Source organism: Microbacterium sp. EG9 (assembly GCF_059759475.1).
The window spans coordinates 2,255,979-2,313,025 of the sequence record NZ_CM186217.1; the positions used below are offsets into that span (position 1 = coordinate 2,255,979).

Genomic DNA, 57,047 nt, shown 5'->3' on the forward strand with positions numbered 1-57,047 from the left:
ACGCCTCCCCGACGTCTTCCCCCACGTCACCGTCGAGCGCATCGAGGTGCTGGACGAGATCGACCGGCTCGACCTGCCGCCACTGGACGACCGCGCTACCGCGTTGGAGCTGGAACGCCGCGCGGCGGCGGCGCTGCCCGACGTCGACGTGATGGTCCGCTCCTTCGCGCGCGGCGAGCTGCCCGGCCTGTTCGTCTCCGACCCCGCCGTGCTGCGCGCGCTCGATCGCGGCCGTGCCCGCAGCGCCGGCGGTGCGCTGTGGGGCGGCGTGCTCGATCGCGCCGCCGCGGTCGTCGGCGGCGCGCCCGCCGACGGCGCCCCCGCCGCGCGGCTGTGCCTGAACTGGACCAACGCGCTCGTGCGCCGACTCGGATCGGCCCCGGACGGCCGGGTGTTCGACCTCGGCATCCACCTGCTGTACGTCCAGTCGCTGCTGGCCGGCCACCACCCGCTCGGCGCGGCCGACCGCGCACTGATGACGACCTCGCTCTCGGAGCTGCTCGGCCGTGCGTTGCACGCCGACGACCCGGCGGCATCCGCATCCCCCGAAGGAGAATCATGACCAGCTTCGCCTCCCGCGTCCGCACACTCTTCGACGAGATCGACCGCACGCCGTGGGGTCCCGCCGAACGCGCGCTCGTCGCGGACGCCGTGTCGCTGGCGCGGGAGAGCGGTGACGAGCGGCTCGAGTACGAGGCCCGGCTGCGGCAGACATCGAGCGCCAACATGGCCGGCGACACCGACCTGATGCTCACCTCGTTCGCGTGGTGCCTGGCCCATCACGACGCCGACCCGGAGCGCTTCCCGGCCGTGCTCGAACCCGCCGGCGACCTTCTCTGGCACTACAAGTGGATGGCCGGCGCGCTCTCCAACTCGCCCGAGTTCGCCCCCGCGCAGATCGCGGCGGTGCTCGACGACATGGCGGAGCACTACCGCCGCGCCGGCGTCGGCGAGTCGGGCGTGCTCATGGCGCGCTTCGAGGACGCCTGGTCGGCGGGCCGCGTCGAGGAGGCGGCTGCCCTGCAGCAGCGACTGGAGGCGACCCCGCGAGACGACTACAGCCACTGCGACGCGTGCGTGCGCAGTCAGTTCGCCGGATTCTTCGCCGAGACGGGACGAGAGGACGACGCGATCCGCCTCGTGCAGGAGATGATCGAGGGCGGCTTCTCGTGCGGCGAGGAGCCGGAGCACGCGCTCGCCCGCATCCTGCTGCCGTACCTGCGCGCCGGGATGCTGGACGAGGCGCGCGCCGCGCACCTGCGCAGCTATCGGCTGGCCAAGGACAACCCCGCGAACCTCGCGATCATCGCGGACAACGTGGTCTTCTGCGCCGTCACCGGCAACGACGCCCGCGCCCTGGCCCTCGTCGAGAAGCACCTCCCCTGGTTGGTGCACGACGGACTGGATGCCGCGGCGCACGAGACCGCCCTGGCCGCGTTCGCCGTCGGCCTCGACGCGGTCGCCGCGGGCGGGCACCCCGACACGCCCGTGCGCGGCTCGGAGGCGGCCGAGCTGGTGGCCGTGCTCGGCCCGCACGACGGACCGTGGTCGGCCGCCGAGCTGGCGGCGCGGGCGTGGGCCGAAGCCGACCGCATCGCCGCCGCGTTCGACGCGCGCAACGGCACCGACGCGCATGCCCGTGCTCTCGCGCGACTGCGCGAGAGCGGGGCCGAGCGCTACGACGTGCCGATCCGCTCCCACGAGTTCTCGACCCTGGTCGCGGCGGAGGAGCCGCAGACCCCGCAGCAGCGGGTGGAGCGCGCGCTCGTGCTCGCCAGCGCGGGATCGAGCACCGCGATCGACGCCATCCGTGCCGCCCTCCCGGACGCCGTCGGGGAGGAACGGGTCGCTCTGAGCTCGCACCTCGTCTCCGCCCTCACCTCGTACGGCCGCACCGACGAGGCGTCCGCCGCGCTCGCGGACCGGCGCGCCATCCTGCGGGAGGCGGGCCTGGACGTGCAGGAGGCACTGGAGCAGCGGCTCGGACTCGTGCTGTTCGGCGTCGACCTGGTCGAGTCGCTCCCGCGCGTGCAGGACGAGCTCGACGCCCTGGCGGCGGATCGGATCGCCGAGCGGGCGGATCTGCTGTCGACGGTCGCGATCGGCCGGCTCTGGGCGGGCGATCACGACGCCGCGCTGGCGCCGGCCCGCGACGCCGCGGCCCTGTTCGCCGAGGCCGGCGACGTGCGCCGCGCCCACGGCATGCGGCTGCTCGAGGCGGACGCGCTCTCGGCCGCCGACGACGCGGCCGGCGCCATCCGGGTCATCGACGCGCTGCTGGCCGATCCCGCGGTCGACGACGGCCGACGCGTGCGCGCCCTGGTGACCCGTGCCCGGCTGCACGGTGTCGTCGAGGAGTTCGCCGCGGGCGCCGCCGCCGCCGACGAGGCGGCGCGGATCGCGGTCTCGATCGGCGTGGACGACGTGATCGTCTCGGAGTCCTTCCTGCTCGCGGCGATGCTGCACGAGGATGCCGGTGCGCCCGCGGCGGCGGTCAGCCGCTACCGGGTCGCCGCGGAGCGCCGCGACGGCGCCGACCTGTCGAGCGTGGACGTCCGTTTCCGCCAGGGCCGCGCGATGCTCGCCGCCGGGTTCGCCGCGGAGGCGGTGGACACGCTGAACGAGGTGCTCCGCGAGGAGAGCGAGAGCGGCGTCGAGCCGGCCTCGCGCGCCCTCACCGCGGCGCTGCTGGCGCAGGCGCTGCAGGCGGCCGAGGAGTACGGCAACGCCGTGGGAGCGTGGGCGTACACGGCCGATCTCCGCGAGGAGGCCGAGGATGCCGCGGGCCGGGCGTACGCGCTCGTGCAGCAGGGCCGCCTGCTCGGACGCTTCGGCGCCCTGGACGATGCGATCGAGGTGCTCGCCGAGGCCGTCGGCATCGTCCGCGGCGACGACGACGAGGTGGGCCTGCTGGCCGACGCCCTGCACACCCTGGCCCAGGCGCATCAGCAGCGCGGCGACGACGAGGCGTTCGCCCTGGTCGACGAGGCTCTGGAGCTCGGCCGACGCCACGAGGCGGCCTGGTTCGTCGCGGACGTGCTCGACACCCGCGCCCGTCTGCTGATCGGCCGCGGAGACGTCGACGACGCCGTCGCGACCGCCCTGCAGGCCGCGGACGCGTTCGCGGCGGCGGGCGACCCGGCCGGCGCGGGCGGGTCGGAGCTGCTGGCGGCGCGCGTGCTGCGCGAGGCCGGCCGGCCCGGCGACGCCGTGGCGGTCTACCGCGCCGCGTTCGACCACGCCGACGACGCCGAGGCCCTCCGACAGGCCGTCGCCCTCGAGCTGGGCGACGTCCTCGAGGGCCTCGGCCGTCACGCCGAGGCGGCCGAGGTCCGGGCGGTGCTGCCGGCCTGACCGGGCTCAGCCCGCGATGCGGATGAGCTTCTTGTTGACGAACTCCTCGGCGGCGAGCAGACCCATCTCGCGTCCCGTGCCGCTGCGCTTCACGCCGCCGAACGGCAGCTCGGGCGAGTCGGCGAGGACGATGTTGACGTAGACCATACCGGCGTCGATGCGGTCGGCGATGCGGGCGGCCTGCGCGGGGTCGGTCGTGAAGACGTACGAGCCGAGGCCGAACTCGGTGCCGTTCGCGATCTCGACGGCCTCGTCCTCGCCGCTGACGCGGTAGACGACGCCGACGGGACCGAAGAACTCCTCGCGGTAGGCGTCCATGTCGGCGGTGACACCGGTGAGGACGGTGCCGGGGAAGAAGGCGCCGTCGCGCGTGCCGCCGGTCACGACCGTCGCGCCCTGCGCGACGGCACGGTCGACCTGCTCCTGCAGCCGCTCCGCGGCCGCCAGGGACGACAGCGGTCCGAGCACGGTGTCCTCGGCGAACGGGTCGCCGACCTTCGCCGCCTGCAGGGCCGCGGCGAAGCGCTCGACGAACCCGTCGTACAGCTCGTCGGCGACGAGGAAGCGCTTGGCGCCGTTGCAGGACTGACCGTTGTTGTCCAGGCGCGCATCGACGGCCGCCTGCACCGCGGCATCCAGGTCGTCGGTGGACAGCAGGATGAAGGGGTCCGAGCCGCCGAGCTCCAGCACGACCTTCTTGAGGTTGCGGCCGGCGATCTCGGCGACCGCCGCGCCGGCGCGCTCGCTGCCGGTGACGGAGACGCCGTGCACGCGACGGTCGGCGATCACGTCGGCGGCCTGCTCGTTCGTGAGGCGGACGTCGACGTAGGCGCCGGCGGGGAATCCCGCGTCGGCGTACATGGCCGCGATGGCCGCCGCCGACTCGGGGCACTGCGGCGCGTGCTTGAGCAGGATCGTGTTGCCGATCGCCAGGTTGGGCGCGGCGAAGCGGGCGACCTGGTAGTAGGGGAAGTTCCACGGCATGATGCCCAGCAGCACGCCCAGGGGCGAGCGGCGGATGACGGCGGTGCCCTCCCCCAGGATGTCGAGGGGCCGGTCGCCGGTGATCTCGTCGATGTGATCGGCGTAGAACTCGGTGATGTCGGCGGCGAAGTCGACCTCGCCCTCGGCCGCGGCGAGCGGCTTGCCCATCTCGCGCACGATGATCGCGGCGAGCTCGTCGCGGCGCTCGCGGTGCAGCTCGGCGACGCGGCGCAGCAGCGCCGCGCGTTCGGCGGGCGTCGAGGTGCGCCCCCACGTCTGGGCCGCCTCGTGGGCGGCCGCGACGGCGGCCTCGACCTCCGACGTGGTGGCGTCCGGGTAGGTGGCGAGGGTCTCGCCGGTGGCGGGGTTCACAACCGCATACGTCATCGTCGTTCTCCGTTCGTGTCGGATCGTGCTCGGTTCGCGTTCGGATCAGGTGGCGGGGATCAGCGTGTACTTCGTCGACAGGTACTCGTGGATGCCCTCCAGGCCGCCCTCGCGCCCCATACCCGACTGCTTGACGCCGCCGAACGGTGCCGCCGCGTTGGACACGACGCCCGCGTTCAGCCCCATCATGCCGGTTTCGAGGCGGTCGATCATCCGCAGGCCCCGGGCGAGGTCCTCGGTGAAGACGTAGGAGACGAGGCCGTACTCCGTGTCGTTGGCCAGGCGCACCGCCTCGTCCTCGCTCCGGAACGTCGCGATCGCCAGCACCGGGCCGAAGATCTCCTCGCGCAGGATGTCGCTGCCGGCGGCGACGTCGGTGAGCACCGTGGGGGCGAAGAAGGTCCCGGGTCCGTCGATGGCCTCGCCACCGGTGAGCAGCCGGGCTCCGCGGGAGACGGCATCCGACACCAGCGCCTCGGTGCCATCGACCGCCTTGCGGTCGATGAGCGGGCCGATCTGCACCCCGTCCTCCGTGCCGCGGCCCACGCGCATGGCGTCCACGCGCGCGGTGACGCGTCGGGCGAACTCCGCCGCGACGGACTCGTGCACGATGAAGCGGTTCGCGGCGGTGCAGGCCTGCCCGATGTTGCGGAACTTCGCGAGCATCGCCCCGTCGACCGCCTTGTCGAGGTCGGCGTCGTCGAAGACCACGAACGGCGCATTGCCGCCGAGCTCCATCGACACCCGGAGCACGCCCTCGGCCGCCTGCGCGATGAGCTTCTTTCCCACCGGCGTCGATCCCGTGAACGACAGCTTGCGCAGGCGGGGGTCGGCGATGATCGGTGCCGAGAGTGCACCCGAGCGCGTCGTGGTGACCACGTTGACGACGCCCGCGGGCAGACCCGCCTCGACGAGCAGGTCGACGAAGGCGAGCGTCGTCAGCGGGGTGAGCTCGGCGGGCTTGACCACCACGGTGCACCCCGCGGCGAGCGCGGGAGCGATCTTGCGGGTCGCCATCGCCAGCGGGAAGTTCCACGGTGTGATGAAGAAGCACGGACCGACCGGGCGCTGGCTGACGATCATCCGCCCGGTGCCCTCCGGGTTGGAGCCGTAGCGGCCGGCGATGCGCACCGCCTCCTCGCTGAACCAGCGCAGGAACTCGCCGCCGTAGGTGACCTCCCCGCGCGCTTCGGCGAGGGGCTTTCCCATCTCCAGGGTCATCAGCAGGGCAAACTCGTCGGCGCGGGCGGTGAGCAGGTCGAACGCCCGGCGCAGGATGTCGCTGCGCACGCGCGGAGCGGTGGCCGCCCACTCCTCCTGCGCCGCGACCGCGGCGTCGAGGGCACGGATGCCGTCCTCGGGCGACGCGTCCGCGATCTCGACGAGGGTGTCGCCGGTCGCCGGATCGACCACCGGGAAGGTGCCGGCGGAGCCGTCCACCCACTCCCCGGCGATGAACAGTCCGCGGGGAACCTTCTCGAGCAGTGCGCTTTCGCTGATCAACGTGCGGCCTCCTTCAGGCGACGGGTGCTGGCGGGGGCGTCCGTGGACAGCGTCTCGCCCCGGAAGAAGGCGGGGCGCTTCACGAACTGCCAGATCATGAGGACGATGCCCACCACGATGATGAGCATGCCGAGGATGAAGACGATCCCGACGCCGCCGACGTTGGCCCCCGACCCGTAGGCCGGGTCCATCGAGTCGAACAGCGTCGTGAAGAACAGGACGGCGAGGATGGCCCCGCCGACGAGCGGGAACAGGAAGGTGAAGAAGACGTTGCGCACCGAGTCGAACCACTGTTTGCGGAAGTACCAGACGCAGGCGAACGCCGTGATGCCGTAGTAGAAGCAGATCATCATGCCGAGGGTCAGGATCGTGTCCCACAGCGTGTTCTCGCTCACGACGCGCATGACGGCGTAGAACGCCGACGCGACGATCGCCGAGACGATCGTGGCGAAGCCCGGCGTGAAGAACCGCGGGCTCACCCGGGCGAACGCGGGCGGAAGCGCGCCGTAGTGCCCCATCGACAGGAGCGTGCGCGCGGGTCCCACGAACGTCGACTGCAACGACGACGCCGAGGAGGTGAGCACGGCCAGCGACACCAGGAACGCCAGGGGACCGAGGATCGGCCCGGACAGGTGGAAGAACACGTTCTCCTGGATGCCCTCGTTGCCGAGGCCGAGCTCGCCCGTGCCGACACCGGCGTACATGATCATGGCGACCGCGAGCAGCAGGTAGATCGAGACGATCGTGAGCACCGTGATCGTCGCGGCGCGGCCCGGGGTCTTCTCGGGATCCTTCGTCTCCTCGTTCATGGTGAGGGTGACGTCCCACCCCCAGAAGATGAAGATCGACAGCGACAGGCCCGCCGCGAACGCGCTGAACGAGCCGACGGCGAACGGGTTGAACCAGCCGATGTCGAACGGCTGGAAGTCGAAGCCCTTGCCGCCCACGGCCTCCACGATCGCCGCGATCGCGAAGAACAGCAGCACGGCCACCTGGAAGGTGACCAGCACATACTGCAGCTTCTGGGTGGTCTGCATGTCGCGGTAGGAGATGAAGGTCGCCGCCAGCATGAACAGCAGGCACACGCCGACGTTGATCCAGGTGTTCGCGGCCAGGTCGGCGATATCCGCGTTGCCCGTGACCTGCGACAGCAGCAGGAACAGGAAGTCGACCGCGACGCCGGCGAGGTTCGACAGCACGAGGATGGTCGCCACCACCAGGCCCCACCCGGCCATCCACCCGACCCACGGGCCGAACGCGCGCGCCGCCCAGGTGAAGCTGGTCCCGGCATCCGGCATGCGGTTGTTCAGCTCGCGGTAGCCGAAGGCCACCAGCAGCATGGGGATGAAGCCGACGAGGATGATCGCCGGGATCTGTGCGCCGACGGCGGATGCCGTGGGCCCCACGGCCGCCGTGAAGGTGTAGGCCGGGGCGATGCACGAGATGCCGATGACGACGGCGCCGATGAGACCGATCGTGCCGGCGCTCAGCCCTTTGCTGGACAGGCCGCCGGTCTCGGCGGGCACGGCCGGCGCGTCGGATGCGGAGGGTGCGCTCATCGTCGAGCCTCCTCGGAGTGGGAACGGGTGCGGGGGACGACGATCACCGGGACGGTGATCTCGTGGAGCATCTTGGCCGCGGTGGAGCCGAGGAACAGCCGTCGCGGCTGGGCGAGTCGGCTCGAGCCGACCAGCACGACCTCGCCGGGAAGCCAGTCGAGGTACGACACCGCCTCCTCGATGCTGTCGCCCGCGGCGACCGCCACGTCGGTGCGCAGGCCGGCGGGAAGCTCGGCGCGCGCCGCGGCGAGCACCTCGTCGGCTTCGGTCGTGCCGGCGATGCGGATCGCCGCGGTGTCGGCCGACGGCGGCAGGTCGACCGGCAGCAGCGAGAGCAGCCGGACCGGCGCGCCGATGGCGCCGGCGAGCTCGGCCGTCTCGGTGATCAGCGCGTCGGCGCCGGGTCGGGTGCCGATCGCCACCGTCAGACGTGCGATGCCGGTCTCCGGCGCGATCTTGCGCGCACCGCGCGGCACGAGCACGACCGGCACGTCGGAGGAGTGCAGCAGCTCGGTCGTCGTCGAGCCCAGACGGTGGCGGCCGCGCGAGCCGCCGTCGGCGGCGCCGACCACGATGTACGAGGCCCTCAGCTCGTCGGCGAGGGTCACCAGGCCCTCGGCGAACGACTCCGCCGGCCGGACGTGGGCGTGCGCCACGACGTTCGCGGGGATGCGGTCGATCGCCTGCGCGATCCACGTCTGGGCCTGCGCGTGCAGGTGACGGTCGTAGCCGGCATCCGGCGGGGTGATGACGCTGCGGTCCGCGCTGGGCAGGATGATCGCGACGTCGAGCACGGCGTCGAGGGCCGCCGCGAGCCGCGCGGCGAACGCGACGGCGTCGCGACCGGGCTTGGTCGCGGTGTAGCCGACGACGAGGTGACCGCTCATGCGCGGATCTCGTCGAGGATCTGTTGCGCCGCGACGCGTCCCATCCGGATGGCGCCGTCGACGTGCTGGTAGCCCGCGCCGGCCATGTCGCTGCAGGCGAAGTGGATCGGCCCGACGGGCGTGCGCAGGTCGGCGCCGTAGCGGTGGAGCCCGCCGAGGTCGAAGGATGCCGCGTACGCGCCGCGCGTCCACTCCTCGCTGCCCCAGTCGCTCTCGTAGTAGACGACGGGGTCCTTCGCCTCGGGGCCGTAGTAGTGGCTCAGCGACTCGAGGATGCGCTCCTTGCGCTCCGCGGCGCTGAGGCGGAACAGGTCGTCCGCGGTGCGGTCGGACACGAAGCCGACCAGGGTGCCGCGCTCGTCGCCGTGGTTCGTGTTGTCGTAGGCCTCGTGCGAGAGCTCGTAGGGGCTGAACGCGGTGCCGGACAGGCCCTTCTCGCGCCAGAAGGGCGTCTCGTACACGGCGTGCACCTTGATGACGAAGCCCATCGAGATGTGCTGGTGCATCTGGTGCTGCAGACGCGGCAGCGGCGGCACGAACGAGATGCGGTTGTAGAGCACGGGGGCCAGCGCGAGGATCGCGTGACGGGCCCGCACCGTCACCCCCTCGGCGACGGCGACGACGCCTTCGCCCTCGGTGTACTCGAGGGTGCGCACCGGCTGGCCCAGGAAGACGTCGTCGCCCAGGCGCTCGGCGAGCAGCAGCGGCACCTGCTGCAGACCGCCGACGACGCGCTTGTCGAGGATGAAGTCGGCGTCGACGAGGTGGGTGTAGCTGCCGGCGGATGCCGCCATCAGCAGCGACTGCAGCAGCGAGAACGAGTGCGTCGGCTTGGTGAGCATCGCCGAGCCCGTCGGGAAGGCGAGGTTGCGGATGGCCTCGTCGTCGTCGGTCTGCTCGCGCAGCCAGGCATCCCAGGAGACGGTGTCCCACTCGGCGGCCTTCGGGTGGGCCCAGGGGCGGTCGGGGTCGATCTCGGCGACCATCGCGTCCAGGCGCGCGGTCACCTCGGCGATGATCCGCTCGGTCTCGGCGCTCACGGGGAACATGTCGCCGGTGTAGCGGTGGGCCACCCCGTCGGGTCCGATGTAGACGCTGTCGCCCTCGCGGTAGCGGTCGAAGGTCTCCAGGCCCAGCTCCGCGATGGTCTCCTTCAGCGCGTCCTGGTCGGGCGAGACCCACTGGCCGCCGATCTCGAGCATCGCGCCCTCGATCGTGTCGGTCCACAGCCGGCCGCCGACGCGATCGCGCGCCTCGAGCACGGCCACCGACAGACCGGCCTTCTTGAGCTGGTTCGCGGCCGTCAGGCCCGCCGCGCCCGCTCCGATGACGACGACGTCACGTGTGATCTCGGTCATGGTATCTCCTCTGTCGTGAGTCCGGTTGCGTGGTGCTCCCGCACAATGTCCCGATAAGCGCTGTCACAGTGGCCTCTGGAAGACCGAAAGTGGGACATCGCCGGGCGCAAGTGGGACATGGGGTGGGGTGATGGCGTGGTGCCGGGGCGGGTTCAGGGGGCGGCGACGGCGGCGTGGGCGGCGACGGCGGCGACGACCACGTCGACGCCCTCGGCGAGGAGGTCGTCCGAGATCGTCAGCGGCGGCAGGAAGCGGATGACGTTGCCGTAGGTGCCGCACGTGAGGACGATGACGCCCTGCGCGATCGCCGCCTTGGCGACCGCCGCGGTCAGCGCGGCATCCGGTGCCTTCGTGGCGGGGTCGACGAACTCGACGGCGATCATGGCGCCGGCGCCGCGGACGTCGCCGATGCGGGCGTCGGAGCCCTGCAGCGACTCGAAGCGGGCACGGAGGATCCCCCCGATCTCTCGTGCCCGCTCGAGCAGCCCGTCGTTCTCGAACGCGTCCATCGCGGCGAGCGCGGCGGCACAGGCCACGGGGTTGCCGCCGTACGTGCCGCCCAGACCGCCGCCGTGGGTCGCGTCCATGATCTCGGCGCGACCGGTGACCGCCGCGAGCGGCATGCCCCCGGCGATGCCCTTCGCGGTGGTGATGAGGTCGGGGACGATGCCGAACAGGTCGCTCGCGAACATCTCGCCGGTGCGGGCGAAGCCCGTCTGGACCTCGTCGGCGATGAAGACGACGCCGTTCGCGCGGCACCAGTCCACGACCGCCGGAAGGAACCCCTCGGCGGGGACGATGAAGCCGCCCTCGCCCTGGATGGGCTCGATGATGACGGCGGCGAGGTTGTCGGCGCCGATCTGCTTCTCGATCAGTGAGATGGCCCTGGCCGCGGCGTCCGCACCGCTCAGGCCGTCGCGGAACGGGTACGACGCAGGCACCCGATAGACCTCGGAGGCGAACGGCCCGAAGCCGCTCTTGTACGGCATCGACTTGGCGGTGAGGGCCATCGTCAGGTTCGTGCGGCCGTGGTAGGCGTGGTCGAAGGCGACGACGGCCTGACGTCCGGTCGCCTTCCGGGCGATCTTGATCGCGTTCTCGACGGCCTCGGCGCCCGAGTTGAACAGCGCGGACTTCTTCTCGTGGTCGCCCGGGGTCAGCCGGTTCAGCCGCTCGGCGACGGCGACGTAGGACTCGTAGGGCGAGATCATGAAGCACGTGTGGGTCATCTGGGCGACCGCGGCCTGCACGGCCGCCACGACGCGCGGGTTCGCGTTTCCGACGCTGGTCACCGCGATGCCGCTGCCGAGATCGATGAGCGAGTTCCCGTCGGCATCCACGACGACCCCGCCGCCCGCGGCGACGGCCTCGATCGGCACCGTGTGCGCGACACCCGCGGCGACGGCGGCGCTCTTGCGGGCCAGCAGCTCCTGCGAGCGGGGGCCGGGGATGCTGGTGACGAGGCGGCGCTCCTGCGCCAGGGTCGGTCCGCCGACGACGGCGCTGTCGATGATGCTCATGCCGGGAGCGTATGAGCCGCGAGCCCCGCGTCACACCTTCCGCCGTGTACATTCTGAGTCGAAGGGCATACATCGCGTACAGCGGGGTGCGCCCGTCGACCCGCAGACCGCACCGCCGCGCGCGGCCCCGCAGCGCGCCGAGGAGGCCCCGCCGTGACCGATCCGCAGCCCACCCTGCGCGCGCTCCTCGCGCGCCGCGACCTCGATCTGCGCCTCGCGTCGGATCCGGACGACCTCGACGCGGGAGCGCTGGAGGCCCCGCTGCGGTGGGTGCACAGCTCGGACCTCGCCGATCCGACGCCCTTCCTGGCCGACGACCTCCTGCTGCTGACCACCGGCACCCAGTTCGTGGGGGCGGGCCCCGCGCCCGACGGCGACCTCGACGGGTACACGGCCTACGTCGCACGGCTGCGCACCCGCGGCGTGCGCGGCCTCGGCTTCGGCACCGAGGTCGTCCGCGACGGCATCCCGCCCGCCCTCGTCGAGGCGTGCCGCGCCGAGCGGATGCCGCTGTTCGAGGTGCCCTACCGCACCCCGTTCATCGCCCTCGCCCGCGCGAACGCGGAGGCGATCGCCGCCCAGGCGTACGCCCGGCGCACGTGGGCGCTCTCGGCGCAGCGCGCCATCTCGCTCGCCGCCCTGCGCCCCGACGGGCTCGCCGCGACGGTGGCGGAGCTCGCAGCGCAGCTCGGCGCGTGGGTCGGGCTGTTCGATGCGGCGGGCACGCTCACCCAGAGCGCCCCCTCCGACGCCCTCGACGAGGCCGCGCTCGCGGCGCTCGCGACCGAGGCCGGGGCCGTCCTCCGCCGCGGCGCGCGCGCCGCCTCGACCCTCGACATCGGCGACCGCCACGTCACGATGCAGACGCTCGGCCGCGGCGGCCACCTGCGCGGCCTCATCGCGATCGTGGGCGCCGACCTCGATCTGGAGGGGCGCAGCGTCGTGACCTCGGTGATCGCGATGGCCGGGCTCGCCCTCGAACAGAACGTCGGCCTCGGCCGGGCCCGCTCGGCCCTGCGCACGGGCCTGCTGCAGACGCTGCTGTCCGACGACCCCCAGCTGGCCCGGCGGGTGTCGCGGGAGCTGTGGGGCCCACTGCCGGCGGCGCCCGTCGTGGTCGCGGTGGCCAACGTCTCCCCCGGGCGTGCGGACGCCGCCGTCGACTGGCTCGAGCTGCGCGCGGCCGAGCGCGGCGGCCTCTTCTACGCCCGCAGCTCCGACGGCATCGTCCTCGTCGAACCCGCCGGCGACGAGCGGGCCGCCGAGGCGCTCTCGGGGCTGCTCGACGCCGCCGTGGGGGTCTCGGAGCCCGCCGAGTACGCGGCGTTCGCGCGGGCGCACGCGCAAGCCCTCACCGCCCTGCGCACCGCCGCGCCCGGGCGGGTGGGACGCTTCGCGGATGCCGCCGGCGTGCTGTCGAGCCTCGACTCCCCCGCCGCGCGGGCCCTGGCCGACGCGCGCCTGCGTCCCCTGCGCGCGCACGACGCGGCCCACGGGACGGCGCTGATCGAGACGGTGCGCACGTGGCTGGCGCACGATGCCCGCATCGACGAGGCGGCGCGCAGCCTCGGTATCCATCGGCACACGGTGCGCGCCCGCGTCGCGCACGCGCAGCAGCTGCTCGGCGTGGACCTGTCCCGGTTCCCGGCACGGGCGGAGCTGTGGGCCGCGCTGGTCGCGTCGGACTGAGACGCGCGGGATTCTTGGCGGACTCTTGGCGTGCGTGTGGGTGGATGATGGCGGACAGGAACGGAGGACGCATGTCGCGCGACGGTGCCCGACCACGGCTGCTCTACGTCGAGGACGACCCGACGATCGCCGGGATGACCGTCGAGGTGCTCTCGGAGGTCTATGAGGTCACGCACCTCACGGACGGCCGCGCGGCCCGCGACCGCGCGCTGGCCGAACGCTTCGACGTGCTCGTGGTCGACCGCCGCCTGCCCGGGCTCGACGGCGTCGAGCTGGTGCAGGCCGTGCGCACCGCCCGCCTGACGACACCGGTCCTGCTGCTGACCGCGCTGGGCGCCGTGTCGGATCGGGTCGACGGCCTGGATGCCGGGGCCAACGACTACCTCGTGAAGCCCTTCGACTTCGACGAGCTGCTCGCGCGGCTGCGCGCCCTGGTGCGCGGCCACCGGGCGGAGGGGCGGCGGCGCCACCTCGGCGACTGGACCTTCATCGCCGAGTCGGCGGCCCTGTACGGGGCGGGCGGGGAGCGCATCGCCCTGACGGCGACGGAGGCGCGGCTGCTCGCTCTGCTCGCGGAGAGCCCCGAGCACGTGTTCTCGCGCGACGAGATCCTCGGTGCCGTCTTCTCCTCGGACGATGCGCTCAGCTCGGTCGACACCTACGTCCACTACATCCGCCGGAAGGCGTCGCCCGAGATCATCGAGACCGTGCGGGGCCGCGGCTACCGCGCCGGGAGCAGCGCATGAGCGACGACGCCGACCGCCGCCGCCTGCACCGCGCGGCGCTGAACGTGGGCGTCCTGGTGGGCGTCGCCTCCGCCGTCGTGGTGACCGCCGGTGTCGCCGTGCTCGTCTCGATCCTGCTGCTGTCGGCGCGCCCCGAGGCGCACCGGGACGGGGACGCGGGCCGCCCCGGCCCGGACGGCGACCGGATCGTGGTCGACGTCGACCACGTGCTGCCCTGGGTGATCGCGCTCGGGGTGGCGGGCGTGGTGCTGCTCGCCCTCGTCGCCTGGTTCGCCGCGCGGCGGGCGGTCACTCCTCTCGCCACGGCGCTGCGCCTCCAACGGGGGTTCGTGGCCGACGCGAGCCACGAGATGCGCACGCCGCTGACGGCCCTCACGAGCCGGGTGCAGATCCTCGAACGGCGCCACCGTCGAGGCGAGGACCTGACGGCCACCCTTGCCGCGCTGCGCTCCGACGCGGCCGTGATGGATGAGGTGCTCACCGACATGCTGCTGACCGCGGAGGGCAGCGCCTCGGCGCGCACCCCCACGCCGGTGGCGGACGCGATCGCCGCCGCCACGGCGACCATCGCGCCGCTCGCCGAGGAGGCCGGGGTCGCGGTCGTCGTCACCGGCGCGAGCGCCGCTCTGGTCCGGATGCCGCGCGTCACCCTCACCCGGCTGTGCGTGGCGCTGCTGGACAACGCCGTGCAGCATTCGCCGACGGGGGCGACCGTCGAGATCTCCGCGGCGACGTCGGGTGACACCGTTGAGGTGCGGGTGCACGATGCCGGCGCCGGCATCTCCGACGCCGATCGCGACCGGATCTTCGAGCGGTTCGCCCGCGGTCCGGAGTCGGGGAGGCGGCGGGGCTTCGGTCTGGGGCTCGCACTGGTGCGCGAGGCGGCCACGACGGTGGGCGGCACGGTGGGCATCGAGTCGACCTCCTCGCGCGGGACGACGATGCTGCTGCGGCTGCCCGCCGCCTGACGACGGCTCGGCCCGCGCCCGGCCGCCTGCCGCGGCGCGATCAGGCCGCCGCGTGCACGACCGTCTCCACGCCCACGCCGCCGAGCCACCGGCGCACGCGGAGCGACGCGGGCTCGCCGCCGGGGCCGTCCGTCGCGGCGGCGACAAGTCCGGAGCGCAGCGGCGCACCCCACAGCCAGCCGAGGTCGTCGTTTGCCGAGACGGCGACCGCCGTCGCCCACGCGTCGGCGGTGGTGAGGTCGTCGGCGACGACGGTGGCGCTGACGAGACCGGGCACCGGCTTGCCCGACCGCGGGTCGCGCAGGTGCGCTCCCCGCTCCGCCGTCCCGGATGTCGCCACGGCGCCGGCGCGCAGCTCGACGGTCGCCAGCAGCGCGCCCGGGAGGCGCGGGTCGGCGATGCCGACGCGCCACGACCAGTCCGCGTCGGCGGCCGTCCACACCCGCAGATCGCCGCCGACGTTGATCCCGACGGCCACGACGTCGCCGCCCTCGAGGAGGGGGACCAGGTGCGCGTCGGCGGAGCGGTCGGCCGCCCAGCCCTTCACATAGCCGGTGGGATCGAATCCGCCGCGCCAGGAGGCGCTGAAGCGGCCGCCGGTGGCGGTCTCGAGCCGGGCGCAGGCCTGCGCCACCTCCCGCAGCCGCGGATCGGCGTCGGCGAGCGCCAGCTCCCCGCGACGCAGCCGTGAGACCTGCGAGGCGGATCGGAACGGCGAGAAGAGGGCGTCGAGCTCGCGCAGCGCCGCGATCGTGGATGCCGCGGCGTCCGCGGCACGCGGCGGCACGGCGCCCGCGGCGATCACGTGGATGCTGACGGTCGTGCCCATGACCGCGGCCGTCCAAGCCTGCCGCCGCGGCGCGTTCACGCCGCCGCCTGATCGATCGCCGACTGCAGCGACGCGATGTAGCCGTCGCTGGTGTAGGTCGCCCCCGAGACCATGTCGATGGCGGCGCTCTGGGCGGCCATCGTCTCCGAGATCAGGCGGGGCAGCGCGTTCTGGTTGATCTGCCGGTCGCGGCCGTTGCTGCTCGGGTACTGGGGGGTCTGCACGTCCGTGATGACACCGCCCGCCACCGTGATCTGCACCTGCACGGCGCCGTAGCGGGTGTCGGCGGCGGCGCCCGTGTAGGTGCCGTCGGCGAGGCCGGTGCCCGACGAGGCCGTCGCGGACGGTGTGGGCGCGGCGGCCGACGCGGTGGCGCGCGGCGTCGGCGTCGGCGTCGTCGCGGTCGGCGCCGTCGCGGTGCGGGCGGCGGCGGTCGCCGTGCCCGTGGCCGCGGACGCCTGATCCTCGGGCAACGACGTGCGGTAGCTGAAGAGCAGGACGAGCCCGCTCAGGGTCGCGAGTATCGCGTAGACGATCTTCTTCATCGTCGTCTCCTCTCCCGGCGTCAGACGCCGAAGGCTTCGCTGTGGATCCGGTCGGCGCTCACGCCCGCGGCGCGCAGGTCGCGCCGGACGGCGGCCATCCAGGGCTCGGGTCCGCAGAGGAACACGTCGTGCTCGTCGAGGGCCGGCACCAGCCGTCGCAGCAGCTCGGCGCCCCGCCCGTCGGCGAAGTGCGCCGGCATCCACGTGGAGCCCTCGACCCGCCGTGGGCCGTGGAGCGCGACGTGGCGGACGCCGCGGTCGCGCACGAGGCGGTCGATGGCCGCCGTCCGCATCGCCTCGGTCGGCGCGTGGTCGCGCGTCACGAGCGTCGCCTCCCCGGGGGCGTACGGCTCGGCCTCGAGCAACGCCACGAGGGGTGCGACGCCCGCGCCCGCGCCGAGCAGGAGCAGGCCCCGCCGGGTGCGGGCATCCCCCGTGAACTCTCCGTACGGCCCCTCGATGAGCACGCGCGTGCCGGGGCGCAGCGTCGCCAGGCGCCGGGTGCCGTCTCCGACCATGCGGGCCGCGACGACCAGCTCCCCGCGGCGCGGGTCGGCGGCGAGCGACAGCGGGTGCCCCCTCGTCCAGCCGGGGCCGTCCAGGAAGCGCCACACGAAGAACTGCCCCGCGCGGGCGCCGAGCCGCCCGAGCCTGCGGCCACGCATGCGCACCACGACGCCGACCGGGCCGTCGGCCTCCACGGCCGTGACGCGGATGCCGTGGCGTGCCGATCGCCACAGCGGAAGGCCGACCCGGTACACCAGCACCGCCGCCGCCGTGACGGCCCACAGCCCCCACCAGTAGACCTCGGCGAGCGGATGCGCCGCGAAGTCCGCGCCGGTCCACAGCATGTGCGGGATCGCGAGGCCCACGCCGAGGTAGCCGTACAGGTGCAGCAGGTGCCACGACTCGTAGCGCATCGCGCGGCGCGCACGGCGGATGCTCGTCACCACGACCAGCACCAGCAGGCCCGTCCCGGCGGTGGCGAGCAGCATCCCGGGATAGTTCCAGACGAAGTCCCACAGCTGCACGAACACGTTCACGTCCGCCTGCGCCGCGTAGCCGGCGACCAGCAGGGCGATGTGGGCCAGCAGCAGCCAGAACGACCAGAAGCCGACCCAGCGGTGCATCCGCGTGATCGCGTCGCGGCCGAACGCCCGCTCGAACAGCGGCACGCGCGCCATCAACAGCACCTGGTACAGCAGCAGGTTCGCCGACACCAGGCCCGTGATGCGGCCCAGCGTGTTGAGGGTGTCGGCATCCCACGCGAGCAGATCCTGCACGGCGCCGCCGGCGACCCACAGCGCCACGACGAACAGGCTGGTCCCCCAGATGACGGCGATCGCGACGAGGCGCCGCACCGGTCGCCACGACCGGGCGCGCACGGCGGGTGCGGCGGCGACGAAGGTGGCTCGGGTGGCTCGGGTGGCGGCCTGGGTGGTCATGCGTCGAGCGTCGCCGAGCGGCTCTGAGACAAGGCCAAGAATCCGCCGCCCCGGCGGCATCCATAGGAACCTGACAGGAACGCGGGCCGGAGCTCAGCAGCCGCAGCTGTGGCGGATCACCACGCGCGGGGCGAACACCGCATCGAAGCGCGTCTGCCCCTCCGGCAGCGGGCCGGCGGTGCCCGCCAGGATGCGGGCGGCGGCGCGGCCCATCGCCTCCATCGGCTGACGCACCGACGTGAGCGTCGGCGTGCTGAGACGGCCGGCCAGGATGCCGTCGAACCCGGTGACCGCGACGTCGTCGGGCACCCGCACGCCGAGCGCGGCGAGGGCGTCCAGCGCCATCAGGGCGTGCTGATCGGTGGCGCAGACGAGCACGCGCGGCAGGGCACCGCTCGCGTGCAGCGCGCTCAGCTGCTCGACCATGCGGTGCGGACCGCGCACCGTCCCGTCGATCGGCTCGTCGCGCGGGCGCAGACCCCAGCGGGTCAGCGACGCGCGGTACGCGGCGAACCGCTCGGCGTTGTCGAAGCCCTCCTGCCGGCCGACGAACGCGACGTCGTCGTAGCCGTGATCGCGCACGAGATGATCCACGAGCGCGCTCATGCCGCCCGCATTGTCCACGCGCACGCGATGGTGCGGGTCATCGCCCGGGGCGACGCTGAACAGCACCGTGGGGATGGTCGCGGGCATCCGCAGCAGCGCCGTCGGCAGCACGGGCGACGGGAAGATCGCCAGACCGTCGACCCGGCCCGCCGTGTCGGCCACCGAGACGTCGCTGTCGGAGCCGCTGGAGAGCACCACCGGCCGCCCCAGCATCCAGCACTCCAGCGCGAAGCCGCGCTGGACCTCGTCGACGTACAGCGGGAACGCGCGGGGATCGGACAGCGTCTCGTCGTCGGTCTGCGACCACGGGATGATGGCCCCGGCATCCAGCGGCGGACGGCGCGTGTCGGGCCGCGGCGGCGCGATGTCGCTCGGGTCGGCCCGCTCGAGCATGAGGTCGAACGCGTGCAGGCCCAGGATGCCGGTGCGACCGTTCGCGAGCCCACGGGCGGCGGCGCTCGGGGCGTAGCCGAGGCGGCGCGCCGCGGCCAGCACGCGCTCGCGCGTCGCCTCGCTGATGCGCTCGGGCCGGCGGAAGGCGAACGACACCGACGCGATCGACACGCCCGCCTCCTGCGCGACGTCGTAGACCGTCGGGCGACGCGAGCCGGCGTCACTCATGCGCAGCCCCTCCTCGTGTCCACGGCCGCCTCACGCGTCGGCGCGGCCTCCGACCCGCATCGGCAGCTCCAGGCCGAAGTGGACCGGGAAGAGGGGGTCGCCCGTATCCGACGGTACATCTTCGCGGGAGGCGCGCACGGCATCCATCGAGCGCGGCAGCTCGATCGGCAGGCGCCCCTCGGGGGCGATGCGGCCCGTGAGCACGTCGACGACCGCGCGCGACGAGCTGCCGAAGTCGACGACGATCGCCGACGCGAACGCCGCGAACGGGGTCAGGATGCCGGGACGGTCGAGATTGACCACGAGCACGAGCGGGCAGTGCGCGGCGATGCTCCGCATCCGGTAGACGCGGCCGGGCGGGAACTCGAGCGAGCCCTGGTGGAACCACGCCTCGAGGAAGAGGTCGTCGCGCGGCTCGAACGGCGCACCGAGGCGCACGAGCGCGAGATCCGCGTCGGCGGGGTCGGCGACGATCTCGCCCAGCTCGGCGACGTCTTCGGGGCGGAACCCCTCGACGTACACCCGGCGCCCGGCTCCGCTCAGCGGCAGCACCGGGTGATCCGCGCCCGGCGTCGGACGGTTCTGCACCACCGTCAGCGAACGCGCCTGCGCGCGCTCCCCCTCCGCCCGGAACTGCGCGTTCCCGACGATGCGCTCCGCCTCGTCGGGGTCGACGAACGGGTCGTCGAACAGGCCCAGCTGGAACTTCACGCGCAGGAGGCGAAGCGCGGACGCGTCGATGCGGGCCTCGTCGACGCGCCCCGCGCGCACGAGCTCGATCAGCAGGTCGACGCACTCCTCGCCGCCGAACTGGTCGGCCCCGGCATCCAGGATCTTGAGCATGCGCTCGCTCGGCGACAGCTCCTCGACGCCCCAGGCGCGCGCCGGCAGCACCTGGTCGCCGACGTGGTTGTCGTTGACCAGCTCCCAGTCGGTGACGACGACCCCGTCGAAGCCGAGCTCGCCGCGGAGGAGGTCCGTGACGATCTGCCGGTTGTAGCCGAAGCCGACCTCTTCGATGGGCACCCCGTTGCGCTCCAGCCCGATGGGCATGCCGTAGTACGGCATCATCGCGGCGGTGCCGCGGCGGATCGCCTCGCGGAACGGCTCCAGGTGGTACTCGAACATGCCGCCCGGGTAGACCTGCTCGCGCCCGTACGGGAAGTGCGCGTCCTCGCCGTCCTTCTGCGGACCGCCGCCCGGGAAGTGCTTTGTCGTGCACGCGACACTGTCGGGTCCGAGCGCGTCGCCCTGGAAGCCCTGCAGATAGGCGGCGGTGAACTCGGCGACCCGCGCGGCATCCTGCCCGAGGGTCTGGGCCTGCCGCCCCCAGCGGGGCTCGGTCGCGAGGTCGATCTGGGGGTGCAGGGCGGCGCGGATGCCGACGGCGCGGTACTCCTGGCGCGCGACGTCGGCGAACCGGCGCACCGTCTCGACGTCGTCGATCGCCGCCAGTCCGAGACCCTCCGGCCACTGCGAGAACGGGCCGGCGGCGAAGCCCACGCCGGTGTTCTCGACGAACGCGTGCCGCGGATCGGTGCTGACGGTGACGGGCACCCCGTGCGGGGTCTGCGCGGCCAGGGCCTGCAGGTTGTTGTTCCAGACGGCGGCCTGCCGGGCGGAGCGGATGGCGTGCACGTTGAAGTGCGACAGGTGCTTGCCCCGGACGACCGTGGTCGTCGGCGACTTCGAGATGCGCCCGGGCGTCTCCAGCAGCTCGCCCTCCTCCCCCACCTCGATGACGGTCTGGAACATCAGCCCGCACTTCTCCTCCAGGCTCATCCGGGCCACGAGGTCGGCGGCGCGCTCGTCGGCGCTCAGGCGCGGATCCTCGTACGGATCCATCACCCCGTTGCCGTTGAGGTCGCGGAAGCGGGTGCCGTCGGGCGCGGTGAGATACGTGGGGGTCATGATTCTCTTTCTCGAGGCGGGTCGCGGGGGCTCACTTGAGCCCGGTCGTGGCGACGCCCTGGATGAAGTAGCGCTGCAGGAAGACGAACAGCAGCAGGATCGGCGCGATCACGAGCACGGACCCCGCCAGCAGCAGGCCGTAGTCGGTCGCGTTCTGTCCGGTCGAGTACAGCGAGAGCGCCACCGGGAGGGTGTACATGTTCTCGGTCTGGGCCGCGACGAGCGGCCACAGGAAGTTGTTCCACGACGCGAGGAAGGTGAGGATGCCGAGGGTCGCCAGCGGCGGCCCGCACAGCGGCATGACGACACGGGCGAAGATGCGCAGCTCCCCCGCCCCGTCGATGCGCGCGGCCTCGATGAGCTCGTCGGGGATGCCGAGCATGAACTGGCGCATGAGGAACACGCCGAGCGGCGTCGTGATGAACGGCAGGATCAGCGCCGCGTAGCTGCTGGTCAGCCCGAGCGAGGAGACCATCACGAACAGCGGCACGAAGGTGACGACGCCCGGCACCATGAGCGTCACGAGCACCACGGCGAACAGGATCTTCTTGCCGGGGAAGTCCATCTTCGCCAGCGCGTAGCCGACCATCGAGCAGAACACGAGGTTGCCGAGCACGGTCAGCAGTGCCACGACGATGCTGTTGGTGAAGAAGCGGCCGATGTCGAGCGGGCCGAACCACTGGGCGAAGTTGTCCCACGTGAACTCGCGCGGCCACCACGTGGGCGGGCGCTGCAGGATCTCGGCCTGGGTCTTGACGGAGCCCAGCAGCATCCAGGCGAACGGCAGCATCCACACGATGAGGCCGACGACGAGCACGGTGTAGGTGACGGCCCGGCCGGTGACGGCGCGGCGCGCGCGCCGCGTCGGGCGGGCGATGACAGGAGCGGTCATGGCGGGGTCCTCTCAGTCCTTCGTCCGCAGAAGCCGGAACTGCAGCAGGCTCAGCAGCGCGATCGCGAGGAACAGGATGTAGCTGGCCGCCGAGGCGACGCCGTACTGCCCGAAGCCGAACTGCTTGAACGTGTAATAGGCGACCGACAGGGTCGAATCGAGCGGGCCGCCCTGGGTCATCACGAAGGCCTCCTCGAAGAACTGCAGGAAGCCGACCGAGATGAGCACGGCGCCCAGCAGCAGCGTCGGGCGCAGCATCGGCAGCGTGACCGCGGTGAGGCGCCGCCACGCCGAGGCGCCGTCCATCATGGCGGCCTCCTTGACGTCGGTCGGGATGGCCTGCAGGCCCGCCAGGAAGATCACCATCAGCGTGCCCACGTTGCGCCACACCGCCATCGCGATGAGCGACGGCAGCGCCCAGGTGGTGTCGTTCAGCCAGTCCGGCCCCTGGATGCCGACGACGGCGAGGGCGCTGTTGAGCAGCCCGTCCGGCTGCAGGATGTAGCGCCACACCACCGCGACGGCGACGATGCTCGTCACGACCGGTGCGTAGAAGCCGACGCGCAGGAACGAGACGATGCGCCCGCCGCCGGAGTTCAGGGCGAGGGCCAGTGCGAGGGCGACGGCCATCGTCACGGGGATGCCGACGACGACGAACGTCGCCGTCACGCCCATCGACTTCAGGAACGTGGGGTCGGTCAGCACCTTGACGTACTGATCGAGGCCCACGAAGTCGACCGCGAACGGGGAGCGGATGTCCTGCGCGCGGAAGTCGGTGAACGACATCGCGAACGAGCCCACGATCGGCACGATCATGAAGACCGCGAACACGATCACGAACGGGAGCGCGAACCCCCACGCGATCCATCCCTGACGCCGACGCCGGGACGACCCGGGTCGGCGACCACGGCCGCGACCGGAGACGGCGGCGGCCGCTCCGGTCGCGGCCAGTGATGCCTGCGTCATCTCGATCAGCCCATTCCGAGGGCGTCGGCCTTGCTCTGCAGCTCCTTCATGGCGTCTGCAGGGCTCTGGGTGCCCAGGCGCACCTTCTCGAGCACGGCGTCGCCCGCGGCGGCGACCTGCACCCACGTCGTGGTCGCCGGCACCGACTTCGCGGTCTCGAGCTGCGTGCCGAACGCGGCGAGCGTCGGCTGCGAGGCGAGGGCCTGCTCCTTCCACGCGGCCTGGACGGCGGGCAGGTCACCGGTCTTCTCGTACCACTGCGCCTGCGTCGTCGGATCGGTCAGCCACTGCGCGAGCTTCCAGGCGGAGTGCGCGTTCTTCGAGTTCTTGAAGACCGTGAGGTTCGCCCCGCCGCTGAACGAGGTGGACGACTCCTTCGTGGGCAGCACGGCGGTGGTGAACTTGCTGGAGAAGCCCTCCCCGCCGACCTTCTCGAGCGAGCCGATCATGAACGGCCCGTCGATGAGCATCGGGGTCGTGCCGGCGACGAAGTCCGCCTCCTGCGCGCCCGACGAGCGGTCGGCCGCCGGGTTGGCGATGCCCTTCTGGAAGAAGCTCTGGTAGTACTCGTACGCCTCCACCATCTGCGGCGTGTCGACGGTCCAGGTGTCGCCGTCGACGAGCGAGGCACCGTTGGACCACGGCATCCACAGCGTGCCCTGGAACGAGTCGTTGCCGCCCGGCAGGCGGATGCCGTACTCGGCACCGGCCTTGGACTGCATGTCGGCGGCCATCTGGCTCAGCTCGTCCCACGTGGTGGGGGCCGTGGTCCAGCCCGCCTTCTCGGCGAGGTCGGTGCGGTAGTAGAGCACGCGGGTGTCGACGTACCAGGGCGCCCCGGTCATGCGGTCGCCCACCTGGGTCGACGCGACGGCGCCGGGGAAGGTCCCGGAGGTGTCGAGGTCGGTCGGCACGGTCTGGAACGCATCGGCGAAGTCGGCCATCCAGGTCGAGCCCATCATGGCGATGTCGGGCGTCGTGCCGCCGGCGATGGCGGTCTGGATCTTGCTGTACGCGGCATCCCACGGGATCGCCGTGACCTCGACGGTGACGCCGGGGTTGGCCTCTTCGAACGTCTTCACGAAGTCGGGCAGCGCCTCGCCCTCCGCACCCATCGCCCACATCGTGATCGTGCCGGTGGCCGGCTCGCTTCCGATGGTCGTGGCGCTGTCGGGTGCGCTCGCGGCGTCGTCTGCGCGACCGCATCCCGCGAGCGCGAGCGCGCCGATGGCGACGAGAGCGACGGCTCCCAGCCGGACATGTTTCATGGTTCCTCCTCGAACGGGACACCCGCTGCGGTGTCGCTAGCCACTTTACTTATGCGCATAACCTTCGTCAAGACAGTGTCCCGCGAGAAACCATCGCCGCACCGAGACACCGCTGCGCGCGGCGTTTCTCGGTGCGCGAACGGTTTCTCGCCGACGGAGCGGCGAGCCGCTCAGTCGCGCGGGGCGTGCGCCTCGAGGAACTCGTAGAGGTCGGTCGTGTCGACGCCCGGGAACGAGCCGGTCGGCAGGGTCGCCAGCAGCGTCCGGGGCGTGCGGACGTTGGGCCAGGCCTGGTCGCGCCACTGCGACTCGAGCTCGGCGGGAGCACGGCGGCAGCACACCTCGACGGCATGGCGCGAGACGCCGCGGTTGGTGGTCTCGCGCCCGACGAACCACTTGGTGTCGTCGAAGCGCACCCCCACCGACACCGAGTGCGCACCCTCGCTCGAGGCTTCCACGCGCGCGGTGCACCAGAACGTGCCGTTGCCGGTGTCGGTGTACTGGTAGTACGGGTTGAACTTGTCGGGGATGTCGAAGACGACCCGGCTCGTCCAGCGGCGACAGCACAGCTGCCCCTCGATGGCCCCCAGGCGGTCGGAGGGGAAGTTCACGTCGTCGTTCTCGTACGCCTTCGTGATGGTCCCCGACTCGTGCACCTTCAGGAAGTGCACCGGGATGCCGAGGTGACGCGTGGCCAGGTTGGTGAAGCGGTGCGCCGCGGTCTCGTACGACACCGAGTACGCATCGCGGAGGTCCTCGATCGACAGCGCGCGGCGCGACTTCGCGTCGTGGAGCACCGGGACCGCGTGATCCTCGGGGATCAGCAGCGCCCCCGTGAGGTAGTTCGTCTCCACGCGCTGGCGCAGGAACTCGGCGTACGAGCGCGGCTCGGCGTGGCCGAGGATGCGACTCGCGAGCGCCTGCAGCACGGCCGTGCGCGAGTCGCCCTTCGCGGGCACCGTGCTCGAGAGGTACAGCCGCCCGTGCTTGATGTCGGCGACCGACCGCGTCGACGCCGGCAGGTCGGCGACGTAGTGCAGGGAGAAGCCCAGATGGGCGGCGATGTCCGACGCGGTGCGCTGCGTGAGCGGACCTCCGGGGTGGTCGACGGCGCGCAGGATGCCGCGGGCGTGCTCCTCCAGCTCGGCGAAGTAGTTGTCCTGTCGTCGCATGAGGTGGCGCAGCTCCACGTTCGCCCGCCGCGCCTCCTCGGGGGTGGCGGAGCGCTCGTCGCCGAGCCGCTCGATCTCCCCCTGCAGCGCGAGCAGCGCCCGCAGGGCGTCGTCGGGGACCGACTTGCCGATGCGGAACGGCTCGATGCCGAGCGCCCGGAACGTCTGGCCCTTCATGGCGCGCTCGAGGGCGATCTCGAGGGTGGCGCGCTCATCCAGCGGCGCCGCCTCGAGGAGCTGGTCGACCGTCGCCCCGAGGGCCTTCGCGATGGTGCGCAGGAGGGTGAGCTTGGGCTCGCGCTTGCCCGTCTCGATCATCGACAGCTGGCTCGGCGCGCGCTCGACGGCCGCCGCGAGCTCGTCGAGGGTCATGCCGCGGGCGGTGCGCAGCTGCCGGATGCGCCGGCCGATCGTGAGGGCGTCGGCCTCGTCGTCGGCGGCGCCCGAGAGGTCGGCGAAGGGAACATCGACGTTCATCATGTCCGGGATTGTGTCACAGAACGTGAACTTCGATCAATCTTCACAATGGATTTGGTTACTCCTGGCCTCAAACTTCACCCACAGTGGAGACACGAGCCACCGCCGGCCCCGCCCCGGCATCCGATGAAGGAGAGCACCATGACGATCCAGGCCACCCCCGGTCAGCCGCCCCTCCGCGCGGGCGACCAGACGCAGACCGCCGCCGAGCTGCAGGAGATCTGGGACACCGACCCGCGCTGGGACGGCGTCGAGCGCACCTACACCGCGGAGGACGTCGTCCGCCTGCGCGGCAGCGTCCGCGAGGAGAACACCCTCGCCCGCCGCGGCGCGGAGAACCTCTGGAACCTCCTGCACACCGAGGACTACATCCGGGCGCTCGGCGCGTACACCGGCGGTCAGGCGGTGCAGCAGGTACGCGCGGGCCTGAAGGCCATCTACCTCTCCGGCTGGCAGGTCGCCGCCGACGGCAACCTCGCCGGGCAGACCTACCCCGACCAGAGCCTCTACCCGGCCAACTCCGTGCCCGCCGTCGTCCGCCGCATCAACAACGCGCTGATCCGCCAGGACCAGATCGAGCACACCGAGGGCACCCTCACGCAAGACTGGCTGGCGCCCATCGTCGCGGATGCCGAAGCCGGCTTCGGCGGCCCGCTCAACGCGTACGAGCTCGCCCAGTCGCTCATCCAGTCGGGTGCCGCCGGCATCCACTGGGAGGACCAGCTCGCCAGCGAGAAGAAGTGCGGCCACCTCGGCGGCAAGGTGCTGGTGCCCACGCAGCAGCACATCCGCACCCTGAACGCGGCTCGGCTCGCCGCCGACGTCGCCGGCGTGCCGACCGTCATCATCGCCCGCACCGACGCGCTGGCGGCCGATCTGCTCACGAGCGACGTCGACCCCCGCGACCAGGAGTTCACGACCGGCGAGCGCACGAGCGAGGGCTTCTACCGCGTGCGCCCGGGCCTGGAGGCGGTCATCAGCCGCGGCCTGGCCTTCGCCCCCTACGCCGACCTGCTGTGGGTGGAGACGGGCGAGCCCGACATCGAGCTGGCCCGCGCGTTCGCGAGCGCGATCCACGAGCGGTTCCCCGGCAAGATGCTCGCCTACAACTGCTCGCCGAGCTTCAACTGGAAGCGTCACCTCAGCGACGAGCAGATCGCGACCTTCCAGCAGGAGCTGGCCGACCTGGGCTACAAGTTCCAGTTCATCACCCTCGCGGGCTTCCACGCCCTCAACTACTCGATGTTCGATCTCGCCTCCGGCTACGCCGAGCGCGCCATGAGCGCGTACGTCGAGCTGCAGGAAGCCGAGTTCGCCGCGGAGGCCCGCGGCTACACCGCCACCAAGCACCAGCGCGAGGCGGGCACCGGCTACTTCGACGTCGTTTCCACGGCGCTCAACCCCGACAGCGCAACCCTGGCTCTGGTGGGATCCACTGAGGCCGAACAGTTCCACTGAGCACCCAACCCCACACGACACAGAAAGAGCAGGGCCATGACTCCCACCGCCACGGGCACCGCGCCCGCATCGACCATCACCATCACGGGACCGATCCGCGACCGCTACGACGAGATCCTCACGCCCGCGGCGATCGCGTTCCTCGCAGAGCTGCACGTCCGCTTCGCCGGCCGCCGCCACGACCGGCTCGCCGACCGGATGCGGCGCCGCTTCGAGATCGGCAACGGGCACGACCCGCAGTTCCGCTCCGACACGGCCCACATCCGCGAGGACGCCGACTGGACGGTCGCCGGCGCCGGCCCGGGCCTGGAGGACCGCCGTGTCGAGATCACCGGCCCCACCGACCCGAAGATGACGATCAACGCGCTCAACTCGGGGGCGAAGGTGTGGCTGGCCGACCAGGAGGATGCCACGAGCCCCACCTGGCGCAACGTCATCGAGGGTCAGCTCTCCCTGTTCGACGCGATCCGCGGGCAGCTGTCGTACACGAGCCCCGAGGGCAAGGAGTACCGCGTCACCGCCGAGCGCACGCCCACGATCGTGATGCGCCCGCGCGGCTGGCACCTGGTGGAGAAGCACATCCGCTACACCGACCGCGCCGGCCGCGACCTCGCGGCATCCGGTTCGCTGGTCGACTACGGCCTGTACTTCTTCCACAACGCGCAGCGCCTCATCGACAACGGCGTGGGCCCCTACTTCTACCTGCCAAAGATCGAGTCGGCCGAAGAGGCGAAGCTGTGGGACGACGTGTTCACCTTCAGCGAGGAGTACATCGGCATCCCGCACGGCACGATCCGCGCGACGGTGCTGATCGAGACGCTGCCGGCCGCGTTCGAGATGGAGGAGATCCTGTTCGAGCTGCGCGATCACGTCGCGGGCCTGAACGCCGGGCGCTGGGACTACATCTTCTCGATGATCAAGAACTACCGCGGCCGCGGTGCGCGCTTCGTGCTGCCCGACCGCAGCCAGGTGACGATGACGGTGCCGTTCATGCGGGCCTACACGGAACTGCTCGTGAAGACGTGCCACAAGCGCGGGGCCTTCGCGATCGGCGGCATGAGCGCGTTCATCCCCAACCGGCGCGACCCCGAGGTGACCGCCCAGGCGTTCGAAAAGGTCGCCGCGGACAAGAAGCGCGAGGCCGGCGACGGCTTCGACGGCACGTGGGTGGCCCACCCCGACCTGATCCCGGTGGCACAGGCGGAGTTCGATGCGGTGCTCGGCGAGCGCCCGAACCAGATCGACCGCCAGCGGCCCGAGGTGAACGTCCGGGCATCGCAGCTGATCGACGTGCACATCGGTCTGCCGGTCACGGCGGCGGGCGTGTACGGCAACGTGTCGGTGGCGATCCGCTACATCGAGGCGTGGCTGCGGGGCCTCGGCGCCGTCGCGATCGACAACCTCATGGAGGATGCCGCGACCGCCGAGATCAGCCGTAGCCAGGTGTGGCAGTGGATCCACCAGGACCGCACCACCGACGACGGCACCCGCATCACGCGCGAGTACGTGGAGGGCCTCATCGAGCGGGTGCTCGGCGAGGTGGAGCGGCGCCCCGTCTCCGCCGAGGACCGTGGCGACCGGTTCGACGACGCGGCGGCCATCTTCCGAGATGTCGCGCTGGGCGAGGACTTCCCGACGTTCCTGACGCTCGGGGCCTACGCCGACTACCTGACCGACGAGGACTGAGCGTCGCAGGCGGGGGCGGATGCCGCGGCATCCGCCCCCGCCTGCGTGCGTCCGCCCTGGGCACGGTCGATCACCGCCGCGAGCCAGACCGCGCCGAACCCGATCACGGCGGTCATCGCCTGCGTGATCAGGGCGATCGCTCCGCTCGGGAAGCTGTGCTGGGTCATGACCGGCGTCACCAGCGCGGGGATGACCGCGAGGACCAGCACGATCCACGACAGGGGGTGGCGTCCCCGGGCGATCAGCCAGCCTCCGACGCCGGCGATCAGCATCACCATCGCCTGGTTGAGGACGAAGCGCCAGACGTCGGCCGGCTCGACGAGGTTCCCGCCGGCGCGCTGGAGCCCGAAGGTGGCCCACAGCAGCAGCACGACGGCGGCCAGCGTGAAGGCCCCGAGGCGCCGCCACCCCGACGTGGGCAGCAGGACGATCGCGGTGAGGATCGCACCGAGCACGAGGAGGAACTGCGCGGCGTTCAGGAAGGGGATGTCGGTGGCGATCGTCCCCGCGAAGCTCTCCGACTGCACGATCGCGGAGAAGTCGGTCGCGACCCCGAGGTAGACCCCGAACATCATCAGCACGATGGCCGCCCCGTAGCGGGCGGCGCCGTCGAAGCGGAGAGTCGGAGCCATGGGCAGAGAGTAGCCGACATCCTCCCTACAATCGGGGGATGGAAGGCGGACGGGGCCCGGATGCCGGGACGAGCCGGCGCGAGTTCCTGCGCCGCACGGGGATCGGCGCGGCGGGGCTGGCGATCGGCGGCTCCGCGGCGGCGGCGGTCACGACGGCCGCCACGGTGCACCCGCCCGAGTTCACGCCGCTCGCCCCGCGCCACGCACCGGGCTTCGATCACGTCGTGGTCGTGATGTTCGAGAACCGCAGCTTCGACAACGTGCTCGGACACCTCTACAGCGCGCAGGAGAAGTCGGCGGGCGAGTTCGACGGGATCGCGCAGGGCGCGTACGCCAACGCGGGACCCGACGGCGTGCCGGTTCCGGCGCACATCTACGCCGGCTCCACCGACGCGATCATGCAGCAGCCGCAACCCGACCCGGGCGAGACCTACCCCCACGTGAACACGCAGCTGTTCGACGTCATCGACCCGCCGTCCAACGCGGACCTGCGGGCGCACCCCCTGTCCGATCCGTTCAACGCGCCGCCGGCGGGCATGCAGCCGGCCAACAGCGGGTTCGTCACGGACTACATCGTGAACTTCCGGCTGAGCATGCGACGGGAGCCCACGGCCGAGGAGGTGGCGGTCGCGATGGGCGGCTTCGCCCCCGAGATGCTGCCGGTGCTCTCGACCCTCGCCCGCGAGTTCGCGGTGTACGACCGGTGGTTCGCGGCCGTGCCGTCGCAGACCTTCTGCAACCGGTCGTTCTTCCACGCGTCGACGTCCCACGGGTTCGTCACGAACCACGACGGCGACGACTACGAGAAGTGGATCGAGGCGCCGGCGACACCGACGATCTTCAACCGGCTGGAGGCGGCCGGCATCCCGTGGCGGGTGTACTACGACCCGACGCAGCTCGTGTCGCTGACCGGGATGCTGCACGCGCCCGTGCTGGAGCAGTACTGGAAGACACACTTCCGCGATATGCGCCAGTTCTACGCCGATGCCGCGCAGGGCACGCTGCCCGCGTACTCGTTCATCGAGCCCCGCATGATCTTCAACCACAACGACATGCACCCGCCCTGGGGCGAGCTGCGCGACGGCACCCTGACCCTCGACGACGGGTCGACGCTCGAGATCGACAACAGCGCCGTGTCGGATGTGCGCGCGGGCGACAAGCTCATCCAGGACGTCTACGACGCGATCCGCACGAGCCGCACCCGCGGCGGCTCGAACGCGATGAACACGGCCCTGGTCATCACCTTCGACGAGCACGGAGGGACCTTCGACCATGTGGCGCCGCCCGCCGCAGCTCCGCCCGGATCGGGCGAGCCCGGCGAGATGGGCTTCCGCTTCGACCGACTCGGTCTGAGGGTGCCGGCGATCGTCGTCAGCGCCTACACCGCCGCGGGAACGGTCATCCACGACGAGATGCACCACGGCTCGGTGATCAACACGCTCTGCCGCCTCCACGGTCTCCGGCCGCTGACCGCGAGGGATGCCGGGGCCAACCCCGTCTTCAACGCGATCAATCTCACGGTGCCGCGCCAGCCCTACACGTGGCCGCAGCCGTCGTCGCTGTGGCGACCGCCCAACCCCGAGGCGGTCGCCGAGCAGACCACCGCGACGCACAAACGGCGGCCGCTCACGTCGCCCGCGCGCGGACTGGTGGGGCTGCTGATGTCGCGCTTCAACCGCGACGCCGTCATCCCCACCACCTACGGCGAGGCGTTCGACGCGCTGGTGGAGCACGGCGACGGACTGTTCGGCACGACCGACGCGGAGGTGCGCTGACCGTCGACGGAGCGGGGTTGACAGGTATGGCTAATGTCATTAGCTTTAGGGCTATGGAAACAAGCCCGAACGACACCGCCGCCGCCGCGTTCGCGCGACTCGGCATCCATCACCTGCGCCGCCCCGAGGGACGCGTCGCCTACCGCCTCACCGGAGAAGGACCGCTGGTCGTCTGCGTGCCCGGGATGGGCGAGATCGCCGCCGCGTACCGCTACACCGTGCCCGCGCTCCGCGCCGCCGGCTTCCGCGTGGCGGTCATGGACCTGCGCGGCCACGGAGACTCCGACGCCACGTTCTCCGCCTACGACGATGCGGCCGCCGGAAGCGACGTGCTCGCGCTCATCGCGCACCTGGGGGCCCCGGCGGTCGTCGTCGGCACCTCGATGGCGGCGGGCGCCGCGGTGTGGGCGGCGGCCGAGTCGCCCGAGGCGGTCCGCGCCCTCGCGCTGATCGGCCCGTTCGTCCGCAACGCCCCGACGAACCCGGTCGCCGCCGCGCTCTTCCGCCTGCTCATGCAGCGCCCGTGGGCGCGCGGCGCCTGGCTGGCCTATCTCCCCCAGCTCTACCCGGGCCGCCTCCCCGCCGACTTCACCGCGCACCGCGACGCCATCCGCGCGGCGATGGCGCGACCGGGGGCGACCGCGGCCTTCGTGCGCACCACGCGGACCGACCACACCCCGGCGGAGGAACGCCTGCCCCGGGTCACGGCCCCCACGCTGGTCGTGATGGGAACCGCCGATCCCGACTTCCGCGACCCCGCGGCGGAGGCAGCGTGGGTCGCCGAGCGCCTGAACGCCCGCGTGGAGCTGATCGACGGGGCCGGGCACTACCCGCAGGCCGAGGATCCCGAGAGGGTCACCCCGGCGCTCGTCGCCTTCTGCCGCGAGGTGACGGGTGCCTAGGGCCGGGCTCACCCCCGACGCCGTGGTCGCCGTCGCGCTCGAGGCGATCGACGACGTCGGCAGCGAGGCTCTCACGCTCGCGGAGGTCGCCGCGAGGGCGGGTGTCAAGGTCCCGAGCCTGTACAAGCACGTCGCCTCGCTCGAGGTCCTGCGCACCGCCGTCGCGACGGCGGCGACCCGCGAGCTCGCACACGAACTGCGGATGTCGGCCGTCGGCGTCTCCCGGGCGGAGGCGCTCGACCGGCTCTGCCGCACCTACCGGTCGTATGCGCTGCGGCATCCGGGACGCTACGCGGCGACCCAGCGGGCGCCGCTGCCCGGCGAGAGCCGCGACGACGCGCACGCGCGCGCCGCCGCCGAGGTGCAGGAGGTCGTCTCGGCGACGTTGCGCGGCTACGACATCGCCGACGACGATCAGCTCGTCGACGCCACCCGCGCGCTCCGCGCCGCGCTCCACGGGTTCTGCGCGCTGGAGAACGGCGGCGGGTTCGCGATGCCGGTCAGCGTGGAGCAGAGCTTCGCGCGGCTGATCGCCGGGCTCGATCGGATGCTGTCGACCTGGTCGAGCTGAGAACTCTCGCCGGGGGCCGAGTCACTCCCGTCCCGGATCGATCGGCGCGAAACGGCCCAGACCGCCTCCGCCGACGAGTCGCGACGCGGCGAGCGCGCCGGCGACGGCCAGAAAGATGGGCAGCAGCAGGGTGAAACCGGTGCCCGTGAACTCGATGATCAGCGCGATGGCCGTGAAGGGCGCCCTCATGTTGGCGGCGAGGAAGGCTCCCGCCGCCACGATCGCCAGGGCGGTCGCGTCGGCGCCCGGCCAGATGAACGCCCACCCCGCCGCGGCCGCGGCGCCGAGCGACGCGCCGATCGCGACGGACGGCTGCAGCGTGCCGCCGATCGCACCCGAGCCCAACGAGATCCCCGTGACCACGTACTTCAGGACCGCCAGAGCGAGCAGCAGGAGCGCCGGCTGCGTGAGATCGAACCCGGCCGTCGCCAGCGCCCGGCCGTTGCCGAGCAGCAGGGGGAAGAAAGAGCCCACGACCCCCACCGCCGCGAACGTCAGCGGGAGGACGAGCAGCAGCCGCCACCCGGTGGGTCGCCGGCGCGACAGCCGTGCGGTGACCGCGGAGAAGCTGGTCGCCCCCCAGCCCATGAGGGGGCCGATGAGCAGCGCCGCCACCAGCAGCGAGGGGTTCACCTCCACCGGCGCCACCTGGTAGAGCGATCCGTCGGCCACCAGCGGACGGGCCACGAAGGTGGCGATGGCGCTCACCGACAGCGCGACGACGGCGGCCCCGGCGCTGAACCGCGCCAGCAGGATCTCGATCGCGAACAGTGCGCCCGCGAGGGGGACGTTGTAGACGGCGGCGAGACCCGCGCCGGCCGCCGAAGCGATGAGGATGGTCCGCCAGCGCGCGTCGATGCCGAACCACCGCACGAGGGTGGAGCCCGCCATCGCGGACAGCTCCCGCGGCGCCACCTCCTTGCCGATCGAGGCGCCCAGACCGACCGAGGTCACCTGGATGACGGTGTCGGCGAGCGTCTCCCACACCGGCATCCGCGTGCCCGCGACGCCCTCCTCGACGCTCGCGATGCGCCGGCCGAACCGGCGCAGCAGGTACCAGCCCCCGGCGGCGATGACGCCCGCGGCGGTGAGGCTGACGATCGGGAGCCACCAGGGCGAGGGAAGGGCCAGGCCGTCGAGGAAGGGGCCTTCGGCGCTTCCCCACACGAGGTGCTCGACCGTGTGCACGATCCACACCAGCAGGAGCACGGCCACTCCGGTCGCGACGCCGACCGCGGCGGTGGCGACGCCCAGCCGGACCAGCGCCCACAGACCGGCACGGCGGGCGCGCGAGCGCTCCCCACGCGGCCGCGTGCGGGCCGTCACGGTGCCGCCATCGGCGCCAGCCGCACCTCGACGCCGCGCTCACGAAGCTCCGCGGCCGCCACCTCGTCGAGCTCGTCATCGGTGACGACGACGTCGAAGGCATCCAGCGGCGCGACCTTGAAGCGCTCGCTCGCACCGTACTTGGTGCTGTCCGCGACGAGCACGCACACCGAGGCGGCGTCGAGCACGGCGCGCTTGAGGGTGACCTTGTCCAGCTCCGGGGTCGTGACGCCGTGGGTCGTGTCCCACGCGCCCGTGCTGAGGAATGCGACGTCGACGGCGAGCGCGCCGAGGGTCGCGGCGGCCAGCGGGCCCGTCGCGGATCCGCTGGCGGCGTCGACGGTGCCGCCGGTGTGGATGGTCTGGATCGAGGGGTAGTCGCGCAGCGTCGCGATGGCGAAGAAGTCGTTGGTGACGACGGTGACCCCGCTGCGCAGCGCCAGATGCGGCACGAGCGCCTCGCAGGTGGTCCCGGCATCCAGGAAGACGACGCTGTCGTCGACGACCAACGCGGCCGCCTCGCCGGCGATGGCCTTCTTGCGGGGAAGCTCGAGCACGGCGCGCGAGGTGCGCTCCCGGGGCGTCTCGGTGCCGGCGCGCTCCGTGAGGCGTACGCCGCCCTGCACCGACACGACGCGTCCCTCGGATTCGAGCACGACGATGTCGCGGCGCACCGTCATGTGCGAGACGCCGAGGAGCTCGGCGAGATGGCGGATGCTGAGGGCACCGGCGCCGCGCAGCAGCCGCAGCAGCTCGTGTTGACGCTGCTCGGGGATGAGGGGCGGATCGCTGGCCATGTCGTCTGATTCTAGGGCGGTCCCGCGACCGCCCGCGGCACGCGCACGTTCGAGATTGTTACTACATGTGAATTCTTGTGCTACCGTGTGCATCGATGTTACGCAAACACGAAGTCCTCCACGCCATCGCCGACACCGGCGCCCTGCTCATCATCCGCCTGGACTCGGCGGACGAGGCCCTCGCCGTCGCGCGGGCAGCCGTCGCCGGCGGCATCCGCGCACTCGAGGTGACGCTCTCCGTCCCGAGCGCCTTCGATGTCATCCGCACGCTGTCGCAGGAGTTCGCCGACGACGGCATCGCCGTGGGGGCGGGAACGGTCCTCGACGAGCAGGCGGCGTTCACGGCCATCACCGCCGGAGCCCGGCTGCTCGTGAGCCCCAACCTCAACCCGCAGATGATCCGCCTGGCCAACCGCTACCAGGTCGCCACGATCAGCGGCGCCTTCACGCCGACCGAGTTCGTCCAGACGATGGAGAGCGGCGCCGACATCGTCAAGCTGTTCCCCACCGAGATCGCCGGCCCCGACTACCTCCGCACAGTCCTGGCGCCCCTGCCGCAGACCCCGGTGCTGCCGGCCGGCGGCGCGACGGTGCACAACGTCGGCGACTGGTTCGACGCCGGAGCCCTCGCCGTGGGCGTCGGCTCGGCCGTCACCAAGGCGGCGCGAGCCGACGGCGACTACCTGCGCGTGACCCGGGCCGCGACTGACTTCCTCGACGCGATCCGCGACGCGCGCCACTGACCCGTCCCCCGCGGGCCCTTCCCGCGCGGGCGACGCCGCCCGTCCCACCCTCCCCTTCCCGACCACGACAACCCCCGAACCGCCCACCACAAAGGAGTGCACACGATGACCGACACCCTCGCGGAAACACCGCTTCTGACCACGCAGGAGAAGAGGTCCGTCCGGATCCGCTGGTTCCTCGTCGGCTTCCTCATCCTGGGCGGTGTGGTGAACTACCTCGACCGCTCGACCCTGAGCGTCGCCAACACCACGATCGCCGGGGAGTTCGGGCTCAACGCCTTCGAGATGGGCCTGCTCCTGTCGGCGTTCTCGTGGCCCTACGCGATCGCGAACCTCCCCGCGGGCTACCTGGTCGACAAGTTCGGGCCGAAGCGGATGTTCGCCTTCGCCGCGGGAGCCTGGTCGCTGGTGTCGATGGTCACCGCGGCCGCGAACTCCTTCGGCGTGCTCTACGCGCTGCGGGTCGCCCTCGGCATCACCGAGTCGCCGTTCTTCACCTCGGCCCTGAAGGTCAACGAGCGCTGGTTCAACAAGCGCGAACGCGCTCTGCCGGTCGCCCTCGTCAACACCGGCTCGCAGATCGCCAACGCCATCGCCCCGCCGCTGCTGACCTTCCTGCTGCTCACGATGAGCTGGCGCGGCATGTTCGTCATCGTCGGCGCCCTCGGGATCGTCGTCGCTCTGGTGTGGCTCCGCATCTACCGCGACCCCACGCTGAGCGAGCAGGCGCTGATCAAGGGCGCCCAGGCGCAGGAGGCGATCGCCTCGACCGCGCCGAAGGTGGGCTGGGGCCGGCTGCTCCAGCAGCGCAACACGTGGTTCATGGTGCTCGGCGCCTTCGGCATCTTCTACACCGTCTGGGTGTACCTGACGTGGCTGCCCAGCTACCTGCAGACAGCCCGCGGCTTCAGCCTGGCCCAGAGCGGCTGGCTCGCCTCCCTCCCCTTCCTCTGCGGCATCATCGGCGTCGTCTTCGGCGGCTGGCTCTCCAACCGCCTCGTCTCGCGCGGCGTCAACACGGTACGCGCGAGCAAGATCCCCATCGTCGGCGGCGCGGTGCTCGCGGCCGCGGCGGTGCTGCCGGTGGCCTACGTGGACAACACGCCCCTCGCGATCACCCTGCTCTCGGTCGGCTACTTCGCCTCGCAGGTGCCGATCGGCTGCCTGTGGACCCTGGCCTCCGACGTCGCACCCTCCAATCAGGTCGCCTCCCTCGGCGCGATCCAGAACTTCGGCGGGTTCGTCGGCGCCGCCGTGGCTCCCGTGGTCACCGGTGCGATCCTGACCGCGACGGGTGGCAACTACACGCTCGTCTTCCTCATCGGCGGGGTGCTGCTACTGGTCGGGGCGCTGTCCTACGGTTTCTTCGTGAAGGACCGCTCCGGCCGCACCGCCTGAGCCCGCGGCGAGGGGCGGCGACGCCCCTCGCCACCGCCCTGGAGAGTCACATGACTTCGCATCTCTTCTTCGTGATCGGTCCCGCCGGCAGCGGGAAATCGACCGTCAGCACGCTCATCGCACGCCAGCTCGGCGCCGCCTACCTCGACAAGGACAGCGTCGCGACCCTGTTCACCGAGGCGCTCCTGGTGGCCCACGGCAGCGATCCCCACGAGCGCGACAACAACGCGTACTACCAGCAGGTCGTGATGGATCTGGAGTATCAGACCCTGCTGCGCCTCGCCGGCGACAACCTCCGGCTCGGGACGCCGGTGGTGCTCGACGCCCCGTTCGTGAGGTACTTCCCGCAGCCGGACTACCTCGAGCGCGCCGCGCTCGCCCACGACTGGCCCGCCGACACCCGCATCACCGTCGTGCACGTGAGCGTCGACGGCGCGCGGGTGCGCGATCGCGTCGCCGGTCGGGGCTACCAGCGCGACAGCTGGAAGCTCGCCCACTGGGATGAGTTCTGGGCGAGCGCCCAGGCCGCCGAATGCCGGTGGCGCGGAGCCCACCACGCCCTCTACGACAACAGCGCGGACGGGCGCGACGACGACGCGATCCGCGCGGCCATCGCCGCCCTCGTCTGAGCGGCGAGCCACGCGGCGCCGAGGAGAGCGGCATCCGTCCCGGCGCGCGCGATCTCGATCCGCACATCGACGAACGGGGCACGAAGTTCAGCTCGCAGGCCCTCCGCGAGGGGCGCGACCAGAGCGGTTCCGAGCGCGGAGACGCCCCCGCCGAGCAGCACGACGCCCGGATCGACGGTGGTGATCACCGGAGCCAGTGACGCGCCCAGCTCCCCCGCAGCCGCTGCGATCACCTGGGCGGCCACCGTGTCGCCCTCCCGCGCACGTCGAGCGATCTCGCGCAGCGGTGCGGCGACTCCCGAGCGCTCCGCGAACGAGCGCTCGATACCCGGCCCGCTCGCGAACGCCTCGATGTGGTCGCGTCCTCCGCACGAGCACACACGTCCGCGCATCGTGGCCGCGCGCAGATGCCCGATAGATCCGGCCATCCCGGATGCGCCGCGCAGCAGCTCACCCTCGGACACGACGGCTCCTCCGATGCCCGTCCCCACCGCGACGAAGACGAAGCGGTCCCGGTCGGAGCCCAGGGCGAGCTCCCCGAGCGCGGCCGCGTGCACGTCGTTGACGACGACGACCGGGACACCGAGCCGTGCGACGAGTCCTGCGGCCACGGGAGTGCCGCGCCACCCGGCGAGATGATCGGTAGCGTGCGTGACGACGCCGTCCTCATCGAAGGCCCCTGCGCTGCCGACGCCGACCGCGGCGACCGGACCGGCCGCCTCGATCACCTCGCGCACGAGCGCGGCCGCCGCATCGAGGATGGCTGCCGCCCCCTTCGCTGCCGGGGTCGGCCGCTGGACGCGGTGGCCGATCTGCCCGCCCTCGCGCACGAGGGCGGCCGCGATCTTGGTGCCGCCGATGTCGACGGCGACGACGGCCCGTGCGCTCTCCTCCCGGACGCTCATCGCGCTCCAGGGGTCACCGCGACGAAGCGGCGCGTGATGGCGATGGGATCGGTGATCGCTCCCCCCACGACGACGGCGTGGGCGCCGGCGTCGAAAGCCGCGGCCACCTCGGCGGGCGTCTGGAAGCGGCCCTCCGCGAGCACGCGAACACCGCGCGCCGCGAGTCGGGCGACGAGGTCGAGGTCGGGCCCACGGTGCTGTGGCGAGTAGGGCGTGTAGCCCGACAGCGTCGTGCCGACGAAGGTGGCTCCGGCGTCCCACGCGGCCATCCCCTCGTCGAACGTCGACACATCCGCCATCACCGCGACGCGCGCGTGCGTGATCGCGCTGCGCACGCGCGCCGCGACGTCCGCCACGACTTCGAGGGTGGCATCCACCGCGACGATGTCGGCCCCGGCATCCACGAGCGCGACGACCTGCTCATCGGTCTGCGTGATCACGTTCCGGCGCACCCCCATCCGCTTGTCGAGCCCGATGATCGGGACGTGCGTCGACTCTCGCACAGCGGAGATGTCGTGCACGCCGTTGACGCGCAGCGCGGCGGCGCCCCCGCGCAGCGCACTGGCGGCCAGCCGCGCGATCGTCGGCGTGTGACGCAGCGGAGATCCGTTCGATGCCTGACACGAGACGATCAGTCTCCCCTCGACCGCGACGACGGCGTCTTCACTTGAGTGCACCGGCACCGACACCTCCTACGAAGTAGCGCTGGAAGACGACGAACAGCACCAGCGCGGGAAGGGTGAACAGTACGGATGCCGCCATCAGCGGACCCCACTCCAGGTTCCGCTCGCCGAAGAACGAGTACAGGCCGATCGACAGCGTGTACTTGCTCGCGTCGTTGAGATAGATGAGCGGATTGAGGAAGTCGGTCCATGCCCAGACGAACTGGAAGATCGCGGCGGTGATGAGCGCGGGTCGTGCCTGCGGGAGAACGATCGACCAGTAGATGCGCAGCTCGGAGGCCCCGTCGATCCGCGCGGCCTGCAGCAGCTCGTTGGGCACCGAGGTCAGGAACTGGCGCAGCATGAAGATGAGGAACGGCGTGCCGAAGAACGCCGGAGCGACCAGCGGGATGATGCTGTTCGTCGCTCCGAGACCGTTCCACATCAGGAACAGCGGGATCATGGTCACCTGCGGCGGCAGCATCATCGTCGCCATGACGATCACGAGCAGCGGCCGCTGACCGCGCCATCCGATCTTCGACAGCGAGTAGGCCACCAGCGGCGAGGCGATGAGCATGCCCAGCACGGACAGGCCCGCGATCACAATCGTGTTCAGCAGGTACTGCCAGAACGGGATCTCTTCGAACACCGCGACGAAGTTCTGCAGCGTCCATTCGGTGGGCCACAGCGACGGGGGCGCACTGAAGATGTCGTCGGGCAGCTTGAACGCGGTGCTCAGCATCGACAGGAACGGGAAGACGAACGCCAGCACGAGCAGCCAGATCGCGAGGTATCGGGCGGTGGTGCGCGCGGCGCGGCGCGCCGTCGTCCGCCGACGGGAGGCGCCCGCCTGCCGCGGGTCAGTCGCGGTCAGAGCCATAGTGGACCCATTTCTTCGAGGACCACAGCAGGACGAGCGTGATCGCGAGAGTGAGCAGGAACAGCACCCAGGCCATCGCCGACGCGTAGCCCATCTTCAAGAAGACGAAGGCGTTCTGGTACAGGTACATCGCGTAGCTGATCATCGATTGGCCAGGTCCCCCGCTCGCCTCGTTCAGTCGCGTCTGGGTGAGCAGATACGGCTGCGTGAAGATCTGGAGGTAGGCGATCACGGTCACGATGATCTGGAAGAGCGTGACGGGAGAAATGGTCGGCCACGTGACGTAGCGGAACCGGGCGAACCAGCCTGCGCCGTCGAGCTCGGCGGCCTCGTAGAGCTCGGAGGGCACGTCCTTGATCGCCGCGAGGTAGATGATCATCGTGCCTCCGATGGTCCACAGACACATCAACACGATCGCCGGTTTCCCCCACTGGGGCTGCTCGAGCCACTCCGGCTGCGGCAGATGCAGCAGCCCGAGGAAGTAGTTGACGAATCCGTACTGGGTGTTCAACAGCCACCGCCACAGGTAACCGCCGACCACGATCGGCACGATCGTCGGCAGATAGACCAGGGCGCGGTAGAGCGGCTGACCGCGCACCGGGAGGTTCAGCAGGTGGGCACCACCGATGGAGATGAGGATCGTGAGCGGCACGCCCAAGACCGCGAGGAACAGCGTGTTGGCCAACGCCTTCCAGAAGGTGTCGTCCCGCATCATCTGGGCGTAGTTGTCCAGGCCGACCCACGAGGGCGGCTGGAAGAGGTTGAAGTCGGTGAAGCTGTACACCGCCGAGGCCACCACGGGCCACACGATGAAGACAGCGGCGCCGATGAGGAACGGCGACGCGAACGCCAGACCCAGAAGGGTCTGGCGTCGCGCGCCGCGGGGGGCGGTCGGTGCCATCAGTACGAGGAGACCTTGCCGGCGACGGAGGCCAGCGCCTCATCGGGGCCGGCGACGCCGCGGACGATGTCGTCGAAGGCCGTCGCCAGGTCGGTGGAGTACTGCGCGCTGTACGGCTGGCTCGCGAGCGACTTCGCGTTGGGGCTCGCGAGCGCCTTCAACCACGAGTCGAAGTGGGGGATCTCGGCGTAGGCGGGGTCGTCCAGCAGGGTGGTCTTGGAGGGCAGGTTGCCGAGGGCGAGCGTGAAATCGACCATCGGCTTGTCCTGCACCATGTACGCGAGGAACTTCGCCGCCTCGGTCTTGTGCTTCGAGTTGCTCGGGATGAACAGCGTGCTGGTCGTGACCTGCGTGGTCCCGGCGAGCGCGGGGCTGGCCGCCGGGATGTCGATCACGCCCCAGTTGAGGTTCGGGGCGACCTTGGGGATGTTCACCGCCTGCCATTCGCCGTCGACGACCATCGCCTGCTTGCCCGTGTAGAAGGGATCCTGCGCGGACATGTACTGGCCGAGACCCGACGCGAAGGTCGCAATCTTGTCGGCACCGAACGTGTCGGTCAGTGTCGTGGTGTACCAGTCGAGGGCCGCGACGTTCTTGGGGTCGTCGGGGGTGGGAGTCTTGCCGTCGGCGCCGTCCCAGGTGCCACCGAAGGCGTAACCGAGGGTCGTGAACAGAGTGGATGCCGAGGGGTTGCCGAGCCCGATCTGAGTGATCGCCCCGCTGCCGTCGACGACCGTCAGCTTCTTCACGGCATCCGCGAGCTCATCCATGGTCGTGGGCGGCTTCACACCCGCCTTGTCGAGGAGGTCCTTGTTGTACATGAGCTGCTGGGTGTGCACCGCGATCGGGAGCGCGTAGATCTTGCCGTCGAAGGTCATCTGCTCCATGGATGCCGGCGCGAACGCCGAGGTGTCGACCTTCTCCGCCGCGAGGTAGTCGTCCAGGGGCGCGAGGATCCCCTTGGAGGCCCACGAGCCGACGGTGTTGCCGAAGTTGTCGGAGATGTCGAAGCTGCCGTTGCTGGAGGACATCGAGGTGAGCTGCTTCTGCGCGTCGGGGCTCGAGACACCGACGACCTTGATGTCGGACTGGCTGGCGTTGAAGTCGGCGATGATCTTCTCCAGCGCCTTCGCCTCCTCTCCGCCCCACAGATAGGAGAAGGTGATCGTGGTCGGGCCGGAGGGCGCGGCCGCCGCGCAGCCTCCCAGAGCGACGGACGCCGCGAGGACGCCGGAGAGCGCGACGGCGCGGGTGAGGACCCGCCGTCCCGTGGTGGTCATTTCCATGGTGTTCCTTCGAGGTGCGTGGGTTCGGGTGGTGAAGCTCGGTAGGAATTGGTGTACTCCATTTTTTCGGAGCGTGTCAAGAGATTTCTCCAAAGATCGCGTTTTGGCACCTCGACAGGCGCCACCGTTCTGTGCAATGGTTATATCCAATTCGCACACGGCAGCGGATGTCCCCTGCCGAGGATCCGCGGGAGCACGATGACCGACGCGCAGCACAGCAAGTCCGAACGCCTACGACAGCACCTCGTCGAGGTGATCGGGCAAGGGCTCGAGCCCCATTCCCGTCTGCCCACCGAGCGCGACCTGGCGACGGAGTTCGACGTCAGCCGTCTCACCGTCCGCCGTGCGCTCGACCGGCTGGAGCACGACGGGCTGGTCTACCGCGTCCAGGGCGCCGGCACGTTCGTCGCCGCACCCCGGATCGCCAAATCCGTCGAGCTGACCTCGTTCAGCGAGGACATGCGCGCGCGGGGACTCGAGCCGGGCTCGTCGGTGCTCGTGACCGAGACGATCCCGGCGGGAGCACGCCTGGGCGCGCGGCTTCGCATGAGCCCGTCCGAGGATGTCTTCCACATCCGCCGCGCGCGGACGGCAGACGGGGAGCCCATGGCCCTCGAGGACTCCTACCTCAACCCGTCGTTCTTCCCCGGGCTGATCCAGAACGTCGGGAACGACTCGCTCTACCGGATCCTGGAGCAGCAGTACGGCATGCGGATCGAGTGGGCCGAGCAGAGCATCCAGGCGAGCGTCCTCGACCCCGAACAGGCCGACATCCTGCAGGCACCGGCGTTCTCGCCCTGCTTCTTCGTGACCCGAACCAGCTTCGACGCGCAGGACCGTGCGATCGAGTACGCCGAGTCGACCTACCGCGGCGATCGCTACCACTACGAGCTCCAGATCCATCGTTCGCGCTGAGGAAGCAGGACCCACCGCATGCGAATCGCCCTCGTTCCGCTCGACGAACGACCGGTCAACATCCAGCTGCCCCGCCAGGTCGCCGCCATCGCGGGCGTCGACCTGCTGATCCCGCCCGTCGACGCGCTGCCCAGGTTCCGAACGCCGGCCGACGTGGACGCGCTGCACGGCTGGCTTCGCGAGGTGGCAGCCGCTTCGGCGGGAGGCGACGGCGTGGACCACCTCGTCGTCTGCATCGACACGCTCGTGCACGGTGGCATCATCCCCGCCCGCATCACGGCGGACTCGCCGCGCATCGCGCTGGACCGCCTCGACCTGCTCCGAGAGCTCCACGAGCTCCGCGCCGCCGCCGACCATCCCGCGCTCGTGATCACCGCGGCATCCCTGGTCATGCGCGCCAGCGACTCATACTCGGCGGTCGAAGAGCCCGAGTACTGGAGCGCCTACGGACGCGCGCTGCACGCCCTCGGCGGCGCGCTCCATCACGCACTGGAAGCCGATCTGCTCCCGGGCGAACCTCCGCAGGTTCCTGCCGTGGCGGTCCCGCGCGCCGAGCAGAGCGATTTCGAGCGTCGACGCCTGCGCAACCACATCATCAATCTCTCCGCGCTCGGTCTGCACGAGGAGGGCGTCATCGATGCCCTCGCGGTGACCGCCGACGACACCGCCGCCTTCTCGGCCGGATCGGCCGAACAGGTCTGGCTGCGTCACTGGGCGCGCGCCCTGCCGCGCGGCGGTGAGGTGATGATGTATCCCGGCGCCGACGAGGTGGGCGCCCTCCTCGTCGCCCGCGCGCTCGTCGCCGCCGGCGGCGACCGCCCGACGTGGCGGATCGCCTGCGGCGAGGACGACGGCCTCACCCGCATCCCGAACTTCGAGAACGCCCCCGTGCACGACAGCCTCGTGCGACAGATCGTCGCCGCCGGCGGCATCGTCGCGGATGACGACAGCACGGTCGACGCCGTGCTCGTCGCACACGCACCCGATCCCGAACACGGTGACTGCTTCGGCCGTGTGCCGCGCTCCGATCCGGCGGCCGTCGAGGCGACCGTGTCGGCAGTGCGCGACGCGCTCGCGTCCGGTGCCATCGTGGCGCTCGCCGATGTCCGCTACAGCAACGGCAGCGATCCGGCGCTCGTCGACCGACTCGCCGCGGAGGGGCTGCTGCTGCGGCTGACCTCCTACGGCGGCTGGAACACGGCCGGCAACGCGATCGGCGGCGCCGTCGCCGCGGCGACGGCCTGGTGGGTCGGCCGCCGAGACGGCACCGCCGACCCGCGTGCTCTCCGAGAGGCGCTGCTCACCCGGATCCTCGACGACCATGCGTACCAGAGCGGCATCCGCCCGGCCCTGCACGAGAGTGTCTTCGGCGGCACGGTCGGTCCGGTCGACGACGACACCGAAGCCCGAGCCCTCCACCGCATCGGCGCGGAGCTCCAGAGCCGCCTGGACGATCTGCTCGCCGGTGACGACGCCTGGACGGTCGCCTCGGTCGCGCTGCCCTGGCACCGCAGCTTCGAGGTCGACATCGCGCTGGCACGGCGCTGAGCGAACCGGACGACTACGCTTTCCCTGTGACCGAACGCGCTCCCCTGTCCCGCAAGCTGTCCGCCATCGCCGAGTCCGCGACCCTGAAGGTCGATGCGAAGGCGAAGGCGCTGCAGGCCGCCGGCCGCCCCGTGATCTCCTACGCGGCGGGCGAGCCCGACTTCGCGACGCCGGCGTTCATCGTGGATGCCGCGGCCCACGCCCTCCACGACCCCGCGAACTACCGCTACACGCCCGCGGCCGGCCTGCCGGTGCTGCGCGAGGCGATCGCCGCCAAGACCCTGCGCGACTCGGGGCTCGAAGTCGCCCCGTCCCAGGTCATCGTCACGAACGGCGGCAAGCAGGCCGTCTACCAGGCGTTCCAGGCCGTCGTGAACCCCGGTGACGAGGTGCTGCTGCCGGCGCCCTACTGGACGACCTACCCCGAGGCGATCGCGCTCGCCGACGGCATCCCCGTCGAGGTCTTCGCCGGCGCCGACCAGGACTACAAGGTGACCGTCGAGCAGCTCGAGGCCGCCCGCACCGACAAGACCACCGTGCTGGTCTTCGTCTCACCGTCGAACCCGACCGGTTCCGTGTACACGCCCGAGGAGACGAAGGCGATCGGGGCATGGGCGCTGGAGCACGGCATCTGGGTCGTCAGCGACGAGATCTACCAGAACCTCGTCTACGAGGGTGCGCGCGCGGTGTCGATCGTGGAGGCCGTGCCCGAGCTTGCCGGACAGACGATCCTCGTCAACGGTGTGGCCAAGACCTACGCGATGACCGGGTGGCGCGTGGGCTGGATGGTGGGACCGGCCGACGCCATCAAGCTCGCCGGCAACCTCCAGTCGCACCTCAGCTCGAACGTCAACAACATCGCGCAGCGTGCCGCGCTGGCCGCGCTGACCGGCCCGCAGACGGAGGCCGAGCAGATGCGCCAGGCGTTCGACCGCCGCCGCCGGCTCATCGTCGCGGAGCTCGCGAAGATCCCGGGCGTCACCGTGCCGAACCCGCTCGGCGCGTTCTACGTCTACCCCGACGTCACCGGGCTGCTCGGACGGGAATGGAACGGCACCCGCGTCGACACCTCGCTCGAGCTCGCCGACCTCATCCTCGAGCAGGCCGAGGTCGCCGTCGTGCCGGGCGAGGCGTTCGGCCCCTCCGGCTATCTGCGCCTGTCGTACGCGCTCGGCGACGACCAGCTGCTCGAGGGCGTCCAACGACTGCAGAAGCTCTTCGGCACGGAGTGAGCCCGAGCCGGCACTCAGAGACCTCAGAGACGAGCGGGGGACGATCGGGACTCATGCGTTCGTCGTCCCCTGTCTCCGTCTCGGCATCGCGCAGGTCGCGGCGACCGCTCAACGCCTTGCTCGCCCCCTCGGTGCACCCGGCGACCGCGCTCGTGGTGGGCCTGGCCACCGTCGTCTTCCTGATCAGCGCGGGGCTGGCGCTGCGCGCCGCCCCGATCGACGCCGACCTGTCGCGCACGCTCAACAGCTGGCACATCGCCGGGGCCGGGCAGGTGACCGCGCTGGTCTACGACCTGTTCTCACCCGTCCCCGCGATCGTGATCACGATCATCGCGACGGGACTGGTGTGGGCGGTGAGCGGGCGCATCGCCCTCGCGATCGCGTTCGCCGGAACGGTCGCCGTCACGTGGGTGCCCGCCGACATCATCAAGATCGCCGTCGCCCGCCCGCGTCCCGACGCGACCCTCCTGCCGCATCCCGTCGATCACATGCCCGTGGACCCGTCGTACCCGAGCGGTCACGTCGTCTTCGTCGCGGCCGTCGCGGTGACGGTGGTCGTCATGCTCAAGGGCTCGCGCTGGCGTCCCCTCGCGATCGTCGTCGGCGCCCTCGCGGTCGTGGTGATGGCCGCTTCGGTGTCGATCATCGGCGTGCACTACCCCACGGACGCCGTGGCCTCCGTGCTGTGGGTGCTGGGCGTCTTCCCCGCCGCCCGGCTGATCTGGGTGCGGACGATCATGCCGCTGGTGCCGTTCCTGCGCGACGCACCGCGACCGGTACCGGCGCCGGCGGTGTCCGGTCCGCAGCGACGCGGGGAGCTCTAGAGCTCCACGCCGACCAGGACGGGCTCCGGCTGCAGCAGCAGCCCGAACTCCGCCTGCACGCGGTGCTGGATGTAGCGGGCCAGCTCGGCGACTTCGCCCGCCGTCGCCCCGCCGCGGTTCGTGAGGGCCAGCGCATGCTTGGTCGACAGGGCGGCGCGCGACCGCGGCAGGCGGAAGCCCTTCCCCAGCCCGGCGTGCTCGATGAGCCACGCCGCACTGACCTTCACGTCGGGCTGCACCGAGACCGGCGGCGGCACGATGCCGTCGAACGCCGCGAGCGGGATCACCGTCACCGGGTCGACCTCCACGGCGAGAGGCCACCGGGGGCACTCGGGCGGGAGGGTGCGGGCGAAGGATGCCGACACGATCGCATTCTGGAAGAACGAGCCCGCGCTGTGGGTGTCGGGATCGGCGTCGTCGAGCACCATGCCCTTCGAGGCGCGCGTCGCGAGCACCGTCTCCCGGATCCACCGCAGCGACACCGCGGCGTCGGGCGCGAGGCGCAGCGCCTGCCGCAGCTGGCCGCCACGCACCGGGACCTCCCCGTGGCCGACATCGTGCAGCTCGAGAGTGAGGGAGACGATCACGCCCGAACGGAGCGCGCCGCGGCCGTAGTGCTGTTTGAGCACCGAGGTGCGGAAGCCGAGCTCGAGATCGGCGGCGGAGACCACCTCGATCTCGCCGGTGGCCTCGTCCAGCAGCTCCACCTCGACGAGCGTCTCGACGATCTCCTGGCCGTAGGCGCCGACGTTCTGGATGGGCGCGGCGCCGGCCGACCCGGGGATGCCGCTCATCGCCTCGATGCCGGCCAGTCCCGCCGCGACGGTGTACTCGACGAGATCGTCCCAGTCGTGACCGGCCTCCACGCGCAGCCGCACGCGGCCGTCGCCGGCGTCGGCCAGGCGTTCGATGCCGGAGGTGCGCACCAGCACGACGGTCCCCTCGAACGGCTCGTCGCCGGCGAGCAGGTTCGACCCTCCGCCGAGCACGAGCCACGGCTCCCCCGCGGCCCACACGTCCTGCAGCGCCGCGACGAGCTCGTCGCGGGTGCGGGCCTCGACCATCCGCTCCGGAATGCCCCCGACGCGCAGCGTGGTGAGCTGCGCGAGCGGAATGGGCGCGATCTCGCCCATCAGGGCTGCCGGCGCACGCGCACCTGCGCCTTGCCCAGCACGGTCGTGTCGGCGAAGGTCACGGTGAGATCGATGCGCGCGGTGTCGTCGTCGAGAGCACCGACCTTCGCGGTGACGACCAGGTCGGCTCCGGCGTCGGCATCCACCACGACGGGGCGCGTGAAACGCACGCCGTACTCGAGGATGCGCCCGGCGTCGCCGAGCCATTCGACGATGGTCTCGACGGCGAGGCCCATCGTGAGCATGCCGTGCGCGAGCACACCCGGCAGGCCCACCCGGGCGGCGACGTCGTCGCGGTAGTGGATGGGGTTGAGGTCTCCGGACGCACCGGCGTAGCGCACGAGAGACTCCCGCGTGAGGTGCACGGTGCGCTCGGCGACGACCACGCCGATCTCGAGGGGTGCGGATGTCATGCGACCTCGCCTCCGATCAGGAGAACGGACGTCGCGGTGACGACGTGGCTGCCGTCGACGTCGGTGATCTCGGCCTCGCTGGTGACCATCGCACCGGCGCCGAAGGGGCGGATGCCGGTGATGCTGAGCTGGGCGACCAGCTCGTCTCCGGCGACGATGGGACGCGAGTAGCGGAAGCGCTGCTCCGCGTGGACCGTGCGCTCGAGCGCGATGCCGGAGTCCTCGACCGCGAGCAGCTGTTGCATCGTCAGGTCCTGGACGACCATGGCGAACGTCGGGGGCGCGACGACGTCGGCGTAGCCGAGAGCGCGCGCGGCTTCCGGCGCGTAGTGCTGCGGCGCCTCGGCGAAGACGGCGCGCGCGAACTCGCGCACCTTCTCACGGCCCACGAGATAGGACGCGGTCGGCGGGAACGCACGTCCCACCAGATCGGGGTTCACTGACACCCCTCGATCCTACCGAGGGGCGCCCGCCCTCATCCGTCCCTCACCGCCGCGATAAACACCCCGTACCGGCCGTGCGGGACGGACGAACCCGCTCAGCGGCTGCGACGGGCCCGCACCGCGCGGATCGCCATCTGAACCGCGATGAAGGTGAGGAAGCAGGCGAAGAGGATGTTGGCGACCAACGGCGACAGCAGCGTCGCGATCCACGCGCCGAGCGCGGTCGTCGTACAGGCGGCGACGCCGACGAGGGCCGCGGCCACGAGGTCGACGTTGCGGCGCTTGACGTTGCCGATCGTCCCCGAGACGGCGGTGGGGATCATCATCAGCAGCGAGGTGCCCTTCGCGATCAGATCGCTGGTGCCGAACAGGAAGATCAGTGCGGGCACGACGATGACCCCGCCCCCGACGCCCAGCAGCCCGGCCATCACGCCGGTGAACAGCCCGAGGACGGCCAGTCCGATGCCGGAAGCGACGGTGAGCTCGAGCACCGCGTCGCGGGACGGCACGACGATGAAGAGCATCACGATGACCACGGCGAGGAATCCGACGAAACCCCACCGGAGGGCGTTCTGCGGGATCCGGGCGAGCAGCCACGACCCGATCTGCGCGCCGACCACCGCTCCCGCGGCGAGGATCAGGGCCGGGATCCAGGCCACCGACCCGTGCACGGCGTAGGAGACGACGCCCACGGATGCCGTGGGAACGATCGCGGCGAGCGAGGTGCCGGCCGCGAGTCGCTGATCGAATCCGAGCAGCAGCACGAGCATCGGCACGATGACCGTGCCGCCGCCCACGCCGAACAGGCCGGAGAGCAGTCCCGCGGCGAGGCCGACGCCGACGCACGAGAGCACGAAGCGCAGGTCGCGGCGGCGCTGCGGCGCCGCCGGCACGGCCGCGCTCACGCGTCGGTTCCCGCGGTGCCCTGGTCGACGGTGGTCGCCGCCTGCTCGAACTGCGAGCGGTAGAGCCGCCAGTAGGCCCCCTCCGCCGCGATGAGCTGTTCGTGCGTACCCTGCTCGACGATGTCGCCGTGCTCCATCACGAGGATGAGGTCGGCGTCGCGGATCGTCGACAGACGGTGCGCGATCACGAAGGACGTGCGTCCTTCGCGCAGCGCCGACATCGCGTGCTGCAGGAGCAGCTCGGTGCGCGTGTCGACGGAGCTCGTCGCCTCGTCGAGGATCAGCACGCTCGGCTCCGCCACGAACGCCCGCGCGATCGTGATCAGCTGCTTCTCCCCCGCCGAGACGTTCGCGGCGTCCTCGTCGAGCACGGTGTCGTAGCCGTCGGGCAGCGAGTGGACGAAGCGGTCGACCCGCGTCGCGACGGCTGCTTCGACGATCTCCAGATCGGATGCCGACTCGTTGCCGTAGCGGATGTTCTCGCGGATCGAGCCGGCGAACAGCCACGGGTCCTGCAGCACCATGCCGGTGCGGGAGCGGACGTCGTCGCGGGTGAGCGCGGAGATGTCCTGCCCGTCGAGGAGGATCCGACCGCCGTCGAGTTCGTAGAAGCGCATCAGGAGGTTGACCAGGGTGGTCTTCCCCGCGCCGGTCGGGCCGACGATCGCGACGGTCTGACCGGGTTCGACGCGGAACGACAGGTCGCGGATGAGCGGCTTGTCGGGGGTGTAGGAGAACGCGACGTTCTGGAACTCGATGACGCCGCGCCCGTCGCGCAGGTGCGGCGCGTCCTCGGCATCCGGTTCCTGCTCCTCCTGGTCGAGCAGCTCGAAGACGCGCTCGGCCGAGGCCGTGCCCGACTGGACCACCGCGGCCATGCCGCCGAGCTCCGACAGCGGCTGGGTGAACTGCTGCGAGTACTGGATGAAGGCCTGCACGTCGCCGAGCCGGAGCTGGCCGGAGGCCACCATCAGGCCACCGAGCACCGCGATGCCGACGTAGGAGAGGTTGCCGATGAACATCATCGCGGGCATCATCAGCCCGGACAGGAACTGCGCCTTGAACGCGGCCTGGTAGAGCTCCTCGTTCTCCTGCTCGAACTTCTCCCGCGAGTCCTGCTCGCGTCCGTAGACGCGCACCAGCGCGTGGCCGGAGAACGACTCCTCGACGCGGGCGTTGAGCCGCCCGACCTTGCGCCACTGGGTGGCGAACGCCTTCTGCGACTTCGGCCCGATGATGCCGAAGATCACGGCCATCAGGGGAAGGGCGACCAGGGCGACGATCGCGAGCTGCCAGGAGATGGAGAACATCATCACGAGCACACCGACGACCGTGAGCACGTTGGTGACGGCGGTCGACAGCGACTGCTGCATCGTCTGGGTGATGTTGTCGATGTCGTTCGTGACGCGCGAGATGAGCTCGCCGCGCTGGACGCGGTCGAAATACGACAGCGGCAGGCGGTTGATCTTCGCCTCGACCGACTCGCGCAGCCGCCACATCGTGCGCACCATGATGACGTTGATGACATAGCCCTGCAGCCAGGTCAGCACGGCGGAGACGACGTAGATGGCGAGGACCGCGACGAGCACCCACTTCAAGCGCTCGAAGTCGACACCCGTGCCGACCTGGAAGTCGTGCATCGCCGACACGATGTTGGCGATGTCGCCCTGTCCCGCCGCGCGCAGGGCGTCGACGACCTGGTCCTGGCTCGTGCCGGCCGGGAACTGGGCGGCCAGCGACGTCGAGACGACCCCTTCGAAGAGGATGTTGGTGGCCTCGCCGAGGACCTTGGGGGCGATGACCGCGAGCACGACGCCGACCGCCCCGAGGACGGAGACGAACGCGAACGCCCACTTGTAGGGGGCGAGCAGGCCGATCATCCGACCGAAGCTGCGACCGAAGTTCGCCGCCTTGCCGGGCGCGACCGAGTCCCACGACCCGGAGTTGAGCCGCGCCTGTTCGGCGAGCTCGAGTTCTTCGCGTTCCTCTTCGGAGAGGGCCGCCGTGTTCGGCGCGCTCATGCGTCCACCCCCAGCTGCGATTCGACGATCTCGCGGTAGGTGTCGTTGCCGGCGAGCAGTTCGTCGTGGGTTCCGATGCCGACCAGGCGCCCGTCGTCGAGGACCACGATGACGTCGGCATCCGCGATCGTGGAGATGCGCTGAGCGACCACGATCTTCGTCACGTCGGGCAGTTCGCGCCACAGCGCCTGCCGTAGTCGCGCGTCGGTGGTGACGTCGAGCGCCGAGAAGGAGTCGTCGAAGACGAGCACGTGCGGGCGATGCACGATCGCGCGGGCGATCGAGAGCCGCTGGCGCTGCCCACCCGACACGTTCGTGCCGCCCTGGGAGATGCGTGCCGTGAGCCCGCCCTCCATCTCGGAGACGAAGTCGCGCCCTTGGGCGATGTCGAGAGCGCCCCAGAGCTCGTCGTCGGTGGCTTCCTCCCGCCCGAAGCGGAGGTTGCTGGCGACGGTGCCGGTGAACAGGAACGCGCGCTGCGGAACGTAACCGATGCCGCGCCACATCTCGTCGAGATCGGCCTCGCGGACATCGACGCCGCCGACGCGCACGGTGCCGTCGGTGACGTCGAACAGCCGCGGGATGAGCGAGACGAGCGTCGTCTTGCCGGAGCCGGTCGACCCGACGATCGCCACGGTCTGACCGGGCTCGGCCCGGAAAGAGATGTGCTCCAGCACGGGCGACTCGGCGCCGGGGTAGCTGAACGACACGTCGTCGAACTCCACGGCGCCCAGCTCGGGGAAGCGGTCGATCGGCTGGGCGGGACGGTGCAGCGCATCGGTGGAGTCGAGCACCTCGCCGATGCGGTCGGCGGAGACGGCGGCGCGCGGGATCATGATCGTCATGAACGTCGCCATCAGCACGCCCATGAGGATCTGGCCGACGTACTGCATGAACGCGAACAGGGTGCCGATCTCGACGTGACCGGCATCCACCTGGATGCCGCCGAACCAGATCACGCCGACGACGGTGACGTTGAGCACGAGCATCGCGAGCGGGAACATGATCACGAAGAGCGATCCGACGCGGCGGCCGACGACCATGATGTCGGTGTTGGCCACGCGGAAGCGCGCCTCCTCGATGCGTTCGCGGACGAAGGCGCGCACGACCCGCACACCGGTCAGCTGCTCGCGCATCACACGGTTGACGCCGTCGAGCTTGCCCTGGTACTCGCGGAACAGCGGGACCATGCGGCTGATGATGAACCCCGCGATCACGAGCAGCGTCGGCACCGCGACGGCGATGAGCCAGCTCAGACCGACATCCTGCTGGACGGCCATGATGATGCCGCCGATCGCCAGCAGCGGCGCCGTGACGAGCATGGTCGCGCCCATCATCGCGAGCATCTGCACCTGCTGCACGTCATTGGTGTTGCGGGTGATGAGGGTGCCCGCGCCGAACGACGACACTTCGCGCTCGGAGAAGCCGCTCACCTTGTCGTAGACGTCGCGTCGGATGTCGCGGCCCGCGCTCATCGCCGCGCGCGCCGCGAAGAACGTCGCGATCACGGACGCGACGATCTGACCCAGCGCGATGACGAGCATGAACGCGCCGCGCGACCAGATGTAGCCGGTGTCGCCCGCCGCGACGCCCTTGTCGATGATGTCGGCGTTCAGTCGCGGGAGGTAGAGGGACGCCATGGCCGAGGCGAACTGGAAGACGAGCACGCCCAGCAGCCACCACTTGTACGTCCAGAGGTAACGGACGAGGAGTTTTCCGAGCATGAGGCACTCCGTCTGCGGGCGAGGTGGGAACGGTTCATGCTATCGCCGGGCGCCGACACGCACGCGTCCCGGATCCGCAGGCTGCGCTGCCGCCGCGAGGCGGCGTGCCGCGAACGAGACCGCCTCAGGGGTTCCGGGGTGAGCGACTGGCGACCGTACTGGTCCAGATCCTCACGGTGCACGGTTCTCCGGGTCCGGGCGGCCACCGTATCCCCGCAGTCGATCAGAGGGCTGGGGGCAACGTCAGATCACCCATCGACCGGGCAACATCGAAGGCCATCCTCGCCTCTTCTTGATCTCCTCTGCCGAGCAGCAGAACCCCGAGGTTGTACGCCGAGTGAGCGTCACCGTGCGCAATACCCGCGCGATACGCGGAGATCGCGGCATCAACCTCGCCGTCTTCGTCGAGGAGGTTGCCCAACAGAAGGGCCGCGCCATACACATCTTCCGCTGTCGCCCTCTCAAGAATTTCTCGCGCTTCTTCGCGCCGGCCTGCCTGCAGCCGGATCTTGGCGAGCGATAGTCCGAACTCCGCATGGGCCCCGGAGGAAGATTGCAGCAGTGGTTCGGCTTCATCAGACTTGCCTGTGCGCAGCAGCGCCTCACCGAGGAGTCCCTCGAGCCGGGGAGACCGAGTTGTTGCATGCCCCACGGCATTCCTCAGAAGAGGAACCGCGCGCTCGTCATCTCCCATCCAGTGCAGTGATTCACCCAACGCTGCGACTGCGGCGACAGACCCAAGCTCAACCGCCCGACCAAGAACGACTATTCCTTCCGTCTCACCGCCGTCTTCGGCCCAGATCTCGGCTCCGAGGGCGTAGACAGCGCCCGCATCGTTCGGAGCATTCCGGACTTCTGCAAGCGTCTCAGTCGACAGCGCGACACCACCCCGAGTAGTGAGGCCATCGGGATCTGTGTAAGGGGGATGGGCGCGGAGAGCTCGAACAAACTCCAGATAGGCTTCCTCCGAGAGAAGCGCGCTGAGCCTCTGTCGGGCAGGATGCCACCCCTGAGAATGCTCTTTCTCCACTAAGCGATCCTCCATTGCGAGACGAGCCGGCGCGCGAGGCAGCGACGCTCCATCAGTGTGGCATCGCGCGGCGATGGCTGCACACTTCAACGTCAGCTACAACGGTGTCCACCGAGCCTTCGTTCGAGCAGGTGTCGAGCGTCGCCAACGCGGAGGGAATCGGCACTCGGCGGACACCGAAAGCGAATCGGCGTCTACTCGTCGTGCGTCGACGCTTCGCGTCTCCTCTCCGCGCGCAGCGCTCGTCGGTAGTGGTAGGCGCAGGCAGCAAGCGAAATGATCACAGCCGCAAGGAGGCCAAACAGCCTCCCCTGGAGCGCGCCTGGCGAGAACGTGAGGCAGACCACCAGTACTGCGAGACCAAATACGTACCCGCTCGAATAGTAGAAGCGCCAGAAGCCCGGCCGACAGTTCATGTCACCCACATCACATACCTTCCGCCAACGCCACCACCTCGTCGCGGGGCTCTATTCATCCCCGTGATCCGGTTGGAGACGTCGGATACGCCCACTCCCGTAAGCACCACGCCGGCGGCGGCGGGCTGTGTTGGTTGGACCACGCTCCGGGTGAAGCGGGACCCGTCCCTCGCCGCTACCCCGAGACCCTGACGGATGACGGTACTGGCCTGCGTGATCCTAACCCGACGCTCGCAACCGCGACCGCTGCCGCGCACAGCGGACAGAGGAACAAGGCGATACCCCCTCCACGAGCAGCGCGCCGCCGATGGGATCGGGACGACCAACGAAAAAGGCGCCGCAGAAATCTCCGACGCTTCTTCTGCCGAACGGACAGACGTCCATCTCAAGGTCACGTGTTCGAGCAAAACTAGTTCGGTAGAGCCAGCACCCCTACTCGAATAAGACGGCGCTCCTCCCGCCACCCCTGGTGGAACTTGGAGTTGTTCCACCACCACACCCATTCCAGGGTCGCGAGCTCGACCTGCTCGACCGTGCGCCAGGAGCCTTGCTGGTGGATGAGTCGGTCTTGTAGAGGTTGTTCACTGCCTCCGCCATCGCGTTATCGAAGCTGTCGCCGACCGTTCCGGTGGACGGGACGGCGCCAAGTTCGACGATCCGCTCGGTAGTTCTCCGCATGCAACCGCACCACCTCCGGGACGAGCAGCTCGTCCTTCAGCTGCCGGCGGACGGCGCTCGGCCGACGGCCGCGCGATAGCCGCGAGAGGTGAGGAAGCCCTGAACCACCGGCCTTAGGACACCGCAGACGAGCTCGACCCCGAAACGATCCCGGTGTTCGTCGATGAACCGGATCATCTCGGTCAGGGGCGGTCGAGTTCATTCGCGAAAAACACGCTCGCAGCCTTGGACGATCTCGTGGGCCCACTGACCCGGTCCACACATCGGGTGATAGATATGGCTCGTTATAGGTGAAGCTTTGGCGAGCATCCTGACCCCGGCCGCGATACGCTCGGAGGACGATCCGGCGTTCCCTGTGCGGGCGAGTTGCACTTCGGCGATAGCGCGGGCATGACGGCCTGTGTAATCGAGTTGTCTTCGCCACGCTTTGGCAGCCGCAACGGGCCGTAGCGGTAGAGACAACATCACCATGCCGCTCGAGGAGGGTAGAGCCCGCGAGCCCGAAGATCGGCGTTGATCGAGTACGGGCCGCGTATCGCCTCGGGGCGCAGCTGGGTGACTGCGTCGAACGGTGAGCCGTAGATGAAGCCGGCGGCCCGCCAGTATGGGTTCATGAAGCAGAGGAACTCAGCAGAGGGCCCTCCACTTCCGAAGGAATCTGTCCACTTCAGAAATTGGCTAGGATCTTTGGCGGCCAGCCGTGCTGAGTCAGTCGTTGGCGTCGGCCGATGATCAGCAGGCGTTCTGGCGAAGGCGGCGACCGTCTCGCCCGCGCTCCGCATCCACCGTTGATCGATGACCGTGCCGAGGAGACGTATCTCCGCTGCGTACCAGAGCGTGATCAGTCGTGCGTACTTTGATGCGATCACGGACTGGACATCGCGATCGCTTAGGTTTTCCGCGTCGACTAATGAGTCTTCAAGCGATTGCGCCTCCGCATCGGTTTGGGCGAGCGGTAGGTAGAACTGGAGTGTGAAGTGATTAACGCGGCCGAGGAATAGGTTGCGGTTGATGCGGTTGTCAGTGACTACCGGAAGGCATGCGCTCCCGTCATGTACGCCGGGAGCGGGTCAGTCATGGGCATCATTGCGCCAGAAGCCTGTCAGTTTTCGGGCGAGTTCGAGTTGCGTTCCGTGTCCCGCGATCAAGCTCTTGGTAGCTTCGCGCGCGTCCATCCATTCGAAGTCTGCGGTGATGTCATTGCCGCTGCTTCGTGGTTCGACGTGCGTCCAGCTTGCGGGTGGGAACCCGTTGGACAGCGTGTAGAACCAGCTGCGCCAGTGAATCTCAGGTTTGAACTCTCGCACGTCCTCGAAGCTGTCGGCGAAGTGCACCAGTGTGGACGCTGCAGCCAGTCCGGTTTCTTCTTCGAGTTCGCGTGCCGCTGCGGCAGCGGTGGACTCGCCGGGTTCGACCGTGCCTGCCGGGATTTGAGCGCCTGCATCGGGAGAGTCGCGTTGCGTGAAAGTCAGGACGGTGTCGTTCGCCCCTAGCACGTATATCATCACTTTCCGGCGGACGGGGAGG

The 57,047-nt window shown here is 70.9% G+C and carries 48 protein-coding genes and 1 pseudogene (2 of these 49 cut by a window edge); 17 read left to right on the top strand and 32 right to left on the bottom strand.

The genetic code is table 11. The features are described from left to right. Both AC6CQV_RS10645 and AC6CQV_RS10650 read left to right on the top strand, forming a co-directional pair. A protein-coding gene (locus AC6CQV_RS10645) for an HSP90 family protein (protein WP_498259441.1) crosses the window boundary here: on the top strand, positions 1–562 show its 3' portion. The gene continues 1,271 nt to the left of window position 1, outside the view; only the last 562 of its 1,833 coding nucleotides appear in the window; the start codon falls outside the window, past its left edge; its stop codon occupies positions 560–562. Then, positions 559–3,354, top strand: coding sequence for a hypothetical protein (locus AC6CQV_RS10650; RefSeq protein WP_498259442.1), 2,796 nt, complete (start codon positions 559–561; stop codon positions 3,352–3,354). Before AC6CQV_RS10645 ends, AC6CQV_RS10650 begins: the two co-directional genes overlap by 4 nt. Positions 3,355–3,360: 6 nt before the next feature. On the opposite strand, the gene AC6CQV_RS10655 is transcribed toward AC6CQV_RS10650, so the two are convergent. The 6 genes from AC6CQV_RS10655 to gabT all read right to left on the bottom strand — a co-directional run bounded on the left by AC6CQV_RS10655 (position 3,361) and on the right by gabT (position 11,552). Continuing rightward, positions 3,361–4,725 carry an NAD-dependent succinate-semialdehyde dehydrogenase gene (locus AC6CQV_RS10655; RefSeq protein ID WP_498259443.1) on the bottom strand — a complete coding sequence of 455 codons (1,365 nt, stop codon included), beginning with the start codon at positions 4,723–4,725 and terminating at the stop codon, positions 3,361–3,363. 45 nt (positions 4,726–4,770) lie between these two features. After that, on the bottom strand, positions 4,771–6,228 hold the full coding sequence (locus tag AC6CQV_RS10660) for an NAD-dependent succinate-semialdehyde dehydrogenase (protein ID WP_498259444.1): 1,458 nt from the start codon (positions 6,226–6,228) through the stop codon (positions 4,771–4,773). Beyond that, positions 6,225–7,787 (bottom strand): APC family permease, encoded by a 1,563-nt coding sequence (locus AC6CQV_RS10665; protein WP_498259445.1) that lies wholly within the window; start codon positions 7,785–7,787, stop codon positions 6,225–6,227. The genes AC6CQV_RS10660 and AC6CQV_RS10665 overlap by 4 nt, the downstream gene beginning before the upstream one ends. Next, positions 7,784–8,674 carry a universal stress protein gene (locus tag AC6CQV_RS10670; protein ID WP_060959221.1) on the bottom strand — a complete coding sequence of 297 codons (891 nt, stop codon included), beginning with the start codon at positions 8,672–8,674 and terminating at the stop codon, positions 7,784–7,786. The genes AC6CQV_RS10665 and AC6CQV_RS10670 overlap by 4 nt, the downstream gene beginning before the upstream one ends. After that, entirely contained in the window at positions 8,671–10,032 is a 1,362-nt protein-coding gene (locus AC6CQV_RS10675) for a flavin monoamine oxidase family protein (RefSeq protein ID WP_060959222.1), read from the bottom strand. Before AC6CQV_RS10675 ends, AC6CQV_RS10670 begins: the two co-directional genes overlap by 4 nt. Before the next feature lie 152 nt (positions 10,033–10,184). Next, positions 10,185–11,552 carry a 4-aminobutyrate--2-oxoglutarate transaminase gene (gene gabT / locus AC6CQV_RS10680; RefSeq protein WP_498259446.1) on the bottom strand — a complete coding sequence of 456 codons (1,368 nt, stop codon included), beginning with the start codon at positions 11,550–11,552 and terminating at the stop codon, positions 10,185–10,187. A gap of 153 nt (positions 11,553–11,705) precedes the next feature. Here gabT and AC6CQV_RS10685 point away from each other — a divergent pair, with 153 nt between their 5' ends. The 3 genes from AC6CQV_RS10685 to AC6CQV_RS10695 all read left to right on the top strand — a co-directional run bounded on the left by AC6CQV_RS10685 (position 11,706) and on the right by AC6CQV_RS10695 (position 14,955). Next, positions 11,706–13,241: a helix-turn-helix domain-containing protein gene (locus AC6CQV_RS10685; RefSeq protein ID WP_191007995.1), complete on the top strand. Its 1,536-nt coding sequence runs from the start codon at positions 11,706–11,708 to the stop codon at positions 13,239–13,241. A 71-nt stretch (positions 13,242–13,312) separates the two neighbouring features. After that, entirely contained in the window at positions 13,313–13,987 is a 675-nt protein-coding gene (locus AC6CQV_RS10690) for a response regulator transcription factor (protein WP_061782320.1), read from the top strand. Then, positions 13,984–14,955: a sensor histidine kinase gene (locus AC6CQV_RS10695; RefSeq protein WP_498259447.1), complete on the top strand. Its 972-nt coding sequence runs from the start codon at positions 13,984–13,986 to the stop codon at positions 14,953–14,955. Before AC6CQV_RS10690 ends, AC6CQV_RS10695 begins: the two co-directional genes overlap by 4 nt. 40 nt (positions 14,956–14,995) lie before the next feature. On the opposite strand, the gene AC6CQV_RS10700 is transcribed toward AC6CQV_RS10695, so the two are convergent. The 9 genes from AC6CQV_RS10700 to AC6CQV_RS10740 form a co-directional block, all read right to left on the bottom strand. Then, positions 14,996–15,784, bottom strand: coding sequence for an FAD:protein FMN transferase (locus AC6CQV_RS10700; RefSeq protein WP_498259448.1), 789 nt, complete (start codon positions 15,782–15,784; stop codon positions 14,996–14,998). Between the two features lie 35 nt (positions 15,785–15,819). Then, on the bottom strand, positions 15,820–16,329 hold the full coding sequence (locus AC6CQV_RS10705) for an FMN-binding protein (RefSeq protein ID WP_498259449.1): 510 nt from the start codon (positions 16,327–16,329) through the stop codon (positions 15,820–15,822). Between the two features lie 20 nt (positions 16,330–16,349). After that, the gene (locus tag AC6CQV_RS10710) at positions 16,350–17,774 is read right to left on the bottom strand and encodes a ferredoxin reductase family protein (RefSeq protein WP_498259450.1); all 1,425 of its coding nucleotides are present in this window, start codon (positions 17,772–17,774) and stop codon (positions 16,350–16,352) included. Between the two features lie 93 nt (positions 17,775–17,867). After that, on the bottom strand, positions 17,868–19,001 hold the full coding sequence (locus AC6CQV_RS10715) for a LacI family DNA-binding transcriptional regulator (protein WP_191007990.1): 1,134 nt from the start codon (positions 18,999–19,001) through the stop codon (positions 17,868–17,870). A gap of 30 nt (positions 19,002–19,031) precedes the next feature. Next, a complete protein-coding gene (locus AC6CQV_RS10720; RefSeq protein WP_498259451.1) occupies positions 19,032–20,912 on the bottom strand; it encodes a glycoside hydrolase family 3 protein in 1,881 nt (626 codons plus the stop codon). Between the two features lie 31 nt (positions 20,913–20,943). After that, complete coding sequence (locus AC6CQV_RS10725) at positions 20,944–21,804, bottom strand: carbohydrate ABC transporter permease (protein WP_121189194.1); 861 nt, start codon at positions 21,802–21,804, stop codon at positions 20,944–20,946. Between the two features lie 12 nt (positions 21,805–21,816). After that, positions 21,817–22,770: a carbohydrate ABC transporter permease gene (locus AC6CQV_RS10730; protein WP_101305741.1), complete on the bottom strand. Its 954-nt coding sequence runs from the start codon at positions 22,768–22,770 to the stop codon at positions 21,817–21,819. A gap of 5 nt (positions 22,771–22,775) precedes the next feature. Further along, positions 22,776–24,038, bottom strand: coding sequence for an extracellular solute-binding protein (locus AC6CQV_RS10735; protein WP_060960393.1), 1,263 nt, complete (start codon positions 24,036–24,038; stop codon positions 22,776–22,778). Positions 24,039–24,208: 170 nt separating this feature from the next. After that, positions 24,209–25,690: a helix-turn-helix domain-containing protein gene (locus AC6CQV_RS10740; protein ID WP_498259452.1), complete on the bottom strand. Its 1,482-nt coding sequence runs from the start codon at positions 25,688–25,690 to the stop codon at positions 24,209–24,211. Positions 25,691–25,828: 138 nt separating this feature from the next. Between AC6CQV_RS10740 and aceA the strand changes: the two genes are divergently transcribed. Next, on the top strand, positions 25,829–27,145 hold the full coding sequence (gene aceA / locus AC6CQV_RS10745) for an isocitrate lyase (RefSeq protein WP_060960402.1): 1,317 nt from the start codon (positions 25,829–25,831) through the stop codon (positions 27,143–27,145). 36 nt (positions 27,146–27,181) lie between these two features. Beyond that, positions 27,182–28,831, top strand: coding sequence for a malate synthase A (gene aceB / locus AC6CQV_RS10750; protein ID WP_191007984.1), 1,650 nt, complete (start codon positions 27,182–27,184; stop codon positions 28,829–28,831). Here aceB and AC6CQV_RS10755 read toward each other — a convergent pair. Then, positions 28,810–29,463: a hypothetical protein gene (locus AC6CQV_RS10755; RefSeq protein ID WP_498259453.1), complete on the bottom strand. Its 654-nt coding sequence runs from the start codon at positions 29,461–29,463 to the stop codon at positions 28,810–28,812. The two genes, aceB and AC6CQV_RS10755, sit on opposite strands and share 22 nt — an antisense overlap. Before the next feature lie 38 nt (positions 29,464–29,501). Between AC6CQV_RS10755 and AC6CQV_RS10760 the strand changes: the two genes are divergently transcribed. The 3 genes from AC6CQV_RS10760 to AC6CQV_RS10770 are packed head-to-tail and all read left to right on the top strand — an operon-like array spanning position 29,502 to position 32,711. Next, positions 29,502–31,238, top strand: a complete 1,737-nt coding sequence (locus tag AC6CQV_RS10760; protein ID WP_498259454.1) for an alkaline phosphatase family protein — start codon at positions 29,502–29,504, stop codon at positions 31,236–31,238. 53 nt (positions 31,239–31,291) lie between these two features. Continuing rightward, positions 31,292–32,140: an alpha/beta fold hydrolase gene (locus tag AC6CQV_RS10765; RefSeq protein WP_498259455.1), complete on the top strand. Its 849-nt coding sequence runs from the start codon at positions 31,292–31,294 to the stop codon at positions 32,138–32,140. Continuing rightward, positions 32,133–32,711 carry a TetR/AcrR family transcriptional regulator gene (locus AC6CQV_RS10770; protein WP_101305736.1) on the top strand — a complete coding sequence of 193 codons (579 nt, stop codon included), beginning with the start codon at positions 32,133–32,135 and terminating at the stop codon, positions 32,709–32,711. Before AC6CQV_RS10765 ends, AC6CQV_RS10770 begins: the two co-directional genes overlap by 8 nt. 21 nt (positions 32,712–32,732) lie before the next feature. Here AC6CQV_RS10770 and AC6CQV_RS10775 read toward each other — a convergent pair whose 3' ends face one another. Further along, on the bottom strand, positions 32,733–34,037 hold the full coding sequence (locus AC6CQV_RS10775) for a chloride channel protein (protein ID WP_498259456.1): 1,305 nt from the start codon (positions 34,035–34,037) through the stop codon (positions 32,733–32,735). Beyond that, on the bottom strand, positions 34,034–34,834 hold the full coding sequence (locus AC6CQV_RS10780; protein WP_061782311.1) for a DeoR/GlpR family DNA-binding transcription regulator: 801 nt from the start codon (positions 34,832–34,834) through the stop codon (positions 34,034–34,036). The genes AC6CQV_RS10775 and AC6CQV_RS10780 overlap by 4 nt, the downstream gene beginning before the upstream one ends. Before the next feature lie 95 nt (positions 34,835–34,929). Between AC6CQV_RS10780 and AC6CQV_RS10785 the strand changes: the two genes are divergently transcribed. The 3 genes from AC6CQV_RS10785 (at position 34,930) to AC6CQV_RS10795 (ending at position 37,604) form a co-directional block, all read left to right on the top strand. Then, a complete protein-coding gene (locus AC6CQV_RS10785; RefSeq protein WP_060960385.1) occupies positions 34,930–35,577 on the top strand; it encodes a bifunctional 4-hydroxy-2-oxoglutarate aldolase/2-dehydro-3-deoxy-phosphogluconate aldolase in 648 nt (215 codons plus the stop codon). A gap of 105 nt (positions 35,578–35,682) precedes the next feature. Further along, positions 35,683–36,975, top strand: a complete 1,293-nt coding sequence (locus AC6CQV_RS10790; protein WP_498259457.1) for an MFS transporter — start codon at positions 35,683–35,685, stop codon at positions 36,973–36,975. Positions 36,976–37,025: 50 nt separating this feature from the next. Next, on the top strand, positions 37,026–37,604 hold the full coding sequence (locus AC6CQV_RS10795) for a P-loop nucleotide/nucleoside kinase family protein (protein WP_191007978.1): 579 nt from the start codon (positions 37,026–37,028) through the stop codon (positions 37,602–37,604). Here AC6CQV_RS10795 and AC6CQV_RS10800 read toward each other — a convergent pair. Genes AC6CQV_RS10800 through AC6CQV_RS10820 form a run of 5 tightly spaced genes read right to left on the bottom strand, consistent with a single transcriptional unit; the run spans position 37,538 to position 42,238 of the window. Then, a complete protein-coding gene (locus AC6CQV_RS10800) occupies positions 37,538–38,509 on the bottom strand; it encodes an ROK family protein (RefSeq protein ID WP_498259458.1) in 972 nt (323 codons plus the stop codon). The genes AC6CQV_RS10795 and AC6CQV_RS10800 overlap by 67 nt on opposite strands. Next, complete coding sequence (locus AC6CQV_RS10805) at positions 38,506–39,192, bottom strand: N-acetylmannosamine-6-phosphate 2-epimerase (RefSeq protein ID WP_492492673.1); 687 nt, start codon at positions 39,190–39,192, stop codon at positions 38,506–38,508. The genes AC6CQV_RS10800 and AC6CQV_RS10805 overlap by 4 nt, the downstream gene beginning before the upstream one ends. After that, positions 39,173–40,051, bottom strand: a complete 879-nt coding sequence (locus AC6CQV_RS10810) for a carbohydrate ABC transporter permease (protein ID WP_121189176.1) — start codon at positions 40,049–40,051, stop codon at positions 39,173–39,175. Before AC6CQV_RS10810 ends, AC6CQV_RS10805 begins: the two co-directional genes overlap by 20 nt. Further along, positions 40,032–40,952, bottom strand: a complete 921-nt coding sequence (locus tag AC6CQV_RS10815; protein ID WP_232783994.1) for a carbohydrate ABC transporter permease — start codon at positions 40,950–40,952, stop codon at positions 40,032–40,034. The genes AC6CQV_RS10810 and AC6CQV_RS10815 overlap by 20 nt, the downstream gene beginning before the upstream one ends. After that, positions 40,952–42,238 carry an ABC transporter substrate-binding protein gene (locus AC6CQV_RS10820; protein ID WP_498259459.1) on the bottom strand — a complete coding sequence of 429 codons (1,287 nt, stop codon included), beginning with the start codon at positions 42,236–42,238 and terminating at the stop codon, positions 40,952–40,954. The genes AC6CQV_RS10815 and AC6CQV_RS10820 overlap by 1 nt, the downstream gene beginning before the upstream one ends. 198 nt (positions 42,239–42,436) lie before the next feature. Here AC6CQV_RS10820 and AC6CQV_RS10825 point away from each other — a divergent pair, with 198 nt between their 5' ends. The 4 genes from AC6CQV_RS10825 to AC6CQV_RS10840 are packed head-to-tail and all read left to right on the top strand — an operon-like array spanning position 42,437 to position 46,757. After that, positions 42,437–43,153, top strand: coding sequence for a GntR family transcriptional regulator (locus AC6CQV_RS10825; protein WP_198553676.1), 717 nt, complete (start codon positions 42,437–42,439; stop codon positions 43,151–43,153). An 18-nt stretch (positions 43,154–43,171) separates the two neighbouring features. Further along, positions 43,172–44,701, top strand: coding sequence for a DUF4127 family protein (locus tag AC6CQV_RS10830; RefSeq protein ID WP_498259460.1), 1,530 nt, complete (start codon positions 43,172–43,174; stop codon positions 44,699–44,701). Positions 44,702–44,727: 26 nt separating this feature from the next. Next, positions 44,728–45,933, top strand: coding sequence for a pyridoxal phosphate-dependent aminotransferase (locus tag AC6CQV_RS10835; protein ID WP_060960383.1), 1,206 nt, complete (start codon positions 44,728–44,730; stop codon positions 45,931–45,933). A gap of 53 nt (positions 45,934–45,986) precedes the next feature. Continuing rightward, a complete protein-coding gene (locus AC6CQV_RS10840) occupies positions 45,987–46,757 on the top strand; it encodes a phosphatase PAP2 family protein (RefSeq protein ID WP_498259461.1) in 771 nt (256 codons plus the stop codon). On the opposite strand, the gene AC6CQV_RS10845 is transcribed toward AC6CQV_RS10840, so the two are convergent. The 9 genes and pseudogenes from AC6CQV_RS10845 to AC6CQV_RS10885 form a co-directional block, all read right to left on the bottom strand. Further along, positions 46,754–47,890, bottom strand: coding sequence for a UDP-N-acetylmuramate dehydrogenase (locus tag AC6CQV_RS10845; protein WP_498259462.1), 1,137 nt, complete (start codon positions 47,888–47,890; stop codon positions 46,754–46,756). The two genes, AC6CQV_RS10840 and AC6CQV_RS10845, sit on opposite strands and share 4 nt — an antisense overlap. Then, positions 47,890–48,303: a MaoC/PaaZ C-terminal domain-containing protein gene (locus tag AC6CQV_RS10850; protein ID WP_060960380.1), complete on the bottom strand. Its 414-nt coding sequence runs from the start codon at positions 48,301–48,303 to the stop codon at positions 47,890–47,892. The genes AC6CQV_RS10845 and AC6CQV_RS10850 overlap by 1 nt, the downstream gene beginning before the upstream one ends. Further along, positions 48,300–48,749: an FAS1-like dehydratase domain-containing protein gene (locus tag AC6CQV_RS10855; RefSeq protein ID WP_498259463.1), complete on the bottom strand. Its 450-nt coding sequence runs from the start codon at positions 48,747–48,749 to the stop codon at positions 48,300–48,302. Before AC6CQV_RS10855 ends, AC6CQV_RS10850 begins: the two co-directional genes overlap by 4 nt. A 92-nt stretch (positions 48,750–48,841) precedes the next feature. Continuing rightward, positions 48,842–49,651, bottom strand: coding sequence for a sulfite exporter TauE/SafE family protein (locus tag AC6CQV_RS10860; RefSeq protein WP_498259464.1), 810 nt, complete (start codon positions 49,649–49,651; stop codon positions 48,842–48,844). Then, on the bottom strand, positions 49,648–51,672 hold the full coding sequence (locus AC6CQV_RS10865) for an ABC transporter ATP-binding protein (RefSeq protein ID WP_498259465.1): 2,025 nt from the start codon (positions 51,670–51,672) through the stop codon (positions 49,648–49,650). The genes AC6CQV_RS10860 and AC6CQV_RS10865 overlap by 4 nt, the downstream gene beginning before the upstream one ends. Beyond that, positions 51,669–53,396 (bottom strand): ABC transporter ATP-binding protein, encoded by a 1,728-nt coding sequence (locus tag AC6CQV_RS10870; RefSeq protein WP_498259466.1) that lies wholly within the window; start codon positions 53,394–53,396, stop codon positions 51,669–51,671. The genes AC6CQV_RS10865 and AC6CQV_RS10870 overlap by 4 nt, the downstream gene beginning before the upstream one ends. Before the next feature lie 223 nt (positions 53,397–53,619). Then, positions 53,620–54,426, bottom strand: coding sequence for a tetratricopeptide repeat protein (locus AC6CQV_RS10875; protein ID WP_498259467.1), 807 nt, complete (start codon positions 54,424–54,426; stop codon positions 53,620–53,622). Positions 54,427–55,251: 825 nt separating this feature from the next. Then, a pseudogene (locus AC6CQV_RS10880) lies at positions 55,252–55,514 on the bottom strand (integrase core domain-containing protein); the annotation flags it as partial. Between the two features lie 1,076 nt (positions 55,515–56,590). Next, positions 56,591–57,047: the 3' portion of an NUDIX domain-containing protein gene (locus tag AC6CQV_RS10885; RefSeq protein ID WP_498259468.1), read on the bottom strand. 35 nt of this gene lie beyond the right edge of the window; only the last 457 of its 492 coding nucleotides appear in the window; its start codon lies beyond the right edge, outside the window; it ends in the stop codon at positions 56,591–56,593.

Excerpts from the sequence above, each read along its gene's own strand:
- AC6CQV_RS10650 (WP_498259442.1), top strand. The coding sequence starts at position 559 with ATGACCAGCTTCGCCTCCCGCGTCCGCACACTCTTCGACGAGATCGAC.
- AC6CQV_RS10655 (WP_498259443.1), bottom strand. The coding sequence starts at position 4,725 with ATGACGTATGCGGTTGTGAACCCCGCCACCGGCGAGACCCTCGCCACC.
- AC6CQV_RS10665 (WP_498259445.1), bottom strand. The coding sequence starts at position 7,787 with ATGAGCGCACCCTCCGCATCCGACGCGCCGGCCGTGCCCGCCGAGACC.
- AC6CQV_RS10670 (WP_060959221.1), bottom strand. The coding sequence starts at position 8,674 with ATGAGCGGTCACCTCGTCGTCGGCTACACCGCGACCAAGCCCGGTCGC.
- AC6CQV_RS10675 (WP_060959222.1), bottom strand. The coding sequence starts at position 10,032 with ATGACCGAGATCACACGTGACGTCGTCGTCATCGGAGCGGGCGCGGCG.
- gabT (WP_498259446.1), bottom strand. The coding sequence starts at position 11,552 with ATGAGCATCATCGACAGCGCCGTCGTCGGCGGACCGACCCTGGCGCAG.
- AC6CQV_RS10690 (WP_061782320.1), top strand. The coding sequence starts at position 13,313 with ATGTCGCGCGACGGTGCCCGACCACGGCTGCTCTACGTCGAGGACGAC.
- AC6CQV_RS10695 (WP_498259447.1), top strand. The coding sequence starts at position 13,984 with ATGAGCGACGACGCCGACCGCCGCCGCCTGCACCGCGCGGCGCTGAAC.
- AC6CQV_RS10700 (WP_498259448.1), bottom strand. The coding sequence starts at position 15,784 with ATGGGCACGACCGTCAGCATCCACGTGATCGCCGCGGGCGCCGTGCCG.
- AC6CQV_RS10705 (WP_498259449.1), bottom strand. The coding sequence starts at position 16,329 with ATGAAGAAGATCGTCTACGCGATACTCGCGACCCTGAGCGGGCTCGTC.
- AC6CQV_RS10710 (WP_498259450.1), bottom strand. The coding sequence starts at position 17,774 with ATGACCACCCAGGCCGCCACCCGAGCCACCCGAGCCACCTTCGTCGCC.
- AC6CQV_RS10715 (WP_191007990.1), bottom strand. The coding sequence starts at position 19,001 with ATGAGTGACGCCGGCTCGCGTCGCCCGACGGTCTACGACGTCGCGCAG.
- AC6CQV_RS10720 (WP_498259451.1), bottom strand. The coding sequence starts at position 20,912 with ATGACCCCCACGTATCTCACCGCGCCCGACGGCACCCGCTTCCGCGAC.
- AC6CQV_RS10725 (WP_121189194.1), bottom strand. The coding sequence starts at position 21,804 with ATGACCGCTCCTGTCATCGCCCGCCCGACGCGGCGCGCGCGCCGCGCC.
- AC6CQV_RS10730 (WP_101305741.1), bottom strand. The coding sequence starts at position 22,770 with ATGACGCAGGCATCACTGGCCGCGACCGGAGCGGCCGCCGCCGTCTCC.
- AC6CQV_RS10735 (WP_060960393.1), bottom strand. The coding sequence starts at position 24,038 with ATGAAACATGTCCGGCTGGGAGCCGTCGCTCTCGTCGCCATCGGCGCG.
- AC6CQV_RS10740 (WP_498259452.1), bottom strand. The coding sequence starts at position 25,690 with ATGATGAACGTCGATGTTCCCTTCGCCGACCTCTCGGGCGCCGCCGAC.
- aceA (WP_060960402.1), top strand. The coding sequence starts at position 25,829 with ATGACGATCCAGGCCACCCCCGGTCAGCCGCCCCTCCGCGCGGGCGAC.
- aceB (WP_191007984.1), top strand. The coding sequence starts at position 27,182 with ATGACTCCCACCGCCACGGGCACCGCGCCCGCATCGACCATCACCATC.
- AC6CQV_RS10755 (WP_498259453.1), bottom strand. The coding sequence starts at position 29,463 with ATGGCTCCGACTCTCCGCTTCGACGGCGCCGCCCGCTACGGGGCGGCC.
- AC6CQV_RS10760 (WP_498259454.1), top strand. The coding sequence starts at position 29,502 with ATGGAAGGCGGACGGGGCCCGGATGCCGGGACGAGCCGGCGCGAGTTC.
- AC6CQV_RS10765 (WP_498259455.1), top strand. The coding sequence starts at position 31,292 with ATGGAAACAAGCCCGAACGACACCGCCGCCGCCGCGTTCGCGCGACTC.
- AC6CQV_RS10780 (WP_061782311.1), bottom strand. The coding sequence starts at position 34,834 with ATGGCCAGCGATCCGCCCCTCATCCCCGAGCAGCGTCAACACGAGCTG.
- AC6CQV_RS10785 (WP_060960385.1), top strand. The coding sequence starts at position 34,930 with ATGTTACGCAAACACGAAGTCCTCCACGCCATCGCCGACACCGGCGCC.
- AC6CQV_RS10790 (WP_498259457.1), top strand. The coding sequence starts at position 35,683 with ATGACCGACACCCTCGCGGAAACACCGCTTCTGACCACGCAGGAGAAG.
- AC6CQV_RS10795 (WP_191007978.1), top strand. The coding sequence starts at position 37,026 with ATGACTTCGCATCTCTTCTTCGTGATCGGTCCCGCCGGCAGCGGGAAA.
- AC6CQV_RS10800 (WP_498259458.1), bottom strand. The coding sequence starts at position 38,509 with ATGAGCGTCCGGGAGGAGAGCGCACGGGCCGTCGTCGCCGTCGACATC.
- AC6CQV_RS10810 (WP_121189176.1), bottom strand. The coding sequence starts at position 40,051 with ATGGCTCTGACCGCGACTGACCCGCGGCAGGCGGGCGCCTCCCGTCGG.
- AC6CQV_RS10815 (WP_232783994.1), bottom strand. The coding sequence starts at position 40,952 with ATGGCACCGACCGCCCCCCGCGGCGCGCGACGCCAGACCCTTCTGGGT.
- AC6CQV_RS10820 (WP_498259459.1), bottom strand. The coding sequence starts at position 42,238 with ATGGAAATGACCACCACGGGACGGCGGGTCCTCACCCGCGCCGTCGCG.
- AC6CQV_RS10825 (WP_198553676.1), top strand. The coding sequence starts at position 42,437 with ATGACCGACGCGCAGCACAGCAAGTCCGAACGCCTACGACAGCACCTC.
- AC6CQV_RS10830 (WP_498259460.1), top strand. The coding sequence starts at position 43,172 with ATGCGAATCGCCCTCGTTCCGCTCGACGAACGACCGGTCAACATCCAG.
- AC6CQV_RS10840 (WP_498259461.1), top strand. The coding sequence starts at position 45,987 with ATGCGTTCGTCGTCCCCTGTCTCCGTCTCGGCATCGCGCAGGTCGCGG.
- AC6CQV_RS10845 (WP_498259462.1), bottom strand. The coding sequence starts at position 47,890 with ATGGGCGAGATCGCGCCCATTCCGCTCGCGCAGCTCACCACGCTGCGC.
- AC6CQV_RS10850 (WP_060960380.1), bottom strand. The coding sequence starts at position 48,303 with ATGACATCCGCACCCCTCGAGATCGGCGTGGTCGTCGCCGAGCGCACC.
- AC6CQV_RS10865 (WP_498259465.1), bottom strand. The coding sequence starts at position 51,672 with ATGAGCGCGCCGAACACGGCGGCCCTCTCCGAAGAGGAACGCGAAGAA.
- AC6CQV_RS10870 (WP_498259466.1), bottom strand. The coding sequence starts at position 53,396 with ATGCTCGGAAAACTCCTCGTCCGTTACCTCTGGACGTACAAGTGGTGG.